This is a genomic window from Bacillus sp. FSL K6-1366 (genome assembly GCF_037976695.1).
Classification (GTDB): Bacteria; Bacillota; Bacilli; order Bacillales; family Bacillaceae; genus Bacillus; species Bacillus subtilis.
This window is the reverse complement of the sequence record NZ_CP150268.1, coordinates 3,986,785-4,044,455: the sequence shown is the minus strand read 5'-3', so window position 1 is coordinate 4,044,455 and position 57,671 is coordinate 3,986,785. Positions and strand designations below refer to the sequence as shown.

The 57,671-nt window shown below is 46.1% G+C and carries 10 protein-coding genes (2 of these 10 only partly in view); all 10 read right to left on the bottom strand.

Annotated elements, in window-relative coordinates; genetic code table 11:
* Window positions 1-10,514: the 5' portion of an amino acid adenylation domain-containing protein gene (locus tag MHI44_RS20770; RefSeq protein ID WP_339203599.1), read on the bottom strand. It extends 5,953 nt beyond the left edge of the window; 10,514 of the gene's 16,467 nt are visible here — the first part of the coding sequence; its start codon is at window positions 10,512-10,514; its stop codon lies beyond the left edge, outside the window.
* Window positions 10,515-10,581: 67 nt separating this feature from the next.
* Entirely contained in the window at window positions 10,582-23,382 is a 12,801-nt protein-coding gene (gene pksM / locus MHI44_RS20765) for a polyketide synthase PksM (protein WP_339202579.1), read from the bottom strand.
* Window positions 23,383-23,397: 15 nt separating this feature from the next.
* Entirely contained in the window at window positions 23,398-37,020 is a 13,623-nt protein-coding gene (gene pksL, locus MHI44_RS20760; RefSeq protein WP_339202578.1) for a polyketide synthase PksL, read from the bottom strand.
* Window positions 37,004-52,132 carry a polyketide synthase PksJ gene (gene pksJ, locus MHI44_RS20755; RefSeq protein ID WP_339202577.1) on the bottom strand — a complete coding sequence of 5,043 codons (15,129 nt, stop codon included), beginning with the start codon at window positions 52,130-52,132 and terminating at the stop codon, window positions 37,004-37,006. The genes pksL and pksJ overlap by 17 nt, the downstream gene beginning before the upstream one ends.
* A gap of 44 nt (window positions 52,133-52,176) precedes the next feature.
* Window positions 52,177-52,926, bottom strand: coding sequence for a polyketide synthase (locus MHI44_RS20750; RefSeq protein ID WP_041850818.1), 750 nt, complete (start codon window positions 52,924-52,926; stop codon window positions 52,177-52,179).
* Window positions 52,927-52,965: 39 nt separating this feature from the next.
* The gene (locus MHI44_RS20745) at window positions 52,966-53,745 is read right to left on the bottom strand and encodes an enoyl-CoA hydratase/isomerase (RefSeq protein ID WP_339202576.1); all 780 of its coding nucleotides are present in this window, start codon (window positions 53,743-53,745) and stop codon (window positions 52,966-52,968) included.
* Window positions 53,733-54,995: a polyketide biosynthesis 3-hydroxy-3-methylglutaryl-ACP synthase PksG gene (pksG, locus tag MHI44_RS20740; RefSeq protein WP_029317813.1), complete on the bottom strand. Its 1,263-nt coding sequence runs from the start codon at window positions 54,993-54,995 to the stop codon at window positions 53,733-53,735. The genes MHI44_RS20745 and pksG overlap by 13 nt, the downstream gene beginning before the upstream one ends.
* On the bottom strand, window positions 54,996-56,243 hold the full coding sequence (gene pksF, locus MHI44_RS20735; RefSeq protein ID WP_339202575.1) for a polyketide biosynthesis malonyl-ACP decarboxylase PksF: 1,248 nt from the start codon (window positions 56,241-56,243) through the stop codon (window positions 54,996-54,998).
* On the bottom strand, window positions 56,221-56,469 hold the full coding sequence (locus MHI44_RS20730) for an acyl carrier protein (protein WP_003231809.1): 249 nt from the start codon (window positions 56,467-56,469) through the stop codon (window positions 56,221-56,223). The genes pksF and MHI44_RS20730 overlap by 23 nt, the downstream gene beginning before the upstream one ends.
* A gap of 61 nt (window positions 56,470-56,530) precedes the next feature.
* A protein-coding gene (gene fabD, locus MHI44_RS20725) for an ACP S-malonyltransferase (protein ID WP_339202574.1) crosses the window boundary here: on the bottom strand, window positions 56,531-57,671 show its final stretch. Its footprint extends 1,163 nt past the window's final position; the window shows 1,141 of its 2,304 coding nt (coding positions 1,164-2,304); its start codon lies beyond the right edge, outside the window; its stop codon occupies window positions 56,531-56,533.

The following is a 57,671-nucleotide window of genomic DNA, read 5'->3' as shown; positions in this document are numbered from 1 at the left end:
TCAAACATCAGGGTTGCCAGCGTTTGAGCAGATTCCGCCGATCCAGAGCCGCCTTCTGCTGCTCTGAAAGATAATCCTTTCATCCGTACGCAAACATTGCCGCTCTCATCTAAAATATCAAGATCGCGCTTTTGCACCTTATCAGTTGCCTTGCTGCCTTGGCTGTATCTTGCGTATACCCACATTTCTGACGAACATGCTCCGAAGACTTCAAGCTCCTGGACCGCAAAAGGCAGTGTCAGCTGGTTATCCCCGGCGCCTGTCAAAATGCTTGACGCCTGCAAAGCAGAATCCATCAGCCCAGGGTGCATTTTGTATTGGCTGAGCGTATCTGCAGCTGACGGATGCAATGACAATTTTGCCAAAACAAATTGTTCAGCTGTATAGATTTTTTTCACTCCGCGATAAGCAGGACCATATTCAAATCCAATCATTCGATAGGTGTCGTATACTTCGTTTACGCTGAAATGACTTTCCTGACACTGCTCCCGCAGAGATTGCAAATCAACCGCCGGCAGATTTTCAGCAGGATTCAATATCGCGCTGCCTTGACTGTAGACGATTGACTGTTCGCCAGTAACGTCTGAATGACCATAGATTTCATAAGAGATCTGACCATTTTCTCCCGGTAAAAGCCTAATGTGTACTTGCTGCGGCTGATCCTCTACAACAATAGGCCGCACCCACACCGCATTCTTTAGCTTCATGATGCGCGGTACATCTTGTACCTCTGCGGCCTGCTCAACAGCTGCCCGCGCCAATTCAAGATGAGCCACTCCCGGCAAAATCCGTTGGCCTTTCACAACATGATCAGCAAGGAAAAACTCTTCTCCCGTATAAATAGAGCTAAACCTTTGTTCCGAGAGATTCGATGTGTTTTGATGCATTAATGGATGCAGCATGGCTCCGCCAAGGCGGGAGGCTGCTTGATTTGCATCAATGCTGCCGCTTTTTTCAATATGATCAGAGATCCAATAACGGTCTTTTGCGAATGGATACGTCGGCAAGCTGATGCGCTTTGGCAGATTCTCGCCATACAATTTCGTCCAGTCTACATCAAGCCCTTTTACCCATAATTCAAGCAATTTTGCATACTTTCCCCGTTCCATCCATTTCTCGACGGCTTCTTGAATCTCTTCGTCCTCTGTCAGCATTTGGAGTGTGCCTTTATCAATCCTGCCTTTAAATACATCCTCCACACCGCTTTTCTCCGCTGCAAAGTCTTTTAACTTTTGCTGTAAATCCTCAATGGAACCGGAAATAATCCCGAGACGTTCTTCCATCGCATCCCGTCCGGCTTGCAGTGTATAAGCGATTCGGGCGAGATTTACGTCACTATATGTTTGCTTATCAAGCGCATCTGCCAGCTGCTGTGCATGTTCTTTTAGCCGCGCTTCATTTTTAGCCGATAAAACGAAGATACCCGGATGTTCCGGCGTGATGGATGGTATATTCTCATCGGATGCTTCCGGAATATATTCCTCGATAATCACGTGGGCGTTTACCCCGCCGATTCCAAATGAACTGACACCTGCCCGGCGAGGAAGCTCTTCTCCCCGTTCATTTTTCAGCGCTTTCCATTCTTCCGTTTCCCGTACGATATAGAACGGACTGTTTTTCAGCTGAATGTATGGATTCACGTTTTCGCAATGCAGACTTTTCACTAAGGTTTTATGCTTAAGCTGCAATAATATTTTAATAACTCCTGCTGCACCGGCTGCCAGCGATAAGTGGCCAATGTTTGTCTTTACAGAACCTAAACCGCAGTAAGGATTGGCTGATGTGTCTCCTTCATTTACACCCAATGCTTTAAAAGCTGATTTCAAACCGTTAATTTCAACCGGGTCTCCAAGCTCCGTCCCGGTTCCGTGGGCTTCAATGTAGGTCACGGTTTTCGGATCGATTCCCGCTTTTTGATATGCCGACTGAATAACATCTGCCTGCGCCTTCGGATTGGGAGTCGTTAAAGAGGCTGCACGGCCGCCGTGATTGATTGCACTGCCTTTTATGACTCCGTAAATGTGGTCTCCCGCTTCTTCAGCCGCTTTTAATTTTTTCAGGAACAGTATGCCGGCACCTTCCCCATGCGCAAAACCATCGGCTTGATTTGAAAACGTCTTGCATTTTCCTTCTTTGCTCAGTGCTCCCGCCTTATCAAAGCTGATATACACCTCAGGAAGGATAATCGTATTTACACCGCCGGCTAATGCCATGTCACAAGTGCCTTCTTCAATTGAAGAGATGGCATGGTGGATTGCCACTAGTGAACTTGAGCACGCTGTATCAATCGGTTCGCTCGGCCCGTGCAGATTAAGGAAATAACTGACCCGGTTCGGACCGACCGATGGGCTCGTATTGGCTGCCGCTGATCCTTCTATTGCCGAGTTCGCTTTAGATAGAAGAGAGCTGTATCCTGTATTTCCCGTTCCGATGAAGACGCCGGTCTTTGTGCCTGACAACCTTTTCGCCGAATATCCTGCATCTTCGATCGCTTTCCAGGCGTAAGTCAGCAGTAAGCGCTGCTGTGGTTCCATTTGTTCAGCTTCACGCGGGGAAATGCCAAAGAATAATGGATCAAAATCTGCAATACCGTCAATAAAGCCGCCCCATTTCACGTTCGTTTTATTGACTTCCTTCGCCGGATCACCTTCATATTCACGCCAATCCCAGCGATCTTTCGGGATTTCCGTCATGCAGTCTTTGCCCTCTTTTAAGATGTTCCAGTACGCCTCAACATCTTTCGCCATAGGGAAAATCCCGCTTATGCCCACAATGGCAATTGGCTCAGGCCCTGCATCACTCTGTATGGCGTTTGGCAGCATGACTTGCTGCTTTCTGCGTCTTTTAGCTTTGGCACGCACGGCTTGTTCCTGTTTCGCAGCAGGCTGAATCTTAGCCGATGCAGCGCGCACAGCAAATGTCTTCGCAAATACCGATTGATATTCTTCTGACAAATGCTTGCCAAACGCATGAATCGTCGGGTGGTCAAAAAATACGGTTGGCGTCAGCTCTAACTGATAGGCGCGATTGATATGGTTGGTGAATTCAGTCATGGAGATAGAATCAAAACCATACACCGTCATCTCGGCATGATCATCAATCGTTTCAAGCTTGACCTTTAACAGCTTGGCGATCTCTCGCTTTAACATCGCCTTTACTTTATCCAGCAAACTGTCTGTATCAATGCTATTTATTTGTTCAGTCATGTGTTCTGCTTCCTTCTTTTCCATAGGTGCTGAGGCGTTTTTTGCCAGCATGTTTTGTTTTATTTTTTGCACATCGCCTTCGATCACCATTACTTGGTTTGCCTCTGAATGAAGTGCTTGATATAATGCCTGAATTCCTTTTTCTGCCCTCATAGGAACAATACCGGCAAGTTGTACAAGCCTTTTCTCAGTTTCTTGATCGACCTGCATGCCTCCATCTCTCCATAAAGGCCAGTTTACAGAAAGCGTCTTCCCATGCCGCTGGCTGAGGTCGGCAAGCCTATTTCGATAGCCTGCATACATATCCATAAATACATTGGCTGCCGCATAGTCAGACTGGCCAATGCTCCCTAAACTTCCTGAAAGAGATGAAAAGAGAATAAAGAAGTCTAAAGGCAAATCCTTGCTCGCTTCGTCTAGATAAACAAGCCCTTTTACTTTAGGCGCCAGTACATCGTGCAGATCTTTTGCCTGTTTATTAACCAGGTAACTGTCCTTGATGATTCCGGCACTATGAAGAATACCGTTCAGACGGCCATATCTTTTTTGAATGTCGTCAATGAGCTGATAGACTTCAATTTTATTGGTAACATCTGTTTGCCGGTAGGTGATGTCAGCCCCCTTGCTATGAAGCTCTTCCAGCTTTTTGCTTTTGCTTTCGCTAAGAGGTGAGCGGCCTGCCAGAATGACTGTCGCATTTTTCGTTTGTTCCGCAATTTCCTTTGCAAAAATATGACCTAGTCCGCCGGCACCTCCTGTAATGAGATAAACGCCATTGTCTTTCCACGGCTTGCTGCCGTCTCCTTTTGCCTGTTTGATTTCACGCCAATCAGCAATATACCGTGTCCCGTTTTGATATTTGACATATGAATCGCTGCTCATTTGATTTTCTAACAGTTTGCCAGCAATGCTTCCTCCACTTTCTTCACTGCTGACTTCAATCATTTGGCCGGTTAGTTTGTCATTTTCCTGACAAGCTGTTTTCAGCAGTCCTGTCAACCCTGAAAACAATTGCTGTTCTCCCTCGGCAGAGGTCACGATCTGAACGAGAATGCCGTCTTTCGGTTTCGTACGAATGATCTCTTGTACCTTTTTAAACACTTGTTCTGTATAAGAATGGAAACGCCCATCTACTGAAGAAGGCCTTGCTTCCAGGCTGTATACATGAACATCCTCGATGGCTGCTTCAATCTGTTCTCTCGTCTCATTGTCATATTCACAGAGGAACACGAGATACTCTGCATATTTTTTTGCAGCTAAGCCGTCAGCAGCCTTTTGTTCTTGCCAAACGGGCTGAAGCAATAAAGTTTCAGCGTTCATTTTTGATGGTTCGGTTTGTATATCTGCCTCCATCACCCTCGTCGAAAATCCTTTCAGCCGCACGCAGATCATGCCATGCTCATCACATAGGTGAATATCGACTTTCTGTATCAAATCTCCTGGTTTGTTTTTCGAGTTGAATTGAACATAAACCCACATGTCAGAAACGCACTGACGAAAGACCTCAAGTTCCTCCAGGGCAAATGGCAGTGCTGCCTTAAAGTCTTCAGTGTCTGAAAGTTCCGCTCTGACGACATTTTGCAAATATTCAGCCGCCTGTAACGCCCCGTCCATTACACTTGGATGAAGAACATAATCGCCCAACGTATGTGCAACAGATTCTGGCAGTGATAATTTGGCAAGCAGCTGGCCGTCGCCTTTATATACGGCCTCTACACTCTTGTAACCTGGACCGTAATCGGCGCCGATCATCCCTTCATAAAACGAGGCAGCATCCATTTTGCTTTGATCACATTGTTTCTTGATCTTAGAAAGATCCAGTGCTTTTTCTCGCTTTAACTGAATCAATTCCGCTTTACCTTGGTTATATACAACTGGTTCTGCATCAGCGGATTCCGGATCACCATACATCCGATAAGCAATATGTCCGCCATCTTCATCGTAAAGTCCGATATTTACCTGAACCGGCTCACTTCCTGCTACAACCGGGCGAACCCACACGACATTTTTCAGCCTGATTCCAGTTTCATGATCCTCCAATCCGCCAATTCCTTGTTCTATAGCGGCTCTTGCCATTTCAAGCGTGACCGCCGCCGGCAAAATCGCCATGCCTTTAATGATATGCTCGGCAATAAAATACTCTTGTCCTGTGAAAATGGAGCTGAAACGCTGCTCTGACAGAACCGATGTATTATGGTGCACCAAAGGATGCAAACGAGATGGTTCAATTGTTGTGATAGCGCCGGTGCTGCTTTCAGGCCAGTATCGTTCTTCGGCAAAAGGGTATGTCGGCAAGCTGATGCGGCGTGGCTTTATATTTGGATAGAGCCTGCGCCATTCAACGTGAAAGCCATTTGCCCACATCTCGGCAAGCTTTCTCAATTCTTCTTTTGATATCCGCGATGAAGCCATATCATCTGCTTCAGCATTTCCAAGCAGCTGTTCAGCGGATGTCATTCTCGTTTTTTCTCCTTGAATACAGCCTTCTGCGAGCGGCTTTCCAGTCACAAAAGCTTCCAGCTGATGTTTCCACTCTTCCAGATCGTTCACTATAAAAACGATCCTGTTATCCATTGCTTCACGGCCGACTTGGAAGGTATATGCAATATCTCTTAAAGAGAAATGCCTTTGCTCGTCTTGACTGATATAGGACAGCATTTCCTTCGCGTATACTTGGAGCCGTTCACTATTTTTTGCTGATATAGGAATGATGTAAGGCTGATTGCCTTCGTTTTCGGTACCTGCATCAGAAATGTTTTCATATTGCTCAAATATTGCATGGGCGTTAGTTCCGCCAAGGCCGAATGAGCTCAGAGCCGCCCGATGGACACCTGCGTGTTTCTCTAACGATTTTCGTTCACGGACAACATAAAAAGGAGAGCTTTCAAACTTTATATCCGGATTCGGCTCCGTACAGTTGATGGTCGGTGCAAGTTCATTATGGTATAAACTCATCGCAACTTTAATACATCCGGCTAACCCCGCAGCTGTATCCAAATGGCCAATATTCGTTTTCACTGAACCAATTCCGCAAAATTGTGTTTTGTCTGTGTATTGCTTGTACACTTTATTTAGCGCAGACATTTCAATAGGATCGCCTAATTTCGTTCCCGTCCCGTGCGCTTCAATATAACTGACCGTTTCAGGATGAACCTTGGTTGTATCCAATACATGCTGTATCACCTCTGTTTGGCCTTTTACACTTGGCGCATAGAAGCCGGCTTTTTCTGCCCCATCATTATTGATGCCTATTCCGCGCATAATCGCATAAATATGGTCTCCGTCTTTTACGGCATCCACAGCTTTTTTCAGCAGGATGACGGCTACGCCTTCGCCCCCGGCCATTCCGTCCGCCGAAGCATCGAACGCCTTTACATGCCCGTCGCTTGAAAAATTCAACCCGTTTTGGTGCACGTAGCCGATCGCTGATTGTGCGTGCAATGTTGCGCCTCCGACAAGCGCATATTGTGATTCGCCCGATGTCAGGCTTTTGTATGCTTGATATAAACCGACTAGTGATGAAGAACAGTTAGAATGAACAAAATAGCTTGGCCCTTTTAATCCGAGCTTATGTGAGATCATTGTGGGAATGGTTCCGCTTTGGGCTAAAACCCATGAGACATAGCCATCCGGTGATTCATGTCCTTCTGTTGTCTCCTTCGGCAATAACGTTCTATATGAATTGCTGCTTGCAGACATATATACACTTGTTGCCGGAATCTCCTTAGCCACATATCCTGCATCTTCAATCGCTTTCCAGGAGTGCAGCAATAAGAGGCGGAGCTGAGGGTCCATATACTCAGCATCTTTTGGCGAGATTTGAAAGAAACCGGGATCGAATAAGTCTTTCCCTTCGATCACAGATTGCACAGGCACATAGTCAGGATGCTGTATCAATTCTTCGGGAACTCCATTTGCGCGAAGCTCTTCTTCAGAAAAGAATCGTATGCTTTCTTTGCCTTCTTTGATGTGGTTCCAGAAGTCATGATGATTTTTCGCACCCGGGAACTGGCAAGATATCCCCACAATCGCAACACTGTCATCAAAATAAGGGGGAATCTTCTGTTCTAGGTGTTTTCTATCTTTTTTGATATCATAATGATCTTCATTTTGTGTCCCGGCTAGATCTGAGTTTTTCATCTCCAAAATATATTCACTGATTGCACGGATCGTGGAAAACTCAAACAGCTCAGTAACATGAAACTCACAATCGAATTCTTTTTTGATTCGTTCAGCCACAGCTACAGCCAGAAGCGAATCGCCGCCCGCATCGAAAAATCCGTCTTCCGGCCCAAATCCGCTGACCTTGAGCGTTTCCTCCCAAATACGCAGCACCTGATCCTCTATTTCCGTTAATTGCAAGTGATTTGGTTTCCTTCTGTTGAACACGATCTCGCGTTTTTCTAATTCTTTACGGTTCACTTTTCCGCTGGGCGATAATGGAAGCTCATCTAAGCGGATAAAGTGTGAAGGTATCATATATTCGGGCAGACTCGATTTTAGATGAAGGCGCAAATCTTTTGGATTGGCAGAGGCATGTCCGCTTTCCTCTGTATAATAAGCAGCGAGCTGTTGATGGCCCTCAAGCTGCTTCACCACTACCGCCTGATCTAAAATGCCCGGAAATTCACCCAGCTTTGTTTCTATTGCGCCCAGCTCGACGCGAAAACCGCGTATTTTGACTTGGCTGTCAATCCGTCCCAAGTATTCTATGTTGCCGTCAGGAAGCCACCTTGCTGAATCACCCGATTTATATAGCTTCGTCCCTGATTCAAAGGGATTATCAATAAATTTTTCAGCCGTAAGCCCCGGCTTTTTAAAGTAGCCTCTTGCTAAGCCGGCTCCAGCGATGCAAAGCTCACCTGGCTTTCCGATCGGGACAGGCTTCAAATGCTGGTCCACAATATAAATTTTCGTGTTGGAGACAGGCTTTCCAATCGGTGTATGGTGACTTGCGATATCTCCTTTTCCGCATCCGAAATACGCAGCGTAAATGGAGGCTTCCGTCGGTCCGTATATATTTTCAACCCGGCAGTTTGTAAAGAGCGATACCGCCTTTTTCACTAATTCTTTAGGGAAGGCTTCACCTGCAACCATCATATACTTCAGCGGACCGTCCTCTGTGAATCGCTTGTTGTCTTTCGCCATTTCTAAAAAAACATGCAGCATGGCCGGCACAAAATTAATGTGAGTCACTTTATATGTTTCAATATAATCCATGCAAAGCTGCGGTGATTTCTCCCCATTAGGCGGAAGAATCACTAGACGGCCATCTCCAATAAACCATCCGAATAATTCTGAGATCGATACATCAAACACATAGTTCGTCTTCAATAAATATGCATCCTCAGCCGTTACAGGATAGTGAGATTCAAGAAAATTCAGGGTATTCATAATGCTCCGATGCTCTACCATAACCCCTTTAGGCTCTCCGGTGCTTCCCGATGTATAAATAATATAAGCGAGGTGTTCCGGTTTTACTTCCCGCTTTAAACCGCTGCTTTGCTGGTCTGTATAACCGTTTCGGCAAGCTAACTCGATATTGATCGCTTTTACATGGCTGCCAGTTAATCCGCTGATCCTATCATGAACGTTAGGTTGGGTGAGGACAATGGATGCCTGACTGTCTTTGAGCATGTACTTTAATCGTTCTTGCGGAAAACTTGGATCTAACGGCACATACGCTCCGCCAGCTTTCAGTATTCCTAAAATTCCGATGATCATATCAAACGAACGCTCTGCACAAATGCCAACGGGCTGTTCAGGTCTAACACCCTGATGTTGAAGGTAGACTGCCACAGATGTGCTTTTTTCATCTACTTCTTTATATGTAAGTGATCTGTCTTCAAACATCACAGCAACCGCATCGGGGGTTTGTTTCGCTTTTTCCTCAAACACCTCATGTATACACTTGTCATTTGCGATGTTTGTCCCTGTCGCATTCCATTGTTCCACCAAATTAGTTTGTTCTTGATTTAATCGCAAAGAGTAGGCTTCAAGCGGCAAAGACGGGTCCTCCATCATGTGCTGCGCGAGCTTCATATAGTTCTCCATCATGCTTTCAATGGAGGACAGTTCATACAAATCAGGGTTGTACAGAAGATGAAGCACTGTTTCATTTTCTTGCTCATATATTTCGAGCGCCAGCTCAAATTCACCCTCTTGCCGAATGTCTTCAATATATTCGATGCCAAGCGTTTGATACGGTTCGAGCACTTTTTGCAAGCCTGTTGCTTGAAAAAAGTTTTGGTACAGAAAAGCTGTTTGAAAAACCGGAGAATCCGCGGCCGAGCGGTCTACATTCAGCTCTCTTACCAATGCAGGGAACGGAAACGCCGCATGATCCAGGCCGTCAGCCACTGTCAGCTGCAGTTCCCGAATAAATGCTGTTAATGGCTGAGATCCGATATTCTTGCTCCGAACAGCCATCATATTGATAAAATAACCGATTAGGGTTTCAAATCTGTCTTCTTGCCGACCCATTGTCGGAACGCCAACAATGATATCCTTTTGTTTTGTATAATGATGCAGCAACACTTTGTAAATGGAGAGAAACACAACCGATTCATTCACATGATTGGTGCGGGCAAACGATTTAATTTGATTGCTCAGGTGATGAGGGAGCAAGCTTTTATAAGCTTGCCCCTTGAATTTTCGTGCTGAAGACCGCGGACGGTCAGCAGGCAAATCAAGAACTGGCAGACTCCCAGACAACTGTTCTTTCCAGTAAGCGAGATGCTCTTCCCCTTCTCTGCCAGTCAGCATCCGTTTTTCCCAATCGACAAAATCGTAATAATCAGCTGTTAATGGCTGCTGCAAGGGCTCAATCCCATTCAGCAATTGTTGATACGCTTCGAATAGCGCCGATATCAATGTCAGCATCGACACACCATCAAATATGATATGGTGAATTGTTATAAGAACAATGCATTCTTCTAACCGATGAAAAAGGTGTGTGCGCCATAACGGACCAGCATCCAACTGGAAAGGTTCTTTTGCTTTTTCTTTTAGAAAAGGAAAGATATCTGCTGATTTCATTGCTGATATATTCTCTTCCACAAAATAAAGATCCTTTGATAACTGAACCGATTGAAATGGAATGCCATTTTCTTCTTGAATCACACTGGCTAAGATCGGATATTGTCTCTGTACAAACAGAAGGGCTTTCTTGAACGTCTCTGCATGTATTGGTTTGCTGAAGCGAAAGCATAAAGGAATATGATATGCACTCATCCCAGGAGACATTTTTTGAAGCATCCACAGCCCTTTTTGCCCTTCTGAAAGCGGGCTTTTCAACTGCCGCTTCATGCCTTTAAGATGTTCTTCCACCTCAGAAATGGTTAATTCTCCTGATCTGAAGGCATCGAGAATTTCTTTATGATTCATACGATTTACTCCCTTCTATGATGTTTTGCACACTCTTAAAATCCAATTTCCCTAGCGCCACCTCTTGCATCAATCCGATGATTTGCTCGTCTGTATACGTGTCCTTTATTTGATGTGCTGCTGCGCTATGATTTTGTTTTTCCGCTTTTAAGGCCAAATGGTCAGATAGAGCTTGGACTGTCTGACATTCAAGGATTTCCCGACCGGCCATCTTCAGCTGCGTGGTTTTTTCGATATGCCGCATCAATTTTCGGCCAAGAATTGAATCCATCCCATAATCCAGGAAGTTTCTTTTGAAATTGATTCGATCCTCAGATATGCCCAATTCTCGTGCTAAAAATTGAACAATGATCTTTTGAATGTGGCTTTTGCCATTCGGCTCGTCAATCTCTGTTTTCATATCTTGTGAATGCTGTTTAACGGCCTCTGATTGCTGAGTGCCTGACGAAATCCAATACCGTTCCCTTGCAAATGGATAACCAGGTAAAGAAACCATCCGAACGTGATCGCCATCATGAAAGAGTTCCCAAGGAATCTGATATCCTTTCACCCAGCATTCCGCGATGTTTTCCAAATTTCTTTCTTTTGCGAGAGCTTGCAGAACTGCTTCATCTTGTTCTTCTAAAATCCCTTCTGTATATCCTGTATAAAGGGATCTCTGTTGGCCTGATACCCCACCATTCTTCATTGCTTTCACATATTCCTTCAATTTTCGCACCAATTGCTTCTGATTGTTTGCAACGAGCGCGAGCCTTGCTTCCATGGCTTTTCTCCCAACCTGAAGCGTATATGCCACATCAGGTAAAGAAAGGTTATGATTCTGCTCCAGATACGCAATCATGCGGCAGGCAGCATCCTGAAGCCGATCGTCATTTTGGGCTGAAAGCACAATGATCTGCGGTGACCCTTGATGCCGCTGTGTGGACGGCTGATCATCCGGGATGTATTCTTCAATGACTGCATGTGCATTGGTGCCGCTGATTCCAGTCGTGCTGATCGTTCCCATCCTCGGCTTCTGATTTTTCCTGATCCACGAACGGTTTTCTTTGCAAAGCACAAATGGGCTTTCTTTAAACGGAATATACGGGTTTTCCGATTCACAGTGATGAGTGGCCGGAATGATCTGGTTTTTCATAGCCATCAGCAAACTGATTAAAGCAACCGTTCCTGACGCTGCAAATGTATGTCCGATTAAAGGTTTAATTGAGCTGATCATACAGAATTGCTTCTGCTTCGTATATTTGCTGAACACGCTCGTTAACGCTTGGACCTCAAGCGGATCACCAAGATTCGAGCCGGTACTGTGCGCCATCACATATTGAATATCGAGCGGATTGATTTCATTTTTTTCATAAATGTTTTCGATCAATTCTGCTTGGCTAAAAGGATTTGGCGCAGTAATGCCGTTGGTTTTGCCATCGTAATTCACGCCGCTGGCTTTGATGCAGCCATAAATATGATCTTTATCTTCAATTGCCTTTGATAATGGTTTCAAGAGAACAGCAGCCACCGCTTCACCTGGCACAAGACCATTGGCATCCTGGTCAAACACTTTGCATTGTCCGTTCGGAGACAGCATTTCGGCCCTTGTCAGCGCCTCAAAAGACATGTGAGAAATATTCAAGCTGACGCCGCCGGCTAAAGCCATTTCACAATCCCCCTGACGCAGAGCTGAACATGCCTGGTGAATCGCCACCAGTCCAGATGAACATGCTGCTGTCAAAGCCATATTAGGCCCTTTTAAATCCAATGCGTATGCGATTCTCGCAGACAATGTGGCGTTTTGTGTTCCGTTAATGTAATCCGAATCTCCGGTTAGATGCGCATATTCCCCTTCTTCCACACCTACATAAACACCGCAGGATTTTCCTTTTATCCGATCTCCCATATAGCCGGCGTCTTCAAACGTGTGCCATGCTTCCTCTAGAAAAATGCGCTGGCGCGGATCCATGCTTTCGGCTTCTTTAGGCGATATTTGAAAAAACAGCGGATCAAACCGGTCTATGTCCTTCAAAAATGCACCCCACCTTGGCACTGCTTTTTCTGGATCTCTGTTAGCTCTCCCCCAGTCCCGGCGTTCGCCCGGAATGTCAGAGATACACGATTTACCGTTTTTCAGATTATCCCACAGCTCATGGACCGAATCAGCTTGAGGGAACCTGCCGCTCATGCCGATAATGGCAATAGGCTCATCGTGAACCTGCCGAATGCTTTGTTTACTGGTTTCCGGTTCTGGAGCTACAGGAATTACTGCATAAGCTTCAGGGGGCTTTTGCGCCTCTGATGCATCATCCCGGTAAAATGCTTCAATCAGCTCTTTATGATCGGTTAAGAAAAAGCTGATCAATTCTTGTAAAGTTGAATAGCCGAAAAATAAAGCCGGTGTCACTTCGATGTTGAAATGCTTTGATAACACGTTCGAGAATTTAGCCAAATAGATCGAATCAAATCCGAAGTCGGCCCAATTTTTGTTCAAATTCAGCTTGTCCTTTGAAATCTTAAGCAATGTGTGAATATGCTCTTTCAAGTCGTGTTCTAAACGCTTTTCAATGCTTAGTGTTTTTACCTCATCCTTGTTTTCTTGTGCTAGAGGGGCTTGAGTGGCCGGTTCTGGAATAGCTGGTTCAGTCATTCCTAAAAATCTGCTGACACGGCTGGGCTGACCGGCTATCACGAGATGCTGAGCATCCTGCTGAGCTAGGATGTGCTCAAACATACGGATACCTTCCTCGGCTTCTAGGAAGCGTTGGCCGCTTGATTTCAGGTACATATCCGTTGTTTCCTCATCACCGATCTTCATTCCGCCATCCTTCCACACAGGCCAGTTGATGACAAACGTTTTACCGTTATGCAGCTCATTTCTGTATTGTGCGTAAGCCATCTGAAACCTATTGCCAATCGCATAATCACAACATCCAAAATCCCCTAAAACCGCAGAAGAAGAAGAAAAATAACACATAAAATCAAGGTCTTCATTTTTAAGCCATTCATCAAGCGCTATCGTGCCGTTGATTTTCGGTTCAATGATGCGCTGGAAGCTTTCGATCTTTTTGTCAAAAATAGCAGAGTCGCTCTCGATTCCGGCTGCATGAATAACACCGTTGATGGCACCGAATCGGTCTTTCCCTCTTTTTACGCAGTCTCCCATTGCGATAGGATCAGACACATCTGCTTCTGCATACATCGCTTCGCCGCCTAGATCCTTTAATTCTTTTATTTGCTTTTGCTTCTCATCATTAAAAGGCGACCTCCCTGTCAAAATCAGGTTTGCGGCATAGTTTTTGGCCAAATGCTTGGCAAATAAATAACCAAGCCCTCCTACACCGCCTGTAATCAGGTAAGTACCGCCAGACTTCAATTTGCTGTTGTCCGGTTGTATCGTTGTCTGTTCAATGTGATTTACATATCGTTTCAGATTCTGATACAAAACCGTTTGTTCAGTTGAAGCCTGTAATTCTGCCCAGACTTTACGTGTCCAATCATCCATCGATCCTTGTTCCGCGGGCTGAAAGATTCCAGTCACTTTTGTGTGCGGAAGGACAAGCCCGAGTGAACGTTCGAAGCCAATCCATGATTCCAGATAACTTCGGTCAAGACTATCTTCAAAACATCCTGCCAGCAGCAGCCGTGAAGGATGAAGCTTTGCTGCGGACATACCTTGTAATAGGTAAACAATACAGGAATGGTCCTTAATACAGCGCTTGTCTTCCATAGGCCACATATAGAGGATTGCATCTGGCTCTCCAAGTTCTTCTTTAATGCTCTGGAAGGCCTTTTCAAAAGTAACGGGTTCTTGCCGCACAATCTGATAGCTATATTCAGACTGTTTGCTGTACACTTCGCCCTGTGATATAAAAATGACCTTGGTGTCTTGATCAACGTTTTTCAGGGCTGAAGCAAATGCGTTTTGCTTTTCTCTTTCAGTCAGAAAACAGATGAGCGTTTTGATACGTTTCGATGTGAGAGTCGCCGGCTCTTCTTTCCACACTTCTTGAAACGTCATAACCTTGAAAGGTTCTTCAGTTTGCTGATCATGATCCTGTTCTATAGACGCCGGAGCCTTTGCCGCGCCTGGCGCCCAGTAACGTTCTTTTGCAAATGGATATGCCGGAAGACTGATCCGGACAGGCGTTTGGGTGCCGTACAGCATGCCCCAGTCGAAAGACAAGCCTTTCACCCAAAGATCCAGCAGTTTCGTGTATTTCCCTTTGCTCATCCATGCTTCTATGATTTTTTCCGTATCCTCATCCGCTGATAAGACTGCTAACGCTTTTTTGTTATCATCGATGCGATCCAGATACAGGCTGTCTGCTTTGTTTTCGATAAAATCGTTCAGCTTTCTCTCAAGATCCTCTAGTGATTCCGCTATAAAGGCCAGCCGTTCCTCCATTGCTTCACGGCCTGTTTGCAAGGTATAGGCAATCCTGATCAGGTCTGTTTCGCGGTACCTTTTTTGTTTGATGGCTGTAAGCAGCTGTTCCGCTTTTTCTTGCAAGCGTTCCATGTTTTTGGCCGACAGCACAATCAGCGCTGGAGGATGGTCTTTCGGCGTTTGCGCCCCCGTTCTTGGAATATATTCTTCCAGGATGATATGGGCATTGGACCCTCCGGCGCCAAAACTGCTCAAGCCAGCGCGCCTAGGCACCTCTTGCCCGCCAATCACCGGGCGTTTCCATTCACCAAGTTGCTGCTGAACGACAAATGGAGTATGGCTGAACTCGATGTTCGGATTCAACCGCTGAGCATGCAATGATGGCGCAATTTGGCCATATTTAAACTGAAAAAGTATTTTTGTCAGCCCTGCAATTCCGGCTGCACTTTCACAATGACCGATATTTGATTTGCTGGAGCCGATCGCACAAAACTGTTTCTCCTGCGTATCTTTCTCGAATGCTTTTGTTAACCCCGCTATCTCAATCGGATCTCCTAATGCAGTGCCTGTTCCATGCGCCTCTAAATAACTGATGGTTCGGGCAGGAATGTCGGCGCGCTCAATTGCTTCTTTAATTACCTGTGCCTGTGCATGAGGATTTGGAACCGTGTATCCATTTGTTTTTCCTCCGCTATTAATGGCACTTGCCTTTATCACACCGTAAATATGGTCACCGTCCGCTATTGCTTGCTGCAGCGGCTTTAACACAATGGCGCCTACGCCTTCACCGTCGACAAATCCATCTGCATCATCGCCGAATGATTTACATGTATCACTAGCAGAGAGCATATTCATGACAGATAAATTCTGATAGTGAACCGGGTCGACAACTAAATTGACACCGCCGGCAATGGCACAATCACTCGATCCGCTATAAATGCTTTCCAGCGCTAAATGAATCGCTGTCAGGGAGGATGAGCAGGCTGTATCGACTGCAAGACTCGGGCCTTGGAAATTCAGTAAATAGGATATTCTGTTGGCGATAGACCAATAGCCGTATCCGGTCGGATAATTTTTGTTCATGACTCCGGCAAAGACGCCGATTTTTCTGCTTGAACAGAGCGAGTCAGGCGTGTATCCCGCATCTTCAATACTTGCATAAGCGGTTTGCAGAAATAATCGCTCCTGAGGGTCCATTCTTTCTGCCTCAAGCGGAGAAATCTGAAAGAATAATGGGTCAAACTTGTCCATATCCTTGATAAATCCGCCCCATTTCGTATAAATTGATCCTTCTTTTCCTTTTTCTTTATCGTAATAAGCTTTCCAATCCCAGCGTTCTTTCGGAATTTCCTCAATACAATTTCTTCCTTCTTTTAGGTTGTTCCAAAAGTCTTCTGCTGTTTCCGCCTGAGGATAGCGTCCAGAAATGCCGATAATGGCAACGTCACGGCTTGCAAGAGTGTTTGTCGGTGTTTCTTTCTCCCCGCTGGAGCCAAGCTTGCGATAGCGCCGTGTTCTTTTAGCGGCCTGATCAGGTTTCTGTGAAAATTGGGTTCTGCTTTCGGCCGGTGTCTGTTGTTGAACTTGACGGTCAAGACCTGTTAATTTCATCAGCGCTTCTGTTTTTGTTTTGATGAAATGCTCCACTAATGCGTCAATGGTCTGGTACTCGAAAAATAAAGTGCTGCTTACATGGTCAAATTCTTTACGCAATGTATTCGTCAGCTGGACAACAACGATAGAATCAATACCGTACTTTTCAAGCGGTTCAGATGACTCAATCTTTCCTGCAGGAATTTTCAACGTTTCCCCGATTAATTTTTTCATATATTCTGTGCTTTTTTCTCTTAGGAGAGCATGTTTTGATTGTCCAGCTTCCTCTGAATCTATGGTATGAATGTAGGCTGGCTCCTGATTAGACGCTTGTGAAACAACCTTCTCCGGCAAGATCACATTTTTCATCATACGTCGAACCAGCCCGTTGCTTGAAGCTGCGACGATTTGGTGACTCAGATCATGTGCCGCCTCGGCCGGGAAAAAGACAGATTCAAAGCCTTCGCTTTCAAGTGCCGCTTTCCAGCTGTCAGGATGTAAGCCTGGACAGCCAGGAATCCGCACTGCAGGATCTTCATACAGCCACCAGCCTTCCAAAAGACCAAAGGTGATGTGAGGGAACAGGCTGTTTCCCGCCATTTCATTCAGCAGCAGCATTCCGTTGTTTTTCATTACTGCTTTTGTATGCCGCAGTGTTTGACGGATATTTTTTGTTGCGTGAAGGACATTAGCGGCAATGACGACATCATAGCCTCCCGCTTCAAATTCCTGCTGGTCAATCGGCTTTTCCACATCAAAAAGCTGATATGTCAGGTACGGATTTTCCACCCCATATTCCTTTTCTGCATGCAGCAAAAATGCTTTAGACAGATCTGTATAGCAATATTCATTGATGTGCTTTTGATATGGTTTCAGTTTTTCAAAGATTCCGGCACTCGTGCCCCCTGTGCCTGCGCCTATTTCCATAATGCGAATCGATGCCTCAGGGTCGTGCTTCAGACGTTCATCCAGATAAGCTAATAATGTATCGGCAAGCACTTTATTAAAATAGTCTGCCACTTGGTTATGCTTATAAATGCCTTCCACCAGTTCCATCGAGGAATGCGGGAACATGATATCTGTTGCAGGGACTTTCCCTGTCAAAATATCCGGTAATGCTTTCAGCATGGCCTCTGCTAAGACAACCATCGCCTTTGTCTCGCTGTCTTTAAGCCACTTTTCTTTTTTCGCATTCCATTCTTGCCAAAGCAGCTCAATATCCTCTGCTTGGTCCTTCCTCACCAATGAATCTCCAACTTTCTTAAGATAGCCATGCTGCAAGAGAAATTCGCTGCTTTGCCGAATCCATTTTCCATAAAATTCACGAGTCTTATATTGTTGAAGACGTTCAACCGATAATGTATAACCATCAAACAGCCCGGCTGTTTGAAGTTGTCCTAACAACAGCCTGTAAAGAAGATCATCAAGCTCTTCATGTGTCACTCTTTGAAATCGTGCCGTAGTCGGCAGACGCTCCATCAGGCTCTCTGCATCTGCTGAAGGTTGCTCTGGATAAAGAGCGATGAATTCATTCTGATTCACGCCTTCGACTGCTACAGGCTTTGTCGTATGAATGAAAGCTGTTTGGAAGACTGGCCCAGAAAGCAGGGCTTCCAGCGCCTTCATAGCCTCCGCAGGCTCAATTAAACCTAAGCCGATTTGATTCATGAGCTGTACATAATGTTCATCCTCAGCCGCTTCACTATTCCCCCAATATCCCCAGTTCATGACTTTTACAGGGCATGCCCAGCTCTGAGAAAGCCGGTGAGCAAAAGCATCTGCAAATGTACAGCCAGAGGCATAATGGCTTTGCTTCACATTTTTGATATGGGCTACAAGCGAAGAGAAGAATAAAACAAAATCTACATTCTCCTGGCGGAACACTTGGGCCATCCGAATACTGACATCGATCTTCGCCGCCAGTCCAGCGGTGAATTCTTCCGGCTTCATTTTTTCCAGGCTTTGCTCAAATAAAACCATCGCAGAGTGAACAATCCCGTGAATATGAGGATGGCGTTTTTTCACTTGATCATAAGCCTGCTGCAATGAATGCTTATCGGCTGCATCGGCTGCAATGTAGAAAGGCTCAGGGCCAAGCGCCGAAAGTCGGTCTATTTTTGACTGGATGGCAGCATTAAGTTGACTTCGCCCAATCCAAACGATTTGCGCTTGGTAGCGGCGGATCATGTACTCACTCCACGCCTCTCCGATATACCCGGCTCCTCCGATGACCACATAGACTCCGCCTTTCCGATATAGCGTGTCGCCTGACAGCGAGTGCCGATATGGGATCAATTGCTGCTGATGCCATTGCTGATTACGATAGGCCCAAGCATGGCCAAGGCGGTCAGCTGGGAGCGCAAACATGTGATTTACCGGCCATGTGCAGCCTTTTTCAAGATCGAGAAGACGGATTTTCCAGTGTGGATATTCCTTTGCCATTGTGCCGGCAAGTCCATGAATGCTTGCATGAGCGGGTTGTACTGCCTCATGTTGCGTAACCGGCTGCGCTTGGACGGTCACAAGAGACCATTCAAGTTGTTTCTCGCCATAGCCTAATTGCAGGTATGCTTTCACAAGCTTAAATAAGTGAAGAACAGCTTCTCCTTGTCCATCACTACCTATACTTCCCCGGTGTGACGGGGCAATCCACAATACATGGTCAATGCTTCCGTACGCTTGCAGTTTGTCCGCTATTCCCTCAATGTCATCTGCAGGCCGGATATCGATAAAGGAAACTTGCGGATAATGATGCTTTATTAATGCCTGATCAGTTTCAGCAGCACCGCATAAAACAACTCGTGTACCAGCAAACGAAGCATTATCCTCCGTATCTGAAGAGACTGGTTCCCAGACAGGGATCATCATCGTATGCCCGGTCATCTGAGAATCAGTTACAAGTTGCGGCATTGAATGCTGCTCTCCATCAAGTGCCCGCATCGAGGCACCCTTCATTCGCACACAAACGTGTCCGTTCTCATCACATAAATCAATATCATACTTTCTGACTTTGTCCTCCGCTTTACTGTCTGAACTATATCGAATATAAGACCATATCTTCTCCGGACATGGGCTGAAAATATCAACCTCCTGCAATGCAAATGGAAGAGACAGCGTCTGAGCTTGTCCAGTGGCATTGACTGAGCTAACGATAAAACCGACTGTGGCATGGAACGCGGAATCCATCAAACTCGGGTGGAGCGCAAAATGCTGCTTGTCGTTTTTTAGAAAAGCGGGTAACGAGATTTTTGCAAGCAATTGATCTTTGCCGACATAGACTTTTTCAATCCCTTGATAGCCCTCTCCATAGTCAAGCCCAATCTTTCGAAACGCTGCATAGCATTGTTCTGACGTCACTGTGTCCAAACTGCATTCTGTCTGTATTGATGAAAGGTTTAAAATGGAAGTGTCCGCTTCATCTGAAATGACAGCGCGGCCTTGGCAGTGTATCGTCAGGGCTTCTTCTTTATGTTCAGAGCTGCTATAAATGTCAAAGGAAATGTCCCCGTTATCCTCAGGAAAAAGGCCAATATGTATTTCTTTTGGTTCACTTTCTATCGTGATAGGACGCACCCACACAATGTCTTTAAGCGACACCACTCTTTGTTCGCCGTCCAGATCGCCTGCAGCTTTTTCCGCTGCTTCCCTTGCCATTTCTAAATAGGCAACGCCCGGCAAAATCTTCTGTCCCTGTACAACATGATCTGAAAGGAAAAATTCCGTGCCTGTAAATACAGAGCTAAAGCGCTGCTCAGTAAAGTCTGATGTATTGCGGTGCACCAGCGGATGTAAGATATGATTCACAGTGCTGGTTTTCATTTCAGGAACCGGGATCCAGTAGCGCTCCCTTGCAAACGGATAGGTCGGAACACTGATCTTAAGCGGCTTGCGATCGCCGTATAGGTCGTCCCAGGTGACCCGCTGTCCTTGAACCCATGATTTCGCCATTTCCATCATTTCACTGTCTGTTATCAAATTGTTATTCAGCGCATTTACCGATGCTAGCCCAGCCGCCTCCTGATTCTCCTTGGCTTGTCCGGTCCAGCAGCCCTCGATCTCTTCTTCGCCATTGGCAAACGCCCGAAGTTTAGCCGTTAAATCTTTTATGTCTTTTACAATGAAGGCCGCACGCTCCTCCATTTCAACCCGCCCTGCCTGCATGGTATAAGCTAACGCTAAAAGATTGACGTCCTCGCTAAGAAAATCAAGAAGTTTAAGAGCGTAAGCCTGCAGACGATCTTTGTTTCTCGCAGACAAAGGTATCACTATTTCTTCATTTTTCGTTAAAATCGTCTCTGAATGGCTCTCTGCCGGAATATATTCTTCCAAAATAAGATGCGCATTTGATCCTGAAGCGCCAAACGAACTTAAACCGGCACGGCGGGGATATGTGACGTCCACCCCGTTTTCTGTAAAAGATGGCTGCTCCCATTCCTTTGTTTCATGCTGGACAAAAAATGGGGTTTGATCAAGCTTCAAATAAGGATTCAGCTCTTCTGAATGTAATGACGGCACCAAGGTTTTATGATGCAGCTGCAGGACAGTCTTCGTTAAGCCGCTAATGCCGGCTGCAGCTTCAGCATGGCCAATATTTGATTTCACAGAACCGATTGAACAGAATTGCTTGTCCTGCGTATTGCGGCTGAAAGCTTTTACTAACCCCTGTATTTCAATCGGATCTCCCAATGAGGTGCCAGTGCCATGGGCTTCAACATAGCTGATGGTGCGCGGATCAATTCCTGTTTTTTCTAGACATGCTTCGATTACATCAGCTTGAGCTACCGGGCTCGGTACTGTAATTCCGCTTACTTTTCCTACATGATTTATCGCACTGCCTTTGATGACAGCATAGATTCGGTCACCGTCCTGTTCAGCTTTTCGCAGCGGTTTTAGCAATACTGTCCCGACACCTTCTCCAGATACGTAGCCATCCCCGCCTTTGCCGAAAGTATGGCAATAGCCGTCACTTGAGTGCATCCCTACACTGCCATAGCTGATATATTTAGCCGGATGCAATGACAAATTGACGCCTCCGGCAAGCGCGGCCTCGCATTCTCCATTCCGGATGCTCTCTATTGCCAAATGAACCGCAGTTAATGAGGAAGAGCAGACCGTATCCACCGCCATGCTTGGGCCGTGGAAATTACAATAGTAAGAGACCCTGTTGGCGATTTGCGCGTAATTCAGCGATAAAGGAAATGGATTGTGTTCTGATAGAGCTTCCGCCCCTATAAGCGAATAGTCCTTATGCATTACACCGGCAAACACACCGACATGCTGCCTTTTATTTTCTCCCTTTGGCGAAGCAATTGTCTCAGGTGTATAACCCGCATCTTCAATAGCTTCCCAGCACGTCTCTAAAAATAACCGCTCCTGAGGGTCCATCATTTCCGCTTCACGAGGAGAGATTCTGAAAAATTGAGGATCAAAGCAATCAGCTTCCTCGATAAACCCGCCCCATTTCGAGAGCGGCTTGCCTGCAGGGGAATCCAATCCATTGTTTTCTTTCCATTCCCAGCGTGAGTTTGGAATCTCTGTGATGCAGTCGGTACCCGCTTTAAGCTGTTCCCAAAATTCCTGTATGTTTTTTGCCTTAGGATAGCGTCCCGCCATTCCGATAATGGCAATGTCCTCCCCGATCTCTGGTGAAGAGGTAACACCATCAGGAGAATCCTTCATTGGTGAAGGAGATTGGCGGACAGCATCGTCCGCCTCTCCAATTGAATAGTGATCAGCAAGATGAGCAGCTAGTTCTGCAATTGTTGTAAATTCAAACAGCAGTGTCGGAGCAAGATCCGCTCCAACCTTATCTCCAATTTCCTGAACCACGGTAAGCAATGACGGAGAATCCAGACCAAGCTCATAGTACCCAGCGTGGATATCCATTTGTTCTGCCGGCCTTTCAAGCTGCTTAGCAAGCAGCTGACGCAAATACATTTCAAATGCGGGATAGTCCTGACTGATGTTCTGAGAGACAGCAGCTCTTTCTTCTTGAATTTCTTTTGGAGAATGAAAGGCTGACATATTCCGTACAGACTTGCCTGCAAATTGTTTCAGCTCGGCCACTTTTTGTCCTGATGAATTAAAATATTCAATCGTCATATAAGTGAGCTCTTTCTTTTGGCGCACAGATGAGGAGAGGATCCGTGCTGTACATCCTTTTTGCAATCGTTCTGAAGCAGAAAACGATTCATAATACAATGGCAGGTACATCGTTTGATCTGAGATCAGGCAGCTTGAACCTATGCCGCTGCCGTCAATAAGCGTCGGATGAAACAGAAAAGCTTCAGAATGGCGCAGGGCTTCCTGTCCAACTGCTAAATCAATTAAAGCACCCTCTTTGGTTTCATAAATCCGCCCTTTTGCCTTCATCATGCCGGTATGCACTAACTCTTGAGATCGGCATTGTTCATAGATTTCATCTAAATTCAGAATCCTGTCAGCTGTACTTTTCCACTGATTAAGGTCTATTGATTCGGCAAAAGCGGTTTGCTCTTTACGATGCATGTCAGCAGTCACATATTGTCTCTTGTCAGATAGTGATTCTCCATGCTGTTTTTGTCCGTCGATGATGATGGACCATGTCCCTTCCTTTCTTTCAGACACGTGAATGGTCAGGGCAATGTCATATGACTCATCTGCGATCAAAGGGTAAAAAATGGTTAGGTTTTTTAATTCAAGCTCTTGGTATGCATAACCATGTTCCTGGAATACTTGGTAGATCAAATCTATATAAGCAAGGCCGGGTAATAACGCTTGTCCATATACCTTGTGGTTGGACATGATTGGATTATTTAATGAAATGTGCAGTTGTTCAGTTATCATTTTCCCACTCCTCTCTTATTTGAAAGTTTTCCAAAACATATCTTTAGAAGCCCCTGTGTCTGAATGCACTTTTTCCTGCACGTTTTGAGCTGATGGTTTGATTAAAACGGGCTGCCTATTTAATTCCGGCAAAGGCAGAGGTTTTCTTCTAATTGGACGAGCAACCGATTCATTCCAGGCTTCTATAATGAGATGGGCGTTCGTTCCGCCATCTGCAAAACAATTAATTGCCGCAGCCGGCGTTGTCTCCTTCCACTCGGCTTGCGATCTGCTGAAATACAAATCTGTTTTTTCTATATCAAAATACGGCATATTTTCATTACCTGACAGGAACGGAACCAATTGTCTATGCTTCAGCATTAAAGCTACTTTAATCAGGCTCGCAATCCCCTCTGCACATAATGGATGGCCGATGTTAGGTTTCACCGATCCCAGCCCTAACGGAGCCTTTGATTCAGAACGGTAAATGGACTGGATTGCCTTTAATTCAAGTAAATCTGTTACTGCCGACCCCGATCCGTTCGCTTCGAGATAGCTGATCTCTTCAGTCTTTTTGCCGCTTTTTTCAAGCGCTGACAGCATGACGTCCTTTTGTGCCTCGAGATTCGGAGATGATGGGCCTGCCGTTCTTCCGTCATTATTAATCGCAGCGGCTTTAATGACTGCATATATGGAATCTCCGTCTTCAACCGCTTGGCTGACGGTTTTGACGAGAACCATGCCCACGCCTTCTCCTAAAATGACACCGTCTGCCCGCTTATCAAAAATATGGAATGACGGTTTGTCACATAAAAGTCCGCGCTCATGAAACATTCGATGCGCATCAGCATCAAGCAAACTGACGCCGCCTACAACCGCTGCCTCAATATCTCCGCTTCGCAGAGCCTGAATGGCCATATTCAGCCCCACCAGTGCAGAGGAACAAGCGGTATCCAGGACAATACTCGGTCCCTTCAAGTCAAAAAATTGTGAGATGTTAGCCGCTAAATAGTTTTGTCCACCAGCGACTATCGGATTTTTTGCTTTTGAAAGACTGGCCGGATCAGGCTTGTGCTGGCTGCGGCCTCCTATATAAACACCAGCCCTCATGCCTTTCACTTCTTTCTCTGTATAACCCGCGTGATACCATAGCTTCAAGCTTTCCTCCAATACAGCCAAAGCTTGAGGGTCCATCGCTCTGACATCGCTTTCGGACATCATGAAGAAATCGTGATCAAATCGGTTCATTTCATCAATGAGGCCCGCGTAATTCGAGCTGGAGTTCCCGAATCGTTCAGGCGGAACAGGCGCAATCGCAGACCGTCCATCACGTATTAAATCCCAGTATTCCTCTAGGGTTTCTGCTCCCGGGAACCTGCAACTAAGACCGATGATAGCGATGTCCTCAGCAAGAAGTGCCGTTTTTTCATGGCTTATCTGTTGCGGCCGCTGTTCTGGCACCAGCTTCTGTTTCATTGCTGATTGCGGCTTGAGAGGTGTCTGTTTCTCAGGAACAGATGGCTGTAAAACAGCTGATATGTCATATTTCGAAATGAGCCAGTGTGCAAAGGATTCTATTGTCGGGTATTCAAACAAGATTGACGGATCAATATCTCCATTTAATTGTTGATTCATCTGCTGTACCAGCTGGGCCAATATAATCGAGTCGATTCCGTATTCTTGGAAAGGTTCATCCGTTTCAAAGTCTTCTGCAGCTATTTTCAGTTCATCTGAAAAAAGAGTTACGAGCCAGTCGACTGTTTCAGGGAACAGGTTGCGAGTGCTGGTTTGCTCTTTCGTCTCAGGATGCGAGAGAGCTTCGACAGGCAATGACGGCTGCATCAGCTTATCCGGCTTCCAAACGTTTGTATCTGGTACTGCCGGCAGCACGACAGCATACTGTCTGTCTGATAGAATCTGGTCAAGCAGCTGTAATCCCTCGTCGTTTGTCAAACTGATCAATCCAGTTTGTTCTAAAGCTTTGCTTCGAACCTCGCCTAAACCGGTCTCCTTCCAGTTAGGCCACTGAATGCTTACAATGGGACATTTATCTTGATGAGCCTCCGCAAAATAATCCATAAAAGCATTTGCCATCGCGTAATCAGCTTGTCCTGCTGCTAGTGCAGGGATGGCCGCTGATACTGATGAAAACAAGGTGAAAAACGCCAATGGTTCATCTTGAAGCAGGTCAAACAACGTTTGCAGACCTTCGACTTTCGGTTCAAGCACCTGTCCGATCTCTTCTAGTGATTTTCTGATAAAAGCCGGGTTTTGTTTGTTCACCATCCCGGCACAATGGATGACTCCGCCAATCGCCCCCATTGTTTCGTGTATTGTCTTCAGGCTCTGTTCGACAGCAACCCTGTCTGTGAGATCCAGAGACAGCACCTGAACTTGCGCACCCATGTCTTCTAGCTCTTGAACGGCTTTTATTTTCTCGGAAAGCGAGGAAATTTTTACCGAATTCCACTGGTCACGCGGCGGAAGCTCTTCACGGCCGATAAGGACCAGCCGCTTAACGCCGTATGTTTTCACAAAATGCCGCGCACACAGCAAGCCGAGACCTCTTGTCCCGCCTGTAATAAGCAGGACTTTGTCTGTTGAAAACGATACTTGCTTATGACTTAGAGCGGCTTCTGCTGGCTGCTCTGTCAAATATGCGCGATATCGCTGTCCGTTTCGATAACAGACTTCTGATTCTGTGCTCTTGGCATAATATTCAACTGCAATCAGTCTGGCCAGCTCCTCATGAGAGGCTTCGCATTCCATATCTGCATGTCTTGAAGTAAGATGGCTGTACTCACTTTGAAGCATGCGGTATAAACCGGCCCGTGAAGCACCAGACAAAAGAACACCCTCATTTGCGTAGGCCTCCAGCCCCTTTGTTACACCCAAGACCGTCAAATGATGCTTGCTTGTACGTCCTTGCTCGATCAACTTTTGGAGCCAGTTTATCCAGCCCATAGAATGCTCATGGCTCGTTCCGCACCCGATCAGATCGATTGCTCCAGCAACGTGTTCATAGTCAGCAGCAGATACCCGATCCAGCTCTTGGCTGTCAAATATACGGTATGTCGAGAAATACGTCGAAAGCTCTTCCGCTAATGCCATTGTCTCCTCATTTGCCAAAATGGCGACGGTTTGATTCGTCATTTCTGCCGGTTCAATCGGACAAGGCTGCCATTGTTTACGCAGAAAGCAGCGCTTTGGCATCAGTTCGGATTGAGGCAGAGCTGTAGCAATGGTTTCGGGTTCACCTTCTTGAGTTGGCAGCCAGTAATACTCTTCCGCGAACGGATAAGCAGGCAGGCTGATTCGGCGAGGCCTGTATTCCCGATAAAGCTTGTTCCAATCTATCTGCAGCCCTTTCACCCATAGCTCTGCTACCTTCTCCAGCCTTTTTTTCTCTATCCATGTTTGCAGCAATGCTTTGGCATCATGATCCGTTTCAAACAGCTTGATTTCGCTCTTCTTCGTTTTCATGTGAGCAGCAAAGATGCTGCTGTTCGGCATTTCAGCCAAATAATCATCTAAAGCTTTGATCAGCATTTCTCTCGAATCCGCCAAAAACGCCATGCGATAATCCATTGCTTCCCGGCCCGTCTGAAGCGTGTATGCCATATCCTCCAGATCGATATCTTCATTGGAAGTTACGAAATCTTTCATTGCTTCCGCATAGGCCTTCAATTGCTTCTCTTTTTTCGCTGAAAGTACAAATAATGCTGAGCGGTGCTGCTTTGTTAATCGATCGTTCCTCTTGTCAGGCTGATATTCCTCTATCACAATATGGGCATTCGTTCCGCTATATCCGAAAGAGCTCACACATGCTCTCCGCGGTTTTCCATCACCCGTTTCCCAAGGCTTAAGCACCGTATTTACGTATAAAGGAGAATGCTCAAATTCAAAATGCTCATTCGGTGTCGTGAAGTTCAATGTCGGCACAAGTGTTTTATGATTCATGCACAATAACACTTTTTGAACCCCGGCTACTCCTGCCGCCGCGGATGTATGGCCAATATTGCTTTTGACGGAACCGATTGCGCAAAACTGCTTTTTGTCTGTTTTTTCTTGAAATACGGTGGACAGAGCTTCTAATTCAATTGGATCGCCTTGTTTTGTTCCTGTGCCGTGCATCTCGACATAACTGATACTCTCAGGATGTATGCCGTATGTTTCATATATGTCTCTTTCCAGATCCATTTGGCTTTTCGCACTCGGTGCCGTGATTCCGTTTGTTTTCCCGTCCTGATTAATACCCGAGCCAATGATGATGCCATAAATATAGTCACGGTCCGCTTCCGCATCTTTCAGCCTTTTCAATACCAGAGCACCCGCACCCTCGCCTGGCACAAAACCATTCGCGCTATTGTCAAATGCTTTACATTGTCCATCCGGTGAAAGCATGCCGGCCTCACACATACTCATGTAAGATTCCGGCGTCAGGTATAAGCTGACCCCGCCGACCAGCGCCATATCAATTTCTTTGTTTATAAGTGCCTGCCGCGCTAAATGTGTGCCGACCAATGAAGATGAACAAGCGGTGTCAATAGGAATCGCAGGCCCTTTTAAATTAAGAAAATACGGAATACGCGCCGCAGCGATCGCAAAGCTGTTCCCGGTGGCATTTGCTCTTGCCTGCCGATTCAGCATGACCCCGTATTCATTGCTCATAATGCCGAGATATACGCCGCATTTTTTCTCATTTAAAGTTCGGGCGTTATACCCAGCGTCCTCAAAGGCTTTATAGCCTTCCTGCAAAAAGATTCGATGCTGCGGGTCCATCAGTTCAGCTTCTGACGGCGGAATATTAAAAAACAACGGATCAAAATGTTCAATATCATCAAGCATCCCCATTGATTTACAGTAGACTTTCCCTTTTTTGTTGAGGACAGGATCATAGTATTTGTCAACATCCCACCGTGATGTTGGAATGTCTCGAATGGCATTTCTCGCATGAACCAGGTTATCCCAGTACTCTCTTACATTACGAGCGCCCGGGTATCTTCCCGACATCCCGACAATCGCTATCGCATCCTCCGGGCGGTCTTGATGAACAGGAACAGTTTTCTTCTCATGTTCTTTCTTTATTGGATGTTGAACAGGCTGTAGGGGCCGTTCTGCCGGCTTTGGATTAGATGGTGCTGCTGGCTTCTGCTGGGCTGCTTCGAAAGAGTCAGTATGCTCTATCTTTCTATCATGATGAGTTCCAAGCTCGGACTTTAGCATTTCGGCAAAATCACGTATCGTTGGATAATCATATACTCTGGTTACCGTAAATGACGTTCCGTATTGCTTGTTCACCGCTTTTATCCATTCGAGTCCGGTAATCGAGTCCATTCCGATATCTATAAACGCTTCGTCAATATCCACCTCGTATGGCTCCATGTATAACACGTTTGCTATGCTTTCCCTCAAGTTTTCATGCAGCGTTTCAATTGCTACAGTATATTGTCTTGATGCAGATATTTCTGCCGCTGCATATTGAATCGTTTCTTCAGCCTCCTCTTGCACTGGCTGATGATGTTCTAACGGCTGCAGAGATATATTAGCTGGTTTAGCAGCAGGTACCGCTGTTTTTTGTCTGATCGGCGTGTACGTCTCCGTTTGTTTTTTCTCCCCAGCCTGTGTGCTTAACTCGTGTGCTAAGTAAACAGCGAAATCACGTGTTGTCGGATAATCATATACCTTTGTGACATTTAGTGATGTGCCATACTGTTTATTTATTGCTTTTATCCATTCGAGCCCGGTAATCGAGTCCATACCGATATCTATGAATGCTTCGTCTGGATCAATCTCGTTTTGGTCCATGTACAGCACTTCCGCTAAGCCCGCTGTCAGTTCATCGCACAAGGCTTCCGCCGTGATCGTCTCTGTTTCTGTATCTGATGGAACACGCTCTAAACGATCCTGATTGGTCATTAAAGGCTGTAACGTAATATTGGCAGGCTTGCCGCTGGCTTCTCTGGCTACAGACGGCTTTGGAAGGACGGGCTGTACTGGAGCGAATGGCTCCTCCGTTCTTTTTTCCTCAGCCTTTGCATGTACGTCTATCCAATAGCGGTCTCTTGCGAAAGGATAGGCAGGTAAACTGATGCGCCGCGGTTTTTGATCCTGATATAGCGTGCTCCAGTCGATTCGCAAACCTCTTACCCACAGGTCTAAAACCTTCGCATATTTTCCTTTTTGCAGCCATGCCTCAATTGTTTTTGACATATCCTCATCAGCAGCAAAAGCAGCAATGGCTTCTTTGTTGCTCTTTACTTGTCCGCGATAGACATATTCACGATTTTCTGTTCCGGAGATACATTCATACAGCTTTTCTTCAAGCTCCTGCATCGTTTCCGCAACGAACGCCAGCCGTTCGTTCATCGCTTCCCGGCCGACTTGCAGCGTATAGGCAATTCGGTGTAAATCTGCTTCAACATATGTTTGTTCACGAATGGCATGCAGCAATCGCTCCGCGCGTTTCTGAAGTCTTTCCTCATTTTTTGCTGAGAGCACAATGACAGCCGGCTGTTTCCTCGCTGGTAAACGTTCCTCCACAGGTTCCGAAGCATACTCTTCTATTAAAATATGGGCGTTCACACCCCCGGCACCAAATGAAGAGACTCCTGCGATTCTCGGTAATTCGATGTCTTTGCCATTGACACTGATGATCGGCCTCTTCCACTCTTCTAGCTCTTGCTGTACTTTAAACGGCGAGTTAAGGAAATCAATATTCGGGTTCAGCACGTTTGAATGCAGGGAAGGCGCAAGCTGCCTGTATTTCATTTGGAGCAATACCTTCGTTACTCCTGCGATACCTGCCGCACTCTCACAGTGCCCGATATTTGATTTGGCTGACCCTATTGCACAAAATTGTTTGTCATCGGTTTCTTGCGTAAACACTTTGGACAGCCCTGTGATTTCAATAGGATCACCGAGAGAGGTTCCCGTGCCGTGGGCTTCGATGTAACTGACTGTCCGCGGATCAACCTTCGCTTCCACAAACGCCTTTTTGATGACATCTGCTTGGGCATTCGGATTGGGCACTGAGTACCCGTTTGTTTTTCCCCCGTGGTTGATGGCTGTCCCCTTAATGATTCCATAAATGTGATCACCATCTTCAACTGCTTTAGACAATGGCTTCAGAAGCACTGCTCCAACGCCTTCCCCCGGCACATAGCCGTCTCCGCCCTGTCCGAAGCTTTCACACCGGCCTTTGCTGGACATAAATTTGTTCTGCCCGAGCATCAAATATTTATTTGGATGGATTGACACATTCACGCCGCCCGCGAATGCCGCCTCACACTCTCCGCGCTGCAGGCTTTGGCAGGCCAAGTGGATAGCCGTTAAAGAAGAAGAACACATGGTGTCTAATGCAATACTCGGTCCGTGAAAATCAAAATAATAAGATACCCGGTTCGCGATGGATGATGGATTTCCCGTTAAAGCCAGAGACCTTCCCCGCACCTGCTCTTGTGCCCCGTACAGCTGATATTCTTCGTACATGACACCGACGTAAACACCGACGCTTCCGCCAAGCTCAGCATCACGCTTACGGCCGAGGTGCTCTCTTGTATAGCCTGCGTCTTCCATCGTTTCATACACGCACTGCAAAAATAAACGCTCTTGCGGGTCCATTAATTTTGCCTCACGCGGCGATATATGGAAAAACTGCGGATCAAACTTGTCTACATCCTTCAAGAAGCCTCCCCACTTGCTGTAGGTTTTTCCAGGCTTGTCTTTATCTTCATCATAATAAAGACTGTGATCCCAGCGGTCTGCAGGAATTTCAGTAATACAGTCTCGACCGTCTCTCAGGTTTTCCCACAATTCATCAATGTTGTCTGCCTGCGGATAGCGACCTGAGATACCGATGATCGCGATTTCTTCCGTTTCCTTCTCTCTTAACTGCTTCTGCTCTTTATCTCGCAAAGGAAGAAATCCAGACTTTCTTAGGGTAACTGGGATTTCTTGTTTTTCAGGTTCTGATTTTCTTTCAACAGAAGGTTTTCCTGTTTCAATTCCCAAGATGTCCAGCAGTTTTTCTCTGCGGGAATCAATAAAATACCGTGTTAATGAGCGAATATCCTGATATTCAAAGAACAACGTCTTGGACAAAGAACCGAATACTTTTTCTAATTGACCCGTTACATGCATGATCATGATAGAATCGATCCCGTAATCCTCGAGAGGAGCTTCAGCATCAATCTGGCCGGCTGGCAGCTTAATCACCGAAGAAAGCACCTGTTTAAAATAGTTCTCCGCTTTTTCTCTTAGTATCTCTTCATCAATTTCCCCGATCATGTCTGCTTTTTCTGCCTCCTGATTGAGACTGCTTTTTTTGATATCGTGAGATTGGCCTTTGCCATGTCCCGTTTCATGTAAAAATGCACGAATCCGATCAGTAACACCGGAAGCAACTAACACTTGCGGCTTTCCTGACGTCCAGCCATGATATAGCGCCTGAATCCCACGATCTGTTTCCATGGCCACCATGCCTGTTTCTCTTTTCAGCATCCTTGCAGTTTCCGCATCAATTTGCATGCCCCCGTCTTTCCACAGCGGCCAGCACACTGAAAGAGTTTTTCCGTAACGCTTGTGCAGCTCTGCTTGGCCATTGCGATATTCGCTGAATGCATTCATAAATGCATTGGCCATTGCGTAATCAGCCTGTCCCGCGCTTCCTACTGCTCCGGCACCTGAGGAAAAAAGGATAAAGAAATCGAGCGGAATATCTTTCGTTGCTTCGTCAAGGTGAATCAGTCCTGCTACCTTTGGAGCAAGAACGGTTTGAACCTCTTCTTTCTTTTTCTTCATAATGAAATTATCTTTTATTAAACCGGCGCTGTGAATGATGCCATCTAAGTCTCCATAAACGTTTTGGGTTTCTTTTAATAAGGCATCAACCGTTTGTTTGTCAGCCAGATCAGCTTGTCTGTAAATCGCTTGGATGCCAAGTTTCTGTAAGGCTTTAAGCTTCTTCTTCTTCCTTTCATCAAGCGGAGAGCGTCCTGTCAGGATCACAACCGCATCATTCGTTTGGTTTGCAATTTCAGTTGCAAAGATGAATCCAAGACCGCCCGCACCGCCTGTGATCAGATACACGCCTTTATCCTTCCATGGCATGTCAGCACTTAGGTGCTCACCAGACACTTCTTTCCACTTGCTTACAAATCGCTTCCCTTGCCAGTGCCGGATATGCGTGTCACGCGGATAGCGTCTGTTTTCCTCCAATATTTCGAATAGGTCACCAGCTGACATCCCGGTTTCTATTTCGATCAACTGTCCTGTCAGTTTTGGATTTTCCAGTTCAGCCGTTTTGAGCAGTCCAGTTAAGCCGCTTAATAGCTGAGGCTCGTCCAACGCAGGCACCGCCACTTGAATGAATGTATGTCCCCCTGTTTTTGAGTGCATTAGCTGTTTGATTTCTTCAAATAACTGTATGGCATAACCTTCAAACCGTTCATCCATTGTCTCTGTATCATGCTGCAGAACTGTACAGTCAAGATGATTTTGGAGGCTTTCCATTTGTTCTCCAACATCACAGACAACGACTTTATGTGTGTCGTACTCTATGAGCTCTTGCCTCTCTGCAGCACGTTCTTCCCAAATATGTTCGAACAATAGCGTGTCAGTCGCTTCAGAAGGACCTTCTTGATCTATTTCTAACACTCTTGCAGAATAGCCCGTCAATCGCACGCAAACCTGCCCCTCTTCATTGCATAAATCGATATCAAGCTTCTGCATACGATCCCCAGCTGTACTGCCCTCGCTATATGTGATCCGCGCCCACATAGATGCCTCGCAGCCTTTGAAGATTTGGACATCCTGTATGGCAAAAGGCAGCATTGCCTTTCTGTCTTCTAAACTCGCAGCTCCTCCCAGCCTCAAACCGATAGATGCTTGAAATGCCGAATCTATCATGCTCGGATGCAGAATATAATGGTCTTCTGTATCAGAGATTACAGGAGGCATCGTCAATTTCACTAGAACTCCGTTTTCGCCGGCATATAGGCTGTCGATCGCTCTGTGGCTGTCACCATAATGAATACCCATTTCTGTATAAGCCTCGTAGCAATCAAAAGGTGACAGCGTCCGGCCATTATAGCTTGCCTTCAATTCTTCAATGTTGATAACCGGATTTTCACCAGCCTCACAAAGCACTGCACTCCCTTGCCCATATACAATCGGCGACTCCTCTGCGCTTTCAGGGTCCCGGCAGATTTCAAATGTAATCTCACCATTCTCCTCAGGATATAGACGTACATCTATATCTTTCTGCTGTTCTGTGACGGCGAACGGCCGGACCCAGACGATATTCCGGAGCCGGAATCCTGTCGGGAACTGATCCGCAGCTGCCCTTTCCACAGCTGCCCGAACCATCTCCAATAAAGCTGCGCCAGGTAAAACGTGTTCGCCCTTTATGACATGATCCTTCAAGAAAAATTCACGTCCTGTAAACGCTGAACGGAAGCGGACACCCGATATGTCGGACACATTTTGATGCAGGAGAGGATGCAGGATGTGTCGCTCCTCCTTTAAACGATCAGTCTTTTTCTCCGCTTTCGGCACCCAATAACTCACCCTCTCAAATGGGTAAGTCGGCAGGCTGATCCGCTTTGGTTTGTTTCCATCGTAAAGCAGCTTCCAGTCAACCCCAGATCCGTTCGCCCACTGCTCCGCAATTTGATCGAGTTTTCTTTGCTCCAGCAATTTATGTACCGATTCGGCGGGACGCGATGGTTCGCTTCCTCTTGACACGCGGCCCTTCCAGCAATGCTGAATGTTTTTTTGTCCTTCTATAAAAGCCTTCAATTGGTCGCTTAATTCTTGAATTCCGGATGCTAAGAAAGTAACCCGTTCTTCCATCGGTTCACGGCCTACCTGCAATGTATACGCCAAATCTCTAATCTGAATCCCATCATGAAGAAAATCCAAGAGACGTTTTGCATATACACGGAGACGTTCTTGATTACGGGCAGAAAGCGGAATAACTGCGGATATGTCAGAATCTGAGGACAAAGAAACGTCCTGCTCCGCTGCTTGAGGAATATATTCCTCAAGGATAATATGTGCGTTTGAACCAGTTGCTCCGAAGGAACTGATACCCGCCCGCCGCGGATAAGGGACCTCTTCCCCATTCTCCTTGATAACAGGCTGCTTCCACGTTTCTGTTTCATGCTGTACATAAAATGGAGACTTTTCAAAATCAACGTACGGATTCAGTTCTTCCGAATGCAAAGAAGGCACAAGTTTTTGATGGTGAAGCTGAAGGGCAACCTTGCTTAAACCGCTGATCCCCGCGGCGGATTCGGCGTGCCCAATGTTTGACTTTACAGAACCGATTGAACAGAACTGCCGATCCTGCGTATATTGGCGGAACGCTTTCACTAATCCCTGTATTTCGATCGGATCTCCTAAGGACGTGCCGGTTCCATGGGCTTCCACATAACTGATCGTCCGCGGGTCGATTCCCGTTTTCTCCAAGCATGTCTCAATCAGATCAGCTTGAGAAACAGGGCTCGGCACTGAAATGCCGCTTACAGTGCCCACATGATTCACAGCACTTCCTTTAATAACTGCATAAATGCGATCTCCGTCTTTCTCCGCCTGGCGCAGAGGCTTTAATAAAACCGCGCCTATACCCTCGGCAGGCACATAACCGTCCCCATCCTTTCCAAACGTACGGCAGTGCCCGTCAGTGGAAAACATATCCCAGACCCCGTATGTCATATATTTATTCGGGTGCAAAGACAGGTTCACTCCGCCTGCTAACGCAACATCGCATTCACCGTGACGTATGCTTTCCAACGCCAAGTGCACTGCGGTCAAAGAGGATGAACATACCGTATCGACAGCCATACTCGGACCGTGGAAATTACAAAAGTAAGAAACACGGTTGGCGATTTGCGCATAGTTGAGCGAGAGAGGAAACACGTTTTCTGCTGATGCTTCTTCAGCTCCGACTAATGTATAATCCTTGTGCATGACACCGGCAAAAACTCCTACATGCTGCCTTTTATTTCGTCCTTTAGGCTTCGCCAACGTCTTTGGCGTATAGCCCGCATCCTCAATCGTTTCCCAGCATGTTTCTAAAAACAGCCGCTCTTGAGGGTCCATTGTCTCCGCTTCTCTTGGCGTGATTCTGAAAAATTGAGGATCGAAGCAGTCGGGGTCATCAATAAATCCTCCCCATTTGGAAATGTCCTTACCCGAAGGAGATGTGATTCCTTCAAGTCGCTGCCAATCCCAGCGCGACTCAGGAATCTCGCTAACACAGTCCTTTCCCTCTTTCAGATTGTTCCAAAATTCATGAATATTGGCTGCCTTCGGATACCTGCCCGCCAAGCCGATAATCGCAATATCGCCTGCTGCCTCAATAGGTGCAGGACGAGAAGCTTCAACAGTCTTACGATCGTTTATTGTGTCGGAAACGCGTGCTCTTTCATTCTGGCCAAGGCCAAGGGAACCAGCGGCACTAAAATGCTCAGCATATTCCTCGGCAAGAAACGCTGACAGCTCCGCTATGGTGGTATGCTCAAACAGAAGAGTCGGCGAAAGGCTCTCACCGATCTTATCACTGATCGTTTCTACCACCTCAAGCAAGCCCGATGAATTCAGTCCCATTTGGTAATAACCGACCTGTTTTTCAACTTGTTCTACCGGCTTATTGATTTTCTCTGCGATTAATTGACTTACGAACTGTTCAGCCCCGCTATAGGAATTAACGGGAGAAGATACCATGTCAGCAGGTTTCTCACGCTCAGCAGTGTCCGCTCTTGTCATCTGTGTCTCCTGTGCATCTTGATGTTTTCCGCTAATCAGCTCCGCTTCTCGCACCAATTTGCTTGTAAAGTTTTTCAACTCAGCCACTTTTTCTCCCGACGCATTAAAAAATTCAAGTGTTACATAAATCAGCTCTTTTTCCCGCCGGACGGAGGAGCGCTTAATTCTCGTCATGCAATCCGACTGCAAAAGTGCAGAAGCGGAAAAGGATTCATAGAACAGAGGCAAATACAGCCTCTGTTCTCCTTTAAGCAAAGATGTGAGCAAATGATTGGCACCCACCCCGCTCCCGTCTATGAGAGTCGGGTGAAACATAAAGCCTTCTGCGTGAAGCATGGCTTCCGAACCGAGAGAAAGCTCAAGAAGGACGCCATTTTCCTCTTCATAGATGCAGCCTTTTGCTTTCATATATTTGCTATGCACCAATTCCTGACGTCTGCATTGTTCATATACATCATCAAGCTGAACAACGTTCTGTGCAGATGCTTTGATTTGACTGAGATCCAGTGTTTCTTCAAATATGGCTGGGGAGTCTGCGTACATATCAGCCTTCATATAGAGCTTTTCTTCTGAAACTTCTTTCCCATCACGTTTTTCAATTCCCTTGGCTGTGATTTGCCACTGTCCTTCTTTTTTCTCCGCGCATTGGATATTCAGAACAATTACTGCATCCTGGTCCGCCGTCAATGGCTGATAGATGGATAAATTCCGCAGCTGAAGCTCTGAGCAGGAGAAGCCGTGTTCTCTGAATATCTGGTAGATTATATCGATATAAGCCAATCCCGGCAGGACATTTTGTCCGTAAACCACATGGTGATAAATAAACGGATTTTTTAACGATAATGTGAGTTGTTTCGTTATCTTTTTCACGTTAGACCTCCACCTCATAAGTATCCCATATGTTTGCCGCAGTCATTTTCGAAGTCTCCGCTTCCAGCTTTGTCTCGCCTGGCGAAAGCATTCGTTTCTTTAATTGAGGAGGCGATATTGGACTGCGCTTGATGGCGTGTTTTTCATCTTTTTCCCACGCCTCTACGATGACATGGGCATTCGTCCCCCCATCGGCAAAGCAGTTAATAGCCGCAGTAGGCTGCGAATCTGTCCATTTTTCCAGGGCTCGGCTGAACGTGATGTTCGCTTTCTGTTGATCGAAATGCGCCATCTCTTTTTCACCTGATAAAAATGGGACAAAGCAGCGCTCTTTCAGCATCAGCACAACCTTAATGAAGCTGGCGATCCCTTCAGCACATAGCGGATGCCCGATGTTCGGCTTGATTGAGCCAAGAGAAAGAGGCGATGAGTGCCCAGAACGGTACACTGATTGGATCGCTTTTAGCTCAAGGAGATCGGTTACGATTGAACCTGACCCGTTTGCCTCAAGATAGCTGATGTCCTCTGGTTTTTTTCCGCTTTTGGAAAGCGCATCTTTCATGACTTCCTTTTGCGCCTCCAGATTAGGTGTTGCAGGCCCCGCCGTTCTTCCGTCATTATTGACCGAGGCCGCTTTCACAACAGCATATATGGTATCTCCGTCTTCCAGTGCCTGTTTTACCGTTTTTAGCATGACCATTCCGACGCCTTCACCTAACACAACTCCGTCAGCACGCTCATCAAACACATGGAAGGATGAATGCTTGCTTAAAATGCCGCGCCGGTCAAACAGCCTGTGAGAGGCATCTGAGCTCAGTAAGCTGACACCGCCGACTATGGCGGATTGAATATCTCCGCCACGCAGCGCCTGAATGGCCATATTCATGCCGACCAAAGCTGACGAGCATGCGGTGTCAACTACAACACTCGGGCCGCGGACATCAAAAAATTGTGAAAGATTAGCCGCTAAATAATTTTGGCCGACTGTCACGATCGGATTCTTGGCATGATCAAGGCTGTCTTCATCAGGTTTGTGCTGGCTTCTGCCTCCGATATAAACACCGACGGGCTTGCCCTTTATTTCCTCAGGTGTATAACCGGCGTGATACAAGAGCTTCAGACACTCTTCCAACACGAGCAGTGCTTGCGGATCCATCGCCCTTACGTCTTCTTCGTGAAGCAAAAAGAAATAAGGATCAAAATAGCTGACGCCATCTATCACGCCGGCATAATATGGCGTCTTACAGCCCCAACGCTCTGCCGGAATCGGGCCGATTGACGAACGCCCCTCGGATAGTAACGACCAATATGACTCCAATGTCTCTGCCCCAGGGAATCGGCAAGAGAGTCCGACAACGGCAATACCTTCTGCATGAGAGTCCGGTGACAAAATCGCTGGCGCCTGAATCTGAGGTGTAAGAGCTCGATCCTTCGCAGGAACAGCTGCCTCCGCCTCTATTTTGTTCTCCAAAGGTGCTGATGCATCCGATATCCTGCCTCCGAATAAAGCGGACAGCCTTTCGGAATAAGAACCGATCAGCCAATCTGCGAACCTTTGAATTGTTGGGTATTCATATAGAATCGATGGATCGAGCGCTGCCTCTAATTTGCGGTTTATACGCTGGAGCACCTGTGCCAAAATGATCGAATCCACGCCATAATTCTGAAACAACCCGTCAATCTCGAAGTCTTCACGATCTATTCTCAGCTCTTCGGTAAACAGATCAACAAGCCAGGACTGTGTTTCAGATAATAATCCATCACATTTGGAAACTTCATCGGCCTCTTCAATGTCTCTGGCTGGCGGGCTCTGTAAAGCAGCTTCCTGCAAACCGCCCTCATGCGGTTTCCTCCTCTTCATCAGCAGTTCCGGCTCCCAGTTTGTTTGATTCGCCATTGCAGGGAGAACAACCGGTCCGAACATTTTCGATACAATTTGATCTAGAAAACGTAAGCCTTCTGAATTCGTAATGCTCAACAAGCCGCTGTCCCGATACGCTTGATTTGTCACTTCACCCATACCGGTTTCTTTCCAGTTCGGCCACTGAACACTGATGATCGGCGCATGTTTCTGATGTGCTTCTGCAAAATAATCCATATAGCAATTGGCCATCGCATAGTCAGCTTGTCCCGCCGAAAGCTCCGGAATAATGGCTGAAACAGAAGAAAATAAGACAAAAAACTGTAAAGGCTCGTTACACACATGGCGATATAACGTTGTAAGACCTGACACCTTAGGTTCCATCACCCGCTGGATATCATCTGAAGTTTTTCGGATAAATGCCAGCGTATCCATATCCGTCAGACCTGCACAATGAATGACACCGCCAATCTGTCCTAATGTTCGCTTGATATGTTGCAGCGTTTGCTCAACCTGAGCATCATCAGATAACGTCAGCGACAGCATCTCCACCTGTACACCCTTCGCTTCCAGCTCCCGCACTGCCTGGATTTTCTGGGCAACTGATGTGTTCGAGGTGTCAAAACGAGTCCATTCCTCTCGCGGTGGAAGCTGTTCTCGTCCGGTCAGCACCAGTTTTTTCACTCCATAGCACTCTGCAAAATGACGGGCGCATAATAGTCCGATGCCTCGTGTGCCGCCTGTAATGAGAAGCACATGATCTTTCGGGAAGACCGCGCTCTGTTCCGTGGCCTTACCTGTTTCCGGATGAGCTTTTAGAAAAGCTTGATACCGTAAACCATCTCTGTAGCAAACCTCGGCATCATGAGAATCGGAATAAAACTCATCAGCGATCAACTTCGCGAGACGGCGATGATCAGTAACCTCCTCAGCATCCATATGCCTTGATATAAGATGGCTGTACTCGCATTGGAGCATTCGATACAACCCAGCCCGTGAGGCGCCAGCCATCCGGACAGATGTGTTTTGAAACGATTCGAGCCCCTTCGTCACACAAAGCAGCCTGAGCCCCTCTTTATGCCCGAATTCAACCAGTCTTTGCACCCATTCAATCCAATCCAGCCGGCCCTCATCATCCCAACCGCATCCGATGACATCCACTAGGCCGTCAAACTCTTTCCAATCAATGTCTGACTGATCATTTTCTATCCGGCTCACATCTATTAAGAGATGATTCGGAAAATACGAAGACACTTCTGCTGCTAAATCTGCTGTCTCTTGACAGCACAGGATGGCAACAGTTCTTGTCCCCGGCACTGCTGAGCCAATTGGACTCAAACTCCATTGTTTCGTCAAAAAACATGCATCCCGATCTTCAATCGCATTAACCAGTTCTTTTTTGTCTCTTTCTGAATGTTCCTTTGCCGGCACCCAATAGTGATCCTTCGCAAACGGATATGAAGGGAGGCTGATCAGGCGCGGTTTGGTCTCTCCGTATAATGTGTTCCACTGGATTGAGACCCCTTTGACCCATAAATCAGCAAGTTTGGCGTATTTTCTTTTTCTGATCCAAGCATCAAGTGCCAACGCCATATCTTCATCCGCTGTAAAAATAGTCTGGGTCTCTTTATTTCGATGAGACTGTCCCCGGAAAAATTCGTCTGTTTCTTTCTTACCGTCAACAAACGCCTGCAGTTTCTCTTCAAGTTCCTGCATCGTCCCCGCAACACACGCCAGACGCTCATCCATTTCCTCGCGCCCGACCTGCAGGGTGTAAGCGATGCGGTGTAACTCCTGATCTGTATATTTTTTATTGCGAATCGCCTCAAGCAATTGCGAAGCACGATCCATTAGCCTGCTTTTATTTTTAGCCGACAGCACAATTACGTTTGGCTGTTCTGTAGCCGTGTGTTCTGAATTGGCTTTTGGCATATATTCTTCAATCACAATATGCGCGTTTACTCCGCCAATCCCAAACGAACTGATTCCCGCACGGCGCGGAAGCTCGTTTCCGTCGTGATCTGTGACAGACTTCCATTCCTGTTTTTCCCGAACGATGTAAAACGGACTGTCAGTCAGCTGAAGATAAGGATTAAGCGTCTCGCAATGCAGGCTTTTCACTAACGTTTTATGCTTCATTTGCAAAAGCACCTTGATCAAACCGGAAATACCTGCTGCTAGCTCTAAATGACCGATATTGCTTTTAACTGAGCCGATGCCGCAACGGTGATCCGGAACATCCGGCTGGCTCTCGCCTCTCATATTGGATAGTTTCTTAAACGCGGCTTTCAGCCCATTTATTTCAATCGGATCGCCCAATTCCGTCCCTGTTCCATGTGCTTCGATATATGTGACAGTGCTTGGATCTATGCCTGCTTGGCGATATGCACGCACCAACAAATCAGCTTGTGCTTTCGGATTAGGCGATGTCAGGGTATTGGCTCTTCCGCCGTGATTTTCCGCTGTCCCCCGAATAACGCCGTAAATATGATTTCCGTCGCGCTCGGCATCTTCCAGCTTTTTCAACATGACCATTCCGACCCCTTCGCCTCTGACATAGCCATTCGCATCGGCAGAGAAGGTTTTACACCTGCCGTCTTTGCTGAGCATGCCCGCCTTGCTGTAGCTAATATGCGCCTCCTCGGTTAAGATCGTATTCACGCCTCCAGCGATCGCCATCTCACAATCACCGTTTTGCATCGCAGTCACAGCACGGTGAATGGCTACAAGAGAACTGGAACAAGCCGTCTCTACTGGCTCGCTCGGACCATGAATATTTAAAAAATAACTCATTCTATTCGGGCCTACCGAAGGAATCATATGACCTGTAGCAGCATGGCCTTCAATTGGAAGATTCGCTCTATGGAATAGATCTTTATAACCGGTGTTTCCCGTACCGATAAAGATACCAGTCCCTGTACCCGAAAGGCTTTGCGGCGAGCAACCCGCATCTTCCAGTGCCTTCCACACGTATGTCATTAACAAGCGCTGCTGAGGGTCTACATAATCAGCTTCTCGCGGCGAAATACCAAAAAACAACGGATCAAACTCTGCGACACCATCAATAAACCCGCCCCATTTGATGTCGGTTTTATTGACGTCAGTGTCTGGGTTTCCATAATGCTCCCGCCAATCCCATCGATCTTTTGGAACTTCTGTGATGCTGTCTTTTCCTTCTTCTAGGTTTTTCCAAAATTCGTCTATATCCATAGCGCCAGGGAATCGGCCGCTGATGCCGACAATTGCAACCGGCTCAAAATCGGCAGCCTGCTTTTTGTTTCTTTCTGCTTTTGCAATAATAGGCTGTGTAAAGCGGCGCTTTCTACGTGATGTGATTTTCGGCGCTTCAGGGGATTTTGTCTGTAACTCTTCCTGCCCCTCTGGTTTTTCGCGCTCCTGAACCAGGGTGTCACCATGTTCAACGGTCAAATACTCAGCCAGGCTGTGGATGCTTCCATATTCAAAGAAAATGGTCGGCGTTAGCTCCAACTGAAATTCTTCGTTTATCTTGTTTGTAAAGACCGTAAATGTAACGGAATCAAATCCGTATTCACTCAGCTCTGTATTGACATCAATATCTTCACTATTTACTTTTAAAATTGCACTGACCATGTTGCTTAATGATGCCTCCAGGCTGCTTAAACTGTGCACTAAGTTTGTTCTTTCATCTTTGCCTTTAGCAGTAGCATCTTGATTCCATTCGCCCTGATACGCAGCAACTACATATTCAGCCAGGCTTTGGACGCTGCCATATTCAAAGAAAATGGTCGGTGTTAGCTCCAACTGAAATTTTTCGTTGATCTTGTTTGTAAAGACAGTGAATGTAACTGAGTCGAATCCGTACTCACTCAGCTCTGTGTTGACATCGATATCGTCAGTGTTTACTTTCAAAATTGCGCCAACCATTTGGATTAAGGCTGCTTCCAATTTTCTAGTTTGTCCTTGATCCTGATCCGCCTTTCTCTGATCGTTCCGCTTGGCTTTCGATCCTGCGGAAAGCAGTTTTTGCTTCATTTTCTGAAGCTGTCCTTCCATCACAAAAACTTGCGGCTTATCAGATGCTATCCCCTGATAAAATGCTTTCAAGCCACTATCTGTCGGCATCGGGACCATTCCCGTCGTTTTCAGCATTCTCTTTTCATCTTCAGCGCCGACTTGCATACCGCCTTCTTCCCATAACGGCCAATTGAAGGAAATGGTGGAGCCGAATCTCTTTTTTGATGCCGCAAGAGAACGGCGGTATTCAGCAAATGCATCCATAAACGAATTGGCTGCCGCATAATCGGCTTGTCCAGCGTTTCCTAAACATCCCGAAACAGATGAGAAGAAAATGAAAAAGTCCAATGGGAAATCCTTGCTGCATTCGTCTACATGTAACAACCCGCTCACTTTTGGCTGCAACACCTCTTGAAACTCTTCATTCGTTTTATGAATGATGAAGTGATCTTTAATGCTGCCTGCACCGTGAATAATTCCATTGAGAGTGCCATATCTTTCTTTGATTTCCTCCAAAAGATGACGAACCGCATGCTGATCACTTACATCAGCCTCTCGATAGACAACCTCCGCTCCGATGCTTCGAAGAGCCTCCAGCTCGTTTTCCTTATCCTCACTTAAAACAGATCGTCCCGTCAGCACAATAGTAGACCGGCCAGTTCGATTGACAATTTCCTTTGCAAACAGAAGGCCTAAGCTTCCTGCTCCGCCTGTGATTAGATAAACACCCTCGTCTCTCCACGGCATGTGAAGCGTATCAGCTGAAGGAAGCACCATTTCCCTCCAGCCTTTCACAAAACGGTATCCAGCCTCATATCGAATCTGTTTGTCAAATGGTCTCCGGCTGTCGTCTTTCAGCTTGAGGTGAAGGTCTATCATCTCTTCAGGTTTCTCAATTTCGATGACCTGAGCAGTCAGTTTGCTGAACTCTATTTCTGCTGTTTTAAACAGACCGGAAACGCCGGCAAACAATTGCTTCTCTTTTTCCAGCGGAACAATCGCTTGAATGATGATACGGCCTGCAGAAAGCTCACGGACCTTGCTTTGCAGGAGTTCAAAAATGTTCTGCATGTAACATTGATAACGTTCAGCAATATGTCCTTCAGCTTCGTTTAGAGTAATCACACGGGCATCTTTCATGTGGGAGGCAATGCTGTCTGTGACACTTCGTACAGTTTCGAAGAGAACAATGATATGCTCCGTGTACGAAGGATCTTCGTCCTCTCGTTCTTCATTCTGTTTTTCCCACACCGGTTCAAGCATTAAGCGTTCGTGCCGTGATGAAGGCTTTGAAATATGAACCTCCCCTTCTAATACTCTCGTTGAGAATCCTTTGATCCTGACACATACGCTTCCACTCTCGTCAATGACATCGATATCCGCTTTCTGAACAACCCCTCCGGAGTGATCGCTGTCACTTAAGCGAGCATAAGCCCACATAGAAGAAGAACACCCTTTGATCACCTCAAGCTCCTCAAGCGCAAATGGCAAAATCAGCTTTTGATCCGTCAATTCCTGCATGATGCATATTGTTGCTGTCTGCAAGGCGGAGTCCATGATACTTGGGTGCAGCACAAACTGTTCATTCGTTCCAGAAACGATTTCTGGAAGCTGCAGCTGCGCCAAAACCTCTCTGTTTCCTATATTCACATTCTTAATTCCTTGAAAGGCCGGACCATGGAACATTCCTCTGCTTCTGCCTTCTTCGTAAAATTGATCAGGCGACATCTTTCCTTTGCCGCAGCGGCGTGACATTTCAGTGAGGTCTGCGACTGGCGTTTCGGCGGCAGATGCCAGCTCCGCACTGCCTTGACTATGAATAACAGGGTCGTCCCCGTCTTTCTGTGTACTGTAAATGTCAAAGGTGATTTTTCCATCTTCTTCAGGAAAGAGACTGATATCCACTTGAGCTGAATGTCTGTCAACCACAACAGGCTGAACCCAGACTGTATGATTCAATCTGATTCTGACATCTTGGCCAATTTCACTTCCTGCCGCCTGGTTTATAGCCGCGTACACCATTTCAAGGTACGCAACACCAGGAAGCACAGGCTTTCCTCTTACCACATGGTCTCTTAGGAAGAATTCGTCACCAGTGAAAACCGAACTGAATTTCTGTTCAGAAAAATCAGATGTATTCTGATGAAGCAATGGATGAATAGAGCCGATTCCTGTCTGATTTCCGGATATCTGCGCCACCGGTTTGCGGTCATCCTGCGACGGCCAGTATCGTTCCTTTGCAAATGGATAAGTCGGCAGACTCATTCTGTTTGGGCGCTCTCCCTTGTAAAGCTGCATCCAATCTATATGCGCTCCCTTGCTCCACATTTCTGCAAGCTTGTTTACTTTTCCTTTGGCCATCCACTTACGTATGAGTTCAGCGCTGTCCTCATCCTCCGTCAGCCATGAAACCTCTCTGGCATTGTGCTTACTTCCTTGAAAACAGCCTTCAATCGCTGTTTTTCCATTGATAAAATCTGTGAGCCTCTGTTTTAACTCATTTACATGATCGGCAATAAAGACAACGCGATGCTCCATCGCTTCGCGCCCCACCTGAAGGGTATACGCAAAATCAGGCAGCTGGCTGTTCTCAAGCCCTCTTCTTTCCAAATAGGCCAGAATGTCTTCTGCATACTCTTGCAGCCTCTCTTTATTTTTCGCCGAGATCGGGACAATGCAGGTTCCGTCTATCTTTCTCTTATCTGAATCCCTTTTGAATTGTTCAAAAATGGCATGGGTATTTGTCCCGCCAAGCCCGAACGAGCTAAGTGCAGCCCTGTGCGTTTTGATCTCACGGCTTAACGTTTTCTTTTGATCGACGACGTAAAAAGGAGAGCTGGCTAAGTCTGTATTTGGATTCGGCTCCTTATAATTGATACTCGGTGCAAGCTCTTGATGATAAAGACTCATCACGACCTTAATGCAGCCCGCAAGACCGGCGGCTGTATCTAAATGTCCGATATTGGTTTTCACCGACCCAATGCCGCAAAATTGCGTTTTATTTGTATATTGCCTGTAAACGTTTGTTAAAGCCGCCAGCTCGATCGGGTCCCCCAGCTTCGTTCCGGTCCCGTGTGCTTCTACATAGCAGATGGATTCAGGCTGTACCTTCGTTTGATTCATGACCTGTTGGACCACGTCAGCCTGGCCTTTAACGCTTGGAGCATAAAAGCCGACTTTGTCAGCGCCGTCGTTATTTACACCAATGCCTCTCAGCAAGGCATAGATATGATCCCCGTCCTTTACTGCATCAGCTGCTTTTTTCAGCAATACAACAGCAACGCCCTCACCGCCTATCATTCCGTCAGCTGAAGCGTCAAAAGCTTTAATATGTCCATCACTCGAAAAGTTCAGCCCAGGCTGATGCACATATCCGATATTTGACTCGATATGCAGCGTTGCACCGCCAACTAAAGCATAATCAGATTCACCCGACAGCAGGCTTTTATAGGCAGAATGCAATCCAATCAGAGATGATGAGCAGTTGGCATGAACGAAATAGCTTGGCCCTCTCAGCCCGAGCTTATGAGAAATCATTGTCGGAATCGTCCCGCTCTGTGCAAGCACCCACGAAACATAGCCGTCCGGCGTCTCTAGGCTCTCTGTTGTATCTGACGGCAGCAGCGCGCGATAAGAATTATTGCTTGCCGACATAAAAACACTGGTTTGCGGAATCTGTCTCGCAGCATAACCGGCATCTTCTATTGCTTTCCATGAATGAGTCAGCAGCATCCGAAGCTGAGGGTCCATAAATTCAGCGTCTTTAGGAGAGATTTGAAAGAAGCTTGGATCAAATCTGTCTTTCCCCTCAATTGAAGCTTTAGCAGGGACATAGTCGGCATTCTCCGCTATCTCCTTTGAAATGCCAAAGCGCTGAAGCTCTTCTTTATTGAAAAACGCAATGCTTTCCTTGCCGTCTCTGAGGTTCTCCCAAAATTCATCATGATTTTTTGCCCCTGGAAATTCACACGATATGCCAATAATCGCCACACTATCGTCATAATAGTCCGGGAGATCACTCATCTCGGTAGACTGATCTTCTATATGAGCTGCCGGGTCTGTCGGCATATGGTCACTTGCATCGCCCATTCGCTGTTCAGTGATGTACTGGCTGATATTTTTAATCGTTGAATACTCAAACAGGTCTGTGACAGAAAACTCACAGGATAGTTCATGTTTGATACGATCAGCCACAGTGACCGCGAGAAGCGAATCCCCGCCCACATCGAAAAATCCGTCATCCCATTCAATGTCACTCGTTTTCAGCACTTCCTGCCAAATGGTAAAAACAGTATCCTGAATGTTCTTAGGAGAGGTCTGCCTTTGCTTTAGCTGCTCCCCTGATAAATCGATATTCTTAAGGCTGTTTCTATCTATCTTTCCGTTCGGAGTTAACGGCATATGATCAAGCTGAATAAAATAAGAAGGCACCATATAGGCAGGCAAAGCGTTTTTCACAAAATGACGCAGCTCTCTCGCTGTGAGAGAAGCATTTGCATGTTTAGCTGTATAATAGGCAGCTAGGTTATCCTTATCTGCGACCACAACGCATTCCAGAATGCCGGGATGCTCACTAAGCCTGCTTTCAATATCACCAAGTTCAATACGGAATCCGCGGATTTTTACTTGATTATCGATGCGGCCTATATATTCAATTCGCCCTCCCGTAAGCCAGCGGGCCATGTCTCCCGTTCTATAAAGCTTAGACCCAGGCTCAAAAGGGTTGTCAATGAATCTCGAATCCGTTAATTCTTCCTTTTTGTAGTAGCCCTTCGCCACACCGTCTCCTGCAATGCACAGCTCACCCGGGACACCTGCCGGCACTGGCGCGAGCTGAGAATCCGTAATATAGATTTGTGTATTGGCGATTGGCCTTCCTATCGTGGCATGAGAGCATTCATCGTTAATGCGCTGAACCGCTGACCAGATAGTTGTTTCGGTTGGCCCGAACATATTCCAGGCTTCGCTGCCCGTATCTAAGAAATATCGTTTTAATGGCTCAGGCAATGCTTCGCCACCGCATAAAATTTTCACGCTCTCTTCATTTTCCCAGCCTGAATAAAAGAGCATCTTCCACGTAGCGGGGGTTGCCTGCATCACTGTCGGTTTGATCGTGCGGATGTCCCGTTTCAGTTTTTCAACGTCTTTTGTATGCTCCGTTTGACAAATATAGCAGTGTGCGCCCTTTATTAAAGGCAAAAATAATTCCAGAGCTGCGATATCAAAACAGTAGGTTGTGACAGCAAGCATTTTATCCTCTGCCGTAAGACCTGGTGTTTCCCCCATCGAAACGAGAAAGTTTGTCAAAGCTTTATGTGGTATCATGACACCTTTTGGCTTTCCTGTGCTGCCGGATGTATAAATGACATATGCCAAGTTCTCTGGCGTGACAGTGCGTGTAAGCACTTTTCGATCAGAGGCTGTTTGAGCAATTTCATCCCAATCTTGATCTAAAAGAGCTGTTGTGACACCGTTCCAACTCAACGTATTTACTAATTCCGATGTCGTCAGTGTAATGAAAACTTCACTGTCCTCAAGCATGTATTCTAATCGTTCAGCCGGATAGGACGGGTCTAGCGGCACATACGCTCCCTCAGCCTTGAGGATCGCTAATAAACCCACTAGCATGTCCAGCGATCGATCCACATAGATCCCCGCCAGACGGTCAGGACCCACTCCATGCGCCTGCAAATAAATGGCCAGCTGTGTGCTTCTTTCATCAAGCTCCCGATACGTCAATGTTTGACCTTCATAGCTGACAGCCGCTCTATCAGGCGTCTTTTTCGCCTGCTGCTCAAACAACTCATGAAAAGTTATATATGGATACGTTTTTCCTGTGGCGTTCCATGTTTTGAGAATCATCTGCTTCTCTGCCTCAGGTAATAAAGAATACTCTTTTAAAGGCTGAGAAGGATTCAACATCGCCTGCTCTGTTACATAAACAAAATGGTCGAACATGGCGGATATAGAAGCCGCATCAAACAGCCCAGTATTGTACTTGATGTTCAGCTCCATTTTTTCTTCTGTTTCCCACAGTTCAAATACTAATTCGTATTCGCCCTCTTGGTGAATATACTCAACGTAATCGACAGAAAAGAAGTCAGCATAGCGGCTCAGCAAGCTTTGATAGCTTCCGGATTGAAGAAAATTCTGATAGAAAAAAGCGGTTTGAAATACCGGTGAACCTGCTTGACTGCGAGGAATATTCAGATCCCTCACCATTTTTGGAAAAGGATATGCTGCATGATCAAGCCCATCCAATATCGTTAATTGCAATTTTGAAATAAAGCTAGAAAAAGTGTCTGCCGGGTTCAGCTCACTCCGAATCGGGAGCATATTGAGAAAATGTCCAATGGCATCATCAAATCTTTCTTCCGGCCTCACCATGGCCGGCATGCCGACGATCTGTTCCTTTTGGCCGGTGTAACGGCCAAGCAGCATCATATAGCAGCTTAAGAATACCGTCGTGACATTTACAGAATGCTCTTTCGCAAACATTCTGACCTGATTCATGAAGCCGCTGGACAGCCGCCTGGTGTATGTATCCTCTCTAAACTCAGACACTGAACTTGCGCTGACCTTAGGCAGCTGAAGATTCGGCAAAGTTCCCGATAGCTGTTTCTGCCAATATGTACGATGCTTCACACCGTCTTTGCCGGCAAGCATGTTTTTCTCCCATGCCGCAAAATCATGATAAATGGCAGGAGAAACAGCTATTTCCGGCTGCTGTCCTTTTAAAAGAAGCTGATAGGTATCAAACAGACTGTGTATAAATGTGACAGACGAAACTCCGTCAAAAATCAAATGGTGAATGACAACTAATAAAAAATGCTCTTGTTCAGATCTGGAAAAGCTCATGACACGCACTAACGGGCTGTTTTCCTTTACATACGGTTCCTTTACTTTCTTTCTAAGAAAAGCAGGAATATCAGACTCTTTCATACTTGAGATGTTTTCTGTCTTGATTTCAATTGAAAGTGCTGGCTCATTTTTAAGAAATGGCACTCCGTCTTTCTCTTGGATGACGTGCTTTAAGATTGGGTGCTGATTCAATACAAGGCCGAAAGCCTGCTGTAATGTTTCAAGGTGAAGCCCTGACGAAAATTTAAAACAGAGAGGTACGTGATATGCACTTTTTTCGGGTGACATTTTTTGCAATGTCCATAATCCTTTTTGAACCTCAGAGAGAGGCTGAAAAGTTGCCTGACTCCTTTCCGGTTCGGTTTTATATGTGTCCGTGCCCTTTTTGTCAGCAGACAAGCTGCTGAGGTCTTCATGTTCTGATAGATAGCTGGCTAAGCGTTCAATTGTAGGATATTGATGTATCTCTCTGGCTGTTAGTTTGATATGGTAGTTTTTCTCGATCGATCGAATGAGCTTCATCATCTTGATAGAATTCACACCAAGACTTTGGATATTTGCATTTGGCTCCACCCAATCGCGGGAAACGTGCAGCTCCTCAGTCAAACAGGTGAGCAGATGCTTCTGTATTTCTTCCCTTACTCTTTTCACCTGGTCTGCTTGCTGTATCTCCTCATCCTGGACTGCATCGTTCATCCGATTGGGTTTGTGTAGCAAGTGGTCGAACTCTCCATTTTCAAATGAAGTTTTTAGCTGGGTGCGCTGGATCTTTCCGATAGCCGTTTTTGGAATCTCTTCTTTTTGTACAGGCAGCAAATATTCCGGGGTGACTCCGATCACCTGTGAGACATGGGATTGTATGTTTCTAAGAAGCTGAGACATTTGCTCATCATTTAATTTTGCGGAAGTAACAAAGAAGATAGCCAGCTGATCTGTTGAATTCTGGCCCAGACGGACAGCGCAAGCAGCAGTATAAGAAGTTTCAATTTCAGATAATTCTTCAACTGCAGACTCAATTGCATGACTGTAATAATTAATGCCGTTAATGATAATTGCATCTTTCGTACGACCTGTTATGGTTAAGCGCCCGTTTCGCAAAAAGCCAAGATCTCCGGTTTCAAACCAGCCGTCCTCTGTAAACACACTCTCATTCAAATCAGGCCGCTGGTAATAACCGCTAGTAACAGAAAGACCCGAGACTTGAAAACGGCCGATCTCGCCCTCTTCAACCAATTCATTATGGTCATTCACAATTCTCATAGAGAAGCCGGGGATTGGAGAGCCTATTTCAACAAAATGATCATCATCACTTGTTCCAGCCCGGGTAAATTCATGAGAAAAAATAACGCCCGATGAAGTTTCGGACATTCCCCATGCAGGTCGGATGGCGTCAGCAGGCAGTCCATGTGGTTCTAAAAGCTCAAGTATTCTGCGCCCTACCTTGGCTACCATTGCTTCACCGCCATTGAGCATGTATCGCATTGAAGACAGATCCCATTTCCTATCTTTTATTTCTTCTGCAAAATCAGTAACCAGGCCAAACGCAAAATTCGGCGCCCACGTAACAGAAGCTCGGTAATGATCAATCCAATCCAGCCATTTTAACGGCTCCATTAAGATTGTTTCGCTTGAGACGTTAATTTCCTGACAGCCAAGATAAACATCCCGCAAATGCAACATTCCGATCCCTCCGACATGGTCAAACGGCATCCAGTTAAACGTAATATCCTCTCTGGTGAAGCCTTGCATTTGAATAATCCCTTTCACCATGCTCATAATGTTACGATGATTAAGCATAACTGCTTTGGGCGTTCCCGTACTGCCTGAAGTCAGCAATAAAAGCGCTAAGTCTTCGGGACTGGATTGATGCCAATCTGTGTCCGCTTCAGCGCTGAGCAGATCCTCTACAACAATTGCCCTGAACCCTTCAAGCCCTTGTTCTTTTGCCCAATCGAGCATTTCCTGGTGCATCCCCCGGTCCGTAATCACCGCTGGCTTGTCAAGAAGCGTCCATGCGTCTTTCAGCTTTTGAGTGCCGCTGCTCGATTCAGCATACGTTGGCGGAACGGCTAATGGAGCCGGAACACCCCCTGTTAACACACACCCCCAGAACGCAGGGAGAAGCTGTGAATTGTCACCAAGCTGCAAAATCACGCTTTGTTTTGCTTTCAGGCCTGATTGGCGAAGCCCCTTTGCAATACGCAGTCCATCATCCCATAATCGTCTGTATGATTGGTAAACCTCAGTTCCATCCGGCTGCAAATAAATGATTCCCTTTGTATCCCCAAGCTCCGCCGCCGTTCTGTATAAAACTTCAGGTATTGTTGCCGGCTGCTTTTCAGATATATGTAAAGGCTCACCATGACTGACAGAAGGATTAGCTAATATGCGGATATTATCATTATTTCTCATCACGCTGCCTCCATTTCACCTGCAAAATTTTTATATGTTTTCAGTTAATTACCATATAAACCTTTGATTCTACTTTTGACTTCTTCATGATGAAATGTTTTCTCATGCATCACCAATTCCTGTTCAATGACGCGCGGCAGCTGATCGCGAAGCGAAGCAACCAAATGATCTTTCAGTGTAACCAGTGAGTTTCTAGGCTTTTCCGCCAGTTCTTGCGCCAGCTCCACTGCATAATCTAACACTTCTGCACGGGGCAGCACCTTAAAGGGAACCCCTCTTTTTTCAAGATCAGCTCCGCGGTAGCTGCCCGCATTCAATAATATTTCCTGGGCTAGGCTGAAACCCAGTTTTTTAGGAACGATAAAGGTAGCGCCCATTCCAGGCGTAAATCCGTATTTCATAAAATTAGCCGTATACACGCTTTCTCTGCTCAGAATGACTATGTCAGCAAAGAGCCCCATGACAAAGCCGCCTCCAATTCCATGGCCCTGCATTGCCGCAATAACTGGAATCTCACAATCCAGCGCCAGAGAATAAAGATTGTCATCAGTGAACTTGGTCAATCCCTGTTGAATTCGAAGCAGTCCTTCTTGCGTTCCTCCTGAAGCAAAATAATTATCATATCCTGTCAAAATGACCGCTTTGTATTTTGGGTTCTGCCGTATGTATTCAAACGCTTGAATTAAACCGTCTGTAAGTTCTTGTGAAAACGCGTTTTTATGAGTGCGATCTTGCATCTTTACCTGAATAATGGCGGATTCAATTTCGATAAGCTCTACAACAGAATGCGTCATGATGTCCTCCTAACGGTTCTGATTGTCATTTTTAAACGGTTACTGATCCTCCCATGGGAATTGTCCTGTTTCAACATACCTGATGATTCCCATTTGGTTTTGAGGATCAGAAAACATGTCTTGATTTGCAGTTAAAGCGGTGGCTTTCGCACGACTGACTTGATGATCAAGTGAGCTCATAAACTGTTTATAATGTGCGATTCCTTTTTTATTCAGCCTCCGCAAACGCAATAAATGCTTTCTCAGCAGCACGTCACTTTCAGCATCAAAAGCATCTATTAACCCCCATTCACTGGCTTCCTGAACGGAAATCGGCTTTGTCATAAGCGTCATATAATGCGCTTTCTGCCAGCCGATACGGCGGATCAGAAACGGTAAAACACAAGCAGGGTACAGGCCGAATAGCAGCTCAGAGAGACTGAATGACGCCGTCTGATCAGCAATGGCAATATCTGTGGCAGATACGAATCCAAGACCGCCTGCATTCACTTTTCCCTTGACATGAGATATCGTGACGTAAGGGCCGGTCTGCAATTTCAGCCACAAATCATAGAGAGGCTCTTGGGAGCTTGCCTGTTCTCTGCCCCTTTTCATTTCCTGATAGATTTCTTGAAAATCAGCTCCGAAACAAAACACCTCGGGAAGCCCCTCTAAAACGACAACCGTCACCGTTGATGTTTCACATTGGTTTAACACTTGCATGCATTCTTCTATCAGCGTGTCATTAATCGTATTATTCGCTTCAGGACGGTGAAAGGTAATATAGCAAACCGACGCTTGAAAGCGGACCTTTATCGTTTGATAGGTCACGAGATCCACCTGTACTTTCGATGAAACTCAGAAATTTCTTCTAAAAACAAGCGCGGCTTCTCTTGAGTGGACTGCATGATGCCCGGTATCATCTCAAAGTCCAGCTTTACATTGCGCGTCCCAAACCGCACCATCCCGCTCCCCTTAAACAATAGCTCATACTCTTCCATGGAGAGCTGATACCGGTGATCCAAATGCTTCTCAATACCAAATGTTCGCTGACGCTCCTGGCCTTGCGGAGTTGTAATTCCGCTGTAAAATTCAGAACAGCAGCCGGATCCGTAGGAAAAACAGCCAATTCGTTTAGGCGAATCAAATCTCCCTTGATCTATCGTGCTGGCCAATGCCAGAAACAAGGCTGCCCCCATAATATTTCCAACCCGTTGACAGTAGTTTAAACCTGGTTTTACCCGAGTTAAAAAATCCGTCTCAATCCCGGATGTTTTCACCTTCGCCACCTTACGCATCATTGTCCGGTGCGCACCTTTCACCATCCCGCCAAAGGGCGTATGGTAAGCAAGATATTGAAACGTGTCCTGATAATTGGCACCCGGTACACGCTTTTGATATTCCAGAAAGGTCTGTTCGCAGCAATCCAAATATGACATTAAAGACAGATCAGAATCTCCCGCTTCACTGTCGGGAATGGGGCGGCACGTGTCCATCACTTCATAGCCGTAATAACCATTTGCTCCGGGATCTATTTGAAACACCTCGGGATTTTCGCCAACTAAAACGGCCACCGCTCCCGCTCCGGCGCTCGGTTCCGCATAAGACCAATCTTCGCTTAAAGCGTCTCCGCCCTCAGCGATTAAAAAACGTGAAATATCACTGGCGATAACCAGTGCTTTGGCACCCGGAGAAGTCTGGGATAATATAAAATTCACCGCCATCTGAAATCCCGCTGTCCCTGAATAACACGCCTGTTTAACCTCAAACAAACGGCAGTTGCGGTTGAGACCTAAATATTCATGGATATATGTACTTAACGATTTCCCAAAGTCGATCCCGGATTCAGAGCAAGTGATCAGCAATTCAATCCGGTCCTTCTCTGCTTCAGATAAAGCATCAATAATCGGCTTAGCTGCATTGACTCCGAAGGTCACGGGATCTTCATAAGGCAGTGCTACCGCTTTTTCTTTCATTAATAAGTTTTCAAATCTCGCAGTATCTAAGTGTCTGTATTTGGCCAGCTCCATGACATCAAGGTATGCCGTTCCGCCAAAGACATTCATCGCTTCTATTCCGGCTGAAACCATTTATGATTCGCCTCCACATTTCTCAATGTTTTGTATACAAACCGCGGTGTTCATTCCGCCAAACCCCATGCTTAAGCTCAGCGCATTTTTGATGCGGTATGAAATCGATTTCTCATTTACCCAATGAAAGGAATCATCGATTGGATGATCCAAATTCCTGCTCGGATGCAGGGTAGTTTTTTTCATTTGCAGCAAAACAGAAATAATCTCCACGATGCCCGCCGCACTAAGCCCGTGTCCGGTTATCGATTTTGTTGCATTGATATAAGCATGGGAAAGCCGGCATGCACGGAGCGCCTTTAATTCTATTTCATCTCCAATAAAAGAGCCTGTTCCATGAGGATTAATATAATCAATATCTTCTGGTAAAAGCCTGGCACGCTCCAGTGCCTTCTGGATGACATGAATCTCTCCTTCTAATGAAGGATCAGGATTCCGGTTTCCGTCCAGTTTGATTGACCAGCCAGACAATGCTGCATAAGGTTTGAGACCTCTTCGTAAAGCCGTCTCCTTTCGTTCTATTACCAATGCACCGCACGATTCTCCATAGATAAACCCGTCTCTGTTTTGATCAAAGGGACGGCACGCTTTTTCAGGTTCATCAGCATATTTGTCCGTCCCCATAGCGCCTAAAGCCCTTAGCGCCTCGCATTCCATATAAGAAAGATCCATTAAAGCACCAAGTGCTATGCAAGTATCAACTTCGCCTGACAGGACTTGCTGAATCGCATGAATGACTGCTAACTGGCCGCTGGCCGAGGCTCCTCCCACCGTATATGCTAATCCCGTGATGCCAAACTGATCTGTACAAATCCCGCAAAGATCGCTGTCCATGAAAGACAGGCCATATGCCGGCGAAATAAAACCGGAGCGGTCTTGATACCTTTCATAAACTTCAAAGGTTTCTCTCTGCTGAAAATTTGATCCGCCAACAACCAGTCCGATACGTGAGGAATCTGCATCGTCCAATTCAGCCTCCTCCCAAGCCTCTGTGAGAGTTACCAATGCAGCGCGGCTGGAGAATGATGCTTTTCGCAACATTTTTTTGGAGAGTCGGTCAGGATAAGACAATGACGCAATTTCGGCTCCGATAAGCCGGCTGTCTTTTTGTCTGCCTGAACGCTTCATGACATCAAAGGCATGTCTGCCGGACAGCAGCGAGGAAGCAAAGTCCTCTTTCCCTTGACCGATGGAGGCCGTAACGCCTACACCGGTCACCACCACCTCAGGCAGATTGCACTTTGTCATAAAGCACCTCAGCTAATTCACCGATGTTTTTCACCCCGGATAGCTCAATGCGAGGGATTTTTAACGATAAATCCTCTAGCACCATCGTGATAATTTCAGCTCTGTCTACAGAGTCAGCTCCTAACTCAACTAATTGATCTTCAGGCTCAAATCTGTGTCCGTCTAATTCAGGAAGCACCTCGCAAATATTGGTGATTAATACTTCAAAGATTCTCTGTTTATCCATAATGCGCTCTCTCCTTCAAGGGATTATTTTAATGATTTTTATAGGTATATTTTCATAATATTCAAACTTTTATTTTTATGTTGTCTGTTTCATGCGACGGCTGATACATCGATTGCATCCGTTCATAAAGCAATACTGCCGTTTCTGTCATTAATTTTTTCCCGATTTCATCCACATGGCGGTTTCGCCAATTTTCAAATTGCGATCCTTTAACCCATTGATTAAAGGCTCCCAGCGCGGGACCGCAGTGAATTTGATAATCGACCTTCGAATGTTCGCTTCCGCTGATTGCCAATTTTGAACTGTATCTGAAGTACCATCGGAAAATCAAAGCCATTTTATGCTTCGGGTTTTGTTCAGCCTTCTCAATGTCTGCCGCGGGATAATGCAATGCAATATCTTTATATATGTCTTCTATACTGCGTTTAAAGTATTTCTCCTCAAGCTGGGCCAGCATCTTTGCATCCAGCTCACGTATAGACCCATACCGCTGGTACAGTTCATATAACTTGTTTGCCCGTGCGGGAAAGAACACGCCTTTCTTTAGCACCTGCACTTTACTGCCCGATTCAAACATATCACCTGCAGGCGCATAGGCTGTATCTTGTACATTCATCTGCTGAAGCAAATCCTTTACTTTATCACTTGTTGCCGCCTCAACCGTACATTGATTGATTGAGCCTGTTAGAATAAAATCAGCCCCTAGCATAAAAGCCGCCATCGCTGCCTCAGGTGTTCCAATCCCTCCAGCTGCACCAACTCTTATTTTTTTCCGGTATTGATATTTTTTCATCATTTCATCTCTTAAAGATGTCATCGCCGGCATCAGGCTGTATGCCACACCGCCATCTGTATGACCGCCTGAATCAGCTTCTACACAAATATCGTCAGCCATCGGAATGCACCGCAACAACTCAGCTTCGTTCATAGTGATTTTATTTTCTCCTAAAAGCTTTTGCAGCATATTCTCAGGCGCAGGACTCAGAAATGATTCTGCAACTTCCGGCCGTGATATTTTTGCTATGAGACGATTTGAGCATATAACGTCACCATTTTGATTGCGTTTCACTCCTTTTGCGCGGTACCTTACTAATGCAGGAGTGACACTTAAAAATGCTGAAGCCTCCACAATGCTCACTTGATTCCTCAATAAAAGATCGATCATTTTTTCTTCTGATTCAGTATGTTTCATATTGTGGACC

What these genes read in the sequence shown, in the direction of transcription:
- pksM (WP_339202579.1), bottom strand. Translation starts at nt 23,382, where the DNA reads ATGATAACTGAACAACTGCACATTTCATTAAATAATCCAATCATGTCC.
- pksL (WP_339202578.1), bottom strand. Translation starts at nt 37,020, where the DNA reads ATGAGGTGGAGGTCTAACGTGAAAAAGATAACGAAACAACTCACATTA.
- pksJ (WP_339202577.1), bottom strand. Translation starts at nt 52,132, where the DNA reads ATGAGAAATAATGATAATATCCGCATATTAGCTAATCCTTCTGTCAGT.
- MHI44_RS20750 (WP_041850818.1), bottom strand. Translation starts at nt 52,926, where the DNA reads ATGACGCATTCTGTTGTAGAGCTTATCGAAATTGAATCCGCCATTATT.
- pksG (WP_029317813.1), bottom strand. Translation starts at nt 54,995, where the DNA reads ATGGTTTCAGCCGGAATAGAAGCGATGAATGTCTTTGGCGGAACGGCA.
- pksF (WP_339202575.1), bottom strand. Translation starts at nt 56,243, where the DNA reads ATGACAAAGTGCAATCTGCCTGAGGTGGTGGTGACCGGTGTAGGCGTT.
- MHI44_RS20730 (WP_003231809.1), bottom strand. Translation starts at nt 56,469, where the DNA reads ATGGATAAACAGAGAATCTTTGAAGTATTAATCACCAATATTTGCGAG.